This is a genomic window from Exiguobacterium sp. s50 (assembly GCF_018618175.1).
GTDB classification, from domain to species: domain Bacteria; phylum Bacillota; class Bacilli; order Exiguobacteriales; family Exiguobacteriaceae; genus Exiguobacterium; species Exiguobacterium chiriqhucha.
This window is the reverse complement of record NZ_JACSLP010000006.1, coordinates 57,672-113,641: the sequence shown is the minus strand read 5'-3', so window position 1 is coordinate 113,641 and position 55,970 is coordinate 57,672. Positions and strand designations below refer to the sequence as shown.

The window sequence follows — 55,970 nt, the reverse complement described above, 5'->3', positions numbered from 1 at the left end:
GGTCGGTTCAATTGCCTCATACCCGAGGCGGAGACGAAGGTCGATGACCGGCGTGACGACACCGCGCAAATTGATGACGCCCTTGACGTGAGCCGGTGCGTTCGGGACGCGTGTGACCGGTTGTACTCGTTCAATCGAGCGGACCGACTGGACATCGATCCCGTATGTGTTCGTTCCCAGTGAAAAGACTACCCATTTTTGTTCCATCCTTCTTCCTCCTTAGAACAGATCGTTGCTGTCGACAATCAAGGCGACACGCCCGTCTCCGAGTATCGTCGCACCGGAGATGGCCGGAATGCCCTCGAGATACGTACCGAGCGGCTTCATGACAATCTCTTGTTGGCCAATCAAATCGTTGACGACCACGCCGACGAGTTTATTTCCTTTACGGACGACGACGACCGGGAATTGCGTCTTCGTTTCCGTCTCAATCGCAAACATTTCTTTTAAATAGACGAGCGGGACGAGCTGACCTCGGAAATCGAAGACACGTTCGCGATGGGCCGTCAAAATGTCGGCCTCGTCAAGAAGTGTCGTCTCAAGAATCGATGACAACGGGATGGCGTACGTCTCCTCACCGGCTTGAACGAGCATCGCCGAGATGATGGACAGCGTGAGCGGAAGGCTGACTTGGAATTTTGTCCCTTGTCCGACGACCGTCTCGAGCGTGACGACCCCACCGAGTGATTCGATTTTGTTTTTCACGACGTCAAGACCGACACCGCGACCAGACAAATCGGTGACGACGTCTGCCGTCGAGAAGCCTGGGGCGAAGATGAGCATAGCGACTTCGTTATCGGTCATCGCTGTCGCTTCTTCCGGCGTGATGACGCCGCGCTCGAGCGCTTTCGACCGGACTTTATCGACATGGATCCCTGCCCCGTCGTCCTCGATTTCAATGAAGACACGGTTGCCGCCATGGTAAGCCCGGAGTGCAAGACTCCCTTGCTCCGGTTTCCCGGCGGCGACACGGACTTCTGGTAGTTCGATGCCGTGATCGATGGCATTGCGAATCAAGTGAACGAGCGGGTCGCCAATCTCATCGATGACCGTCCGATCGAGTTCCGTTTCCGCGCCTGTGATCTCAAGCTGGACTTTTTTATGGATGTCTTTCGCGACCGAACGTACCATGCGTGGGAAGCGGTTGAACACTTGCTCGATCGGCATCATCCGGAGCGTCAGGACGAGTGATTGGAGTTCGTTCGTCCCGCGTTTGATTTTCTCGACCGTCTCGTTCAATTCAGGCTGTCCGACTTCGTCGGCGAGCCGCTCGAGACGACCGCGGTCGATAATGAACTCTTCGAATAAGTTCATTAAACGATCAATCCGTTCCAAGTTGACGCGAATCGTCTTCGCCTGGGCGACAGCCTGTTCTTTCGGCTCTTCCGCCTCGACTTTCGGTTTCGCTTCAGCGACGACGACGGTCTCGGCACTGACGGCGACTTCCGGTTCACTCGATGCACTCGTATACACCGTCACGAGGACGTGCTCGACTTCTGACACTTGGGACACGGCGTGTTCAATCACATCTGCCGTCTCTTGTGACACGAACAAGACGTCAAACGAGAGGTCGAACTGCTCTTGTTCGATGGCCTCGGTTTCCGGTAATGTCCGGACGACCTCGCCGAGTTCTTGCAGGCGATCGAATACCATATAGGCACGCGCCGCTTTCAATACGACGGCATCGGATAGTTTCACGTGCAATTGGAACGCCTCGAAGCCCGTCTCCTTCGCTTGGGTGATGACCGAATCCGTATAAAGGTCGGCCGTGAAGACGTTGGCTTCGACCGTCGGAGCCGCCTTTGGCGTGCTGCCGATGAACGACTGGAACGCAGACACCGTCGCAGCGACATCGACGTTCGCGCCTCGGCCGCCGGTCTCGATATTGGCGATCATCTCTTCGATTTGTTCCATCGCTGAGAACATCGTATCAAGCAACAGCTGGTTGCTCTCTTTCTTACCGGCCCGAACCAAGTCGAGCGCGCTCTCCATCTCATGTGTCAAGTTGGCCACACTCTCATAACCCATCGTCGCCGACATTCCTTTGAGCGTATGCGCGGAGCGGAAAATCTCTTGAATCGCTTCTTGGCTACCCGTCTGTTCAAGTTTTAACAGTTGGGTGTTCACCGATTGAATATGTTCTTGCGACTCATCTAAAAACAATCCTAAGTATTCGTTCACGTCCATCTATAATGCCTCCCTGTCGTTAGACTCGGTTCCACTGACGTTTCAAGTTCCCCATCAAGCGATCCATAAAATGACGCGGTTTCGGCGGTGTCCCGGTCAATGTCGTTAAAATCCGCTCTAACCGCCAACTGATATCACTTTTTCGGTCCAAATGGTAAAACGGGACTTGGGCGATGACCGCTCGTCTGACCGTGGCGTCATCTGGTAAATACCCGAGGAATCGAATCGATTTCTTTAAAAACTGCTCACACGCAACTTCCATTCGTTCAAAACATTGCAGCGCTTCCTCACCCGATTGGGCCCGATTGACGATGACGCCGAGCGGTAAGTCTGGGCTTTGTCGATGCACCAGCTTCGTATAGGCGTACCCATCCATGAGCGAGGTCGGTTCAGGCGTCAAGATGAGAAACATCTCATCACATCCTTCAATGAATTGAAGTGATGTGTCGGTCGCCCCGGCCCCCATGTCGAACAGGACATAATCGTATTCAGTGAGCACTTCGAGTTCACGCATAAAAAATTGCATATCGGCATGTGAGAATTGGACTAGTTCATCAAGTCCACTCCCCCCATGTAATATATCGACACCATGCACACCTTTCTGAACCGAGGCGGCCAGCGGAATTCGGGCTTTGACCGAATCCATCATCGTCCGTGATCTCGAGGCGTTCAACAAGATATGTACGTTCGCCATCCCGATGTCGAGATCGACGATTAACACGCGCTTCCCAAGCTCGACGAGGCCGATGGCCGTATTGACACAGACGTTCGTCTTGCCGACCCCGCCTTTCCCGCTCGCGAAAGCGATCGTCGTCGGTGGGGTCTCTGTTTTCGCCCTTAGACGTCTTGCTTGGTCCATTGGGTCCACCCTTCTTTCTCAAGCAACCGATCCGTCAGCCGGGAAGGGTCCCCGTTGACGAGGTCGTCCGGCACTTCTTGTCCATCCGTCAGCCAAGCGACCGGCAGCCCACTTTCGCGAACCATCCGATACATCGCATGGATGTCGCTCGTCTCGTCCGCTTTCGTGAAGATCAGCGACCCGAGCGGCAACGGCTCGAACTGGCGATATATCATTTCCATGTCCCGCATCTTTGACGTCAAGCTGAGGACGAGCGAGAGACTCGTCTCCGAAAAGTCATGATGCCGCTCGAACTGCTCAACATACGCCTCGTCGCGGAAGTTGCGGCCAGCCGTATCAATCAAAATGATGTCTTTTCGAGCGAACAGCTGCTTCGCCCGTTTGAAATCATCAAAATCGTAGGCGACCTCGACCGGGATGTCTAGAATCTCGGCGTACGTCTTCAACTGCTCGATGGCAGCGATTCGATACGTATCCGTCGTGATGAGGCCGACCGAGAGTCCATGCTCGAGCTTATAGTGGGCGGCTAGTTTCGCGAGCGTCGTCGTCTTGCCGACACCGGTCGGACCGACGAGCATCATGTACCGCTTCGGTTCCGGTACAGGCAAGAAAGAATTTTGGATTTGATCGCGGACGTAACGTTCGACGGCGTCGACCGATTTTGTCGTGTAATACAGTTCCTGAATCGCTTCGTCCCACGCTTCACCTTGAAACGATTCGGACGCGAGCAGCGCTTCGACGTGTGCCAATGGTGCCGGCAACCGTCTCGCTCCCGAGATTTCAGGCGCAGCATACGCGACGTTCCGTGGTTGCGGTTGACGTTTTTGCGTCGCCTCAGGTTTCGTTGCCGCGACCGGCTTCGCAACCTTACGTGGTTTGACGGCGAGCGGCGCCTTCTCGAGCGCGGCGATGACCTCGACGTGTTGTGAGGCGAACAAGCCGAGCCATCCTTTCTTCACTTGGCGCGAATTCAAGATGACGGCGTCGTCGCCAAACTCTTGTTTAACTTTCGCCATCGCTTCCGCCATCGTCTTGCCTGTATATTTTTTGATTTGCACTTAAATCACCCCAATACTTTTCACTTCAATCGAGCTGAGCAGTTCGTTGTAGGCGAGGACCGGCACATCCGGATAATACCGTTCGAGCAATTGTCTCACGAACAGGCGGATCGTCGGCGAACAAAGAATGACGGCCGATGCCCCGTAGCGTTCGAACATCGACAGCTGCTCGCCCGAGCGTTCGATAATCTCGCGCGCTTGTTCCGGGTCGAGCGCCAAATAGTTGCCGAACTCCGTCTTTTGAACGGCGTCTTGAATCAGCTGTTCGGTCTGACCGCCGAGGGTGACCACGTAGAGTGGTCCGTCGGGCGGACTGACTTGATCCGTCAATTGACGTGACAGACCTTGCCGGCAGTATTCGCCAAGAATGTCCGCGTCTTTCGTCACTTTCCCATAGTCGGCCATCGTCTCGAACAAGAGTGGCAAATTACGAATCGAGACGTGTTCTTTCAACAGATGACGGAGCACTTTTTGAATGTCGCCAATCGAAAGGACGGATGGTGTCACGTCTTCGACGAGCACCGGGTGTGTCTCTTTCAAGTGTTCGACGAGTTGTTTCGTCTCTTCACGGCCGAGCAGGTCGGCAGCGTGTTTCTTGAGCGTCTCCGTCAAATGTGTCGCCACGACAGATGGCGGATCGACGACGGTATACCCGCTCATTTCGGCGCGGGTGCGCGTCTCTTCATCAATCCATAGCGCCGGGAGACCGAATGCCGGCTCCGTCGTTTCAATCCCATATACTTCTGGATCTTCAATCCCGGGACTCATCGCCAAGTAATGATCGAGCAAGAGCTCGCCTTCAGCGACGACGTTCCCTTTCACTTTGATCCGATACGCGTTCGGTGATAGTTGCAGATGATCCCGAATCCGTACCGTCGGCAAGATGAACCCGAGTTCGAGTGCGAGTTGACGACGGATCATGACGACCCGGTCGAGCAAATCGCCTCCTTGCGATTCATCGGCGAGCGGAATGAGTCCGTAGCCGAATTCGAACTCGATGGCATCAATCTGTAACAGCGAGACGACCGTCTCGGTCGGTGCCGATGGTTCTTCTTCCGGTAAAGGTGTGTCGACGACCCGTTTCAAATTGCGACGCATCGTATAGGCGCCGTAGAACGTGGCGCCGGCAATGATGAGCGTCACGGGGAGCAGACTCGGCGAGATGATCCCGAGCATGATGACGACTGAGCCGGCGATATAGAGCAGTGTTGGGTTTTGACTGAGCTGATCGACGACGTCCTCGCCGAGGTTTCCATCTGAGACGGCACGCGTGACGATAATCCCGGTCGCCGTCGAGATGAGGAGCGCTGGAATTTGCCCGACGAGTCCGTCTCCGATTGTCATGAGTGAGAACTTCTGGAACGCCTCACCAACCGGCAGGCCCATGTCCACGACGCCGATGATAATCCCGAAAATCAAGTTGATGGCGACGATGATAATCCCGGCGATGGCATCCCCTTTGACGAACTTCGAGGCCCCATCCATCGATCCATAAAAGTCGGCTTCACTTTGAATCTTTTTCCGGCGGATTTGCGCGTCTTTATCATCAATCAATCCCGAGTTTAAATCGGCATCGATGGCCATCTGTTTACCCGGCATGGCATCGAGGGTGAAACGCGCCGACACTTCGGATACGCGTTCGGCCCCTTTCGTGATGACGACGAACTGGATAATGACGAGGATGAGGAAGACGACGAATCCGACGAGCACTTTCCCGCCGACGACGAAGTTTCCGAATGTGGCGATGACTTCTCCGCCGTATCCGGTCGATAAAATCGAACGTGTCGTCGACACGTTCAATCCGAGCCGGAACAACGTCACGATTAGCAAGAGTGACGGGAAGACCGAGAAGTCGAGTGCTTCACGCGCATTCATCGCGACGAGTAAAATCAGCAACGCAACCAGTATATTGACAATGATTAAGAAATCTAACATGAACCCCGGTAACGGGATGACGAGCATGACGACGATTAACAGAACGCCGATCAATACCGCAAAATCTTTAGCTTTTACAGCCAATACATACTCCTCCTCAAGACGGTTGTTTCAATTGATAGACGAATGCGAGCACTTCGGCGATCGCCTGATAAAACGACTCGTCAACGACTTCCCCGATATCCATTTGGGCGTACAGCGCACGGGCCAACGGTTTGTTTTCGACAATCGGGATGTCATGTTCTTTGGCCACGTCACGGATATTGAAGGCGACGCGATCGACCCCTTTGGCGACGACGAGCGGCGCGAAGTCTTTCGTGTCGTCGTACCGGATGACGACGGCATAATGGGTCGGGTTGGTGATGACGACATCCGCGTTCGGAATTTCTTGCATCATGCGGCGCATCGCCATCTCCCGCTGTTGTTGTTTGATTTTCGATTTGATGAGCGGATCACCCTCACTGTTCTTATACTCGTCTTTAATATCTTGCTTCGACATACGAATCGATTTCTCAAAGTCGAATCGTTGATAGAAGAAGTCGAGCAACGCGAGTGCGAGCAAGGCCACGCTCACCCATAGTCCGAGTTCGATCGTGATATGGGCGAGCGCGATGACCGATTCACGGATATGTTCGACCGCCATGCGGGACAGCTCTTTTTGATTCTGCCAAAGCACGGCGACGGCAGTCGTCAGGATAATCAATAATTTGAATAAGGACTTTAAAAATTCGACGACCGCTTTCATACTGATAATCCGTTTGACCCCTTTAATCGGATCGATTCGTTCGAGTTTCGGTTGAATCGCTTCCGCCGAGAACAACGTCCCGATTTGAAGGTAGTTGATTAAAATCCCGAACACGACGGCGACCGCGAAGAACGGGCCTACAATCAGTCCGACCCGAAGCAACAAGTCGGTGAGCATGCCGGACAATCCGTTGGACAGATCGAACAGCAAGTAGTTCGGACCGAGCAACTCTTTCGTCACACTGAACAACTGTTTGCCGAGATACGGTCCTAAGAACGATAACATGAGAAACATCGCGAACAAGGCGAAGGCACCGGTCAAATCGGCTGACTTGGCCACTTGGCCTTTCTTGCGCGAATCCTCTCGTTTGCGTGGTGTTGCTTTTTCGGTTTTTTCTCCTGCAAAAAATTGAAGATCGACCGATAAGGTATATAGAGGCTTCATGAGGCGTCTCCTAGCACAGTCATAAAATCACGTAACACTTCTTGTAGAATCGGGATGAATTGGCTGATGCCGTTCAAGGTCAAGCCCATCATGACGACCATGACCGAAAATCCCGCAATCAGCTTGAATGAAAATCCGATTGCAAAAATATTGAACTGCGGCGCCGATTTCGCCAAGAACCCGAGCGCCATGTCGACGAGCAAGAGCGACGCCATGAGCGGAAAGGCAAGCTGCAAGGCGACCATCATCGTCATCGTGACGACCTTGACGGCCATCATGAGTGACGCTTCGCTAAAGTCGATGATCGGCTGACCCGGCGGATAAATTTGAAAGCTATAATAGATGCCATCAATCAGCAACAGATGTAAGTTGCTCGACAGCATGATAAACAACGTAAAAATATAATAGAATCGACCGATCAGCGGCGACTGGCCTCCGAACATCGGGTCATAGGCCGATGCCATCGCGAGTCCGAGCTGTAAATCGATGACGCCACCCGCAATCTGAGGCGCAAAGAATAAAATGTTAATCAAAATACCGAGCACTAACCCGATCAACACCTCGTACAACACCTGTAAAATATAGGCTTGACCGAGATCGAGCGGCTCTGTCACCGTGAACATCGCATAGTACGCTAAAAAGGCACTGAACGCGACGCGATGCATGACCGGCAGTTGCCGGGATGAAAATAACGGGACGCTCACGAAAAAGCCGGAAAGACGGGCAAACGTCAATCCATAGAGACTGATGAAATCGACCGCGTTCATTTCGAGGCGACCTCGACCATCAGTTCAAAAATCAAACGGGTGAACCCTTCAATCTGTTGCAGCATCCAAGGCCCAAAGACGACGAGTCCGATAAAGACCGAGACAATCTTTGGGACGAACGATAGCGTCTGCTCTTGAATTTGTGTCGTCGCCTGTAAAATCGAAATGACGAGACCGACGACGAGCGAGATCAATAAGAGCGGCATCGAGATTTTCAATAACGTCCACACACTCTCCGTCGCCAAATAAATGATCATTTCCTGCGTCATATTCGTTCCTCCTACATACTTCTAAGCAAGGACTCCACAATCAAGTGCCATCCATCCACCAACACAAACAGTAACAATTTGAACGGCAATGCGATCATGACCGGCGGAAGCATCATCATCCCCATTGACATGAGGACACTCGCCACGACCATATCGATAATCAAAAATGGCAAGAAGATCATGAATCCGATTTGGAACGCCGTTTTTAACTCGCTAATCGCATAGGCCGGGACCATCGCGAGCAGCGGGACATCTTCGACCGACTCAGGTTGCTCATAGTTCCCATATTTAATAAATAATTGCAAATCCTCTTGGCGCGTATATTGGGCCATGAACCGCTTCATCGTATTCCCCGCCTCTTCGAACGCCTCGTCTTGGCTGATTTCGTCGTCCATATATGGCGACAACGCCTGATCATTCAACTCCGATAGTACAGGCGACATGACGAACAACGTGATGAACAGGGCGAGCCCGATAATCAGCTGGTTCGGTGGCGTCTGCTGCGTCCCGAGTGCCGGGCGGATGAACGAAAGCACGACGACGACCCGTGTGAAACAAGTCATCAAGATTAAAAACGATGGCGCGAGCGTGAGCAAGGTGAGCACGACCAACAATTTGATCGAGGTCGATGTACTGTCTGGCGTCTCCAAGTTGATTAATTGTTCAATCGTCGTCATCGTTTCTTCCTCACTTCTTCAATCTGGGCCAACTGTTGTTTAAACGTGTCGAGGAAAGCCGACGAGTTCGACTGGTTCAAGGTCGGGGCATCGAGCGCCGCCTCGTCCATCGCTTCGGCATCAATCCGGTCAAGCAATTGAATTGAGTCGCCGACACCGAGCACGTACACTTGTTCACCGAGCTTGACGAGTTGCACCGAACGGTCTTTGCCGAGCGGGACACCACCGAGATGGGTCAAATGCTGAGCCGACTTCACGCCTTGTGTCCGTGCGTTCAACCATCGCACGAGGACGAGGAACCCACCGATGACGACGACCAGGCTCAAGATGAGCTTGATGGCCGTGCCGACCGATGAGACGGCCGATGTGACCGGTTCCTCTTTCGTGTCTGGTTGTTGCTGTTCGAACTGTTGGTCGACGGTGGCGGCCTCGACCGTGGCCGGGACGAATAACCCAGCCACGAGAAGGATAATCAACCACCACTTGTTCATTGTGCGACCGTTTTTGAGACTGCCTCGACGACGCGTTCAGCGTTGAACGGTTTGACGATAAAGTCTTTTGCTCCTGCTTGAATCGCATCGATGACCATCGCTTGTTGTCCCATCGCCGAACACATGATTACTTTCGCGTTCGAATCGAACCCGCGGATTTCCTTCAAGGCTGCCAAGCCGTCCATTTCTGGCATCGTGATGTCGAGCGTGACGAGATCGGGCATGAGCTCACGATATTTCGCGACTGCATCGACACCGTTCTCCGCTTCTCCGACGACTTCAAATCCATTCTTTGTCAAGATATCCTTAATCATCATGCGCATGAACGCCGCATCATCTACCACTAAAATTTTTGCACTCATTGTTCTTCCTCCTTAAACGATGCCAATCCGCTCGTGCGGTTGGATAATTTCTGTTACACGGACGCCGAAGTTCTCTTCGATGACGACGACTTCGCCGCGGGCGATCCGTTGTTGGTTCACATAAATATCGACCGGCTCACCGGCCAACTTGTCGAGTTCGATAATCGAACCTTGTGACAGCTCAAGCACTTCTCGGACCGAACGTTTCGTCCGTCCGAGTTCGACCGTCACGTTGAGCGGCACGTCATACAACAATCCCAGATTCGCTGGAATCGAGTCGTTCGTCGCCGGTGCGTGGAGCGGCATGAACTCGGCCTGGCTGACCGCGACTTCCGGTACCGACTTCGCTGCCGGACGAACCGGTTGTTGGGCGGCGGGAGCCGGTGCCTTCGGCGCTTCCTGCTTCGGCGCGGCCGGGGCAGCTGCCGGAGCTGGTGCGACAGGGGCTGGCGATGTGGCGGCCATCAGTTCGTTGACAAGTTGTTTCCCGAACTGGACCGGGGCGATTTGAACGATTTTCGAATCGATTAACGTACCGACCTTCAAGTTGAACTCGATTAAGACCATCGTCTCCCAAAGCTCGAGGCGGTCGATAATCGTCTGGTTCTTCGTCGCATCGAACACTTCGACGAGCGGTGGTGAAATATCAATCTTTTTCGAGAATACGGTCGACAATGATGTCGCTGCCGCACCCATCATTTGGTTCATCGCTTCTTGCACGGCCGAGAGTCGAATTTCATCGAGTCCTTCCGGATCGACGCCAATCCCAGTTCCACCGAGCATCAAGTCTGAGATGATGGCGGCGTCTTCACGTGTCAATACGAGCACGTTCTCGCCTTTCAAGCCTTCCGTATAGCCGACTCGAAGTGCCACGTGCGGCGTCGGATAACGCTCACGGAGCGCATCGATTGTGACCTCACTGACGATTGGAGTCGTGATTTCTACTTTTTGTTGCAGTAACGTCGATAGCGCCGTCGCCGAGTTACCGAACGAAATATTCCCGATTTCCCCTAAGGCGTCGCTTTCCATCGAATCAAGATGTTCTTCAGGATTCGCCTCCGGTTTTGACGACTCGCTCGTCCCGCGCAATAACGCGTCTATTTCATCTTGTGACAACATCTCACTCATTGCTCTTCCTCCTTCACCCGGTGGAGCACTTGGACCGCCATCCGCTTCCCGCTCACACCGACTTGCCCTCTGAACACTTTATTTTCCCCTACCATGATCGATAACGGGTCTTTCACCAATTGATCGAGGGTCAAACAGTCCCCGACCTCTAAATGCAACAAGTCACCGAACGTGATCGTCGTCTCCCCGAGCAGGGACACGACCTCGACCGACGAGTTCATCAACTGGGCTTTGAGCGGTTCTTTGCTGTTCCCGCTCGCATTACGGCGATTGGCCTCTTGCATCCAGTAATGACTCGATAGTTTCGATAACACCGGCTCAATCGTCACGAACGGTAAGCAGACGTTGATTGTCCCGCTCACATCGCCAATGGTGACACCGATCGAGACGAGGACGACCGTCTCGTTTGGCGAGACGAGTTGGAGGAACTGGGGATTGACCTCGACCGCTGTCATCTCTGACTTGATCTCGGCAATCGATTCCCAGGCGTCTCCGTATCCTGCAAACGCTCGTTTATATAATTGCGTCAAGATGCGCATCTCGATTTCCGTGAAGCTCTCGACTTTTTCAATCTCGACCCCGGGACCGCCGAGTAGGCGATCGAGCATCGCGTACGAAATGTTCGGATTCACTTCGATGATGAAACGGCCGTTGAGCGGCGGCGCTTCAATCAAGTTGATCATCGTCATGCTCGGAATGGAATGAATGAATTCGTCATAAGGAAGCTGCTCGACCGAGTTGACCGTGAACTGGACGTATGTCCGGAGTTGGGCCGAGAAGAACGTGGTCAGCATCCGTGTGAAATGCTCATGAATCCGGGTCAAGCTTCGGATTTGGTCTTTCGAGAAGCGGACCGCCCGTTTAAAGTCATACTGCCGGACTTTCCGCTCTTCTTCCTGGGCCAAAAAGGAGTCGGCTTCGACGTCGCCACTGCTTAACGCCGATAGCAAGGCATCAATTTCTTGTTGAGATAAGACTTCTCCCATGATGCCACCTCACTGTATGATTTTCTTCGTCATGTAGACTCGTTGGACCTCACCTGACTCCAACAGTCCGTTTAGTTGTTTGCGGAGCGACTGCTCAAACTTCTGCATGTCTTCTTTCGTCGTGAGCTTCGCTTTCGTCATGCCGGCCAAATCGCCGAGGATGACGTTATGCACTTGGAACTTTCGAAGTTCGAGATCTTCTTTCGTCTCCGCAGCATCCGTCACGATTGTGAACTGGACGTTGATGAAACGCTCATCTTGGATGTTCGTCGTCATATCGTCCGTCGTGAAGCTGCGTTCGGCCAATTCTTCGGCGGTGACAGGTTTCGTCTTCGCCGTCACGTTGTCACCGAACAAGTATTTATAAGTCATAAATCCGGCCCCGCCCATGACGAGCAGGACGACTAGCAGGATGAGCACCATCTTCATGGCGCCGCCTTTTTGTTTTTCTTCACTCATCTTCTTCACCTCGTATGCCTATCGTTCCAACCAGACCGACCGAGGCATAGAACGCCGTCGTCCGGTCGATGATTTGTTGTTTCGTCTCGCGGACGATATACGTCTTTCCGTTATACAAGTGAATGATCGTATCGGGCTCGGCTTTGACCGTCTCGATGAACAAGGCGTTCAGCACAAGTTCTTCACCCCGGAGCGTCGTGACGCGAATCATCAGCGTTTCAAGTTGACGAGTTCTTGGAGAATCTCGTCCGATGTTGTGATGATTCGTGTGTTCGCTTGGAAACCACGCTGCGCGACAATCATTTCTGTGAACTCTTCCGACAAGTCGACGTTCGACATCTCGAGCGCACCCGAGACGAGTTCGCCACGCCCATCTTGTCCAGGGATACCAATGTTCGGCTCACCTGAGTTTTGCGATTGAATGAAGTTGTTCGCGCCGACTTTTGACAATCCGGCGTTGTTGGCGAACGTGACGACTTGGATTTGGCCGACGACTGTCGAAGCTCCGGCGTTATCGACGTAGCTGACTTGTCCGTCTTTCCCGATTGAGAGCGACTTCGCACCGGCAGGGATGTTGATTCGGTCTCCTGTCATGCTGAGGACATACGCACCGTCTCCGTTGACGAGGTCTCCTGTGTTATCTGTATAGAAGTTACCTGCCCGCGTGTATTGTGTCTGGCCGTTCACGTCCAAGGCGAAGAATCCTTCTCCTGAGATCCCGACATCAAGCGCTCTCCCTGAGTTTTGCATGGCGCCTTGGTTATAGACGTTATCGACGGTCGCCATCGTGCCCCCGAGACCGACTTCTTTCGGATTGACCCCACCGCTGACACCGTTCGCCGCCGTCGCACTACCGACTTGTTGGCTGACGAGGTCTTTGAACGTGACCCGGCCCTTTTTATAGCCGAACGTGTTGACGTTGGCGATGTTGTTCCCGACGACGTCAAGCTTCGATTGGAAGTTCTTTAAACCACTGATTCCTGAGTACATTGCTCTTAACATGATGAATCCTCCTATGCTTGTTTGATGGAAGTGATGTTGTACACGTTGACGGACGTTCCGTCTTCAAGGTCGGCCACATAGCCGGCTTCGGTCTTCGAAATCGAGAGAACACGTCCCGAGCCTTTAATCGTCTCGGTTTCCGTTTCGTTTGTATAAGCGACCGTTTGCCCGATCATATTGCTGAACTCCGAAATCGAGGCCATTTGTCGATCGACGAGCGCGGAATCGAGTTGTTTCGAAATCGTCTGCATCTGTTCGAGTGAAGAGAACTGAGCCATCTGAGAGATGAACTCACGGTCTTCCATCGGTGACATCGGGTCTTGGTTGGCGAGTTGGGCGAGCAACAGTTTCAAGAACATGCTTTGATCGTATTGGTTCGTCGCTTTCGGCATCGATTGATCCGGTAGCGTATAGTCATTCGTCTTCGGCTGGATTGTCGTCATCGTCAGGGTCTCCTTTCGGTTGTTCATGGTGTTCCGGTTCAGGTTGGTCGAACTCATTGAAGCTCGAGTTTTTCGTCTCTAGCGCTTGTTGGGTCAAGTTGACCTCGACGCGGACGTTCGGGTTCGCGGGCTGGAGCGTCTGTTGCAACTGTCCTAGTTGTGATTGCAATAACTGCTTCGCCTCTTGGTTACTCGCAAACAGCTTGACGACGAGTTCTCCGTTCTGCCGTTCGAGTTTGACGACGAGTTCCCCTAACTGTTCCGGATAAAGACGGACCGTGAACACTTTCGACCCATCGGCCCCGCTCTTGAACGGTGCCCGGTGCAAGGCCGCTTCGATGCGGGCCTGCATGTTTTCAGGTAATGAGCCTTTCGAGGCGTACATCACCATCTCAGAATCGATATTCGGTTTCGACCACGTCATGCTTTTCGGCATCCAGTCGGTTTCTTTGATCGGCTGTTGCATCTGTGCGGGTTGCGTTTCAGTTTGTGTCATACCGGGTAAAGGTTTTGGGGTCTGTCCGAGCGTCCCTTTAAACTGCGCAACGACTTGCTGGATGATGCGCACGTTCTCCTCTACTTGATCGACCGGCACCGTTTGGACGAGTGTGTCCGTCTCTTTCTTCGTGAGCGTAAACGAGAGCGTCGGCGCTGCCGCTTGGCTTGTGATCAGTGCAGGGATTGCGTCCGGGGCCTTGGCCGTTGCAGGCTCCGGGGCGACTTGATTCAAAATTCCGATATAGGCATCCATGAACTTGCGATACGCATCGGCCGGCAACGACTTCAACCATTGCAGGCTATCCGGCTGTTGCAGCCACTGCTCTAACCGATTCGATACGTTCTCGAGCGGGAGTGATGCTTCGTCTTCCGGAACAGCCATAGCTTCAGGCGACGAGGTCGGCGTCGTTCCGAGCATGGCCGAGAGCAATTCTAAAAACTGTCCGGTCGGGGTCGCACTCGCGTCCCCGCCTTTTTGTGGTGCCCCTTGCATCGATTGGGCCAGTAAGGCGATATTCATCATCATGTCCTCCTTTCCAGTCACTGGAGCAACTGGGTGACGACGGCGGCCTGTTGGGCATCCATCCGTCCCAATATGTCGGCTTGTTGCTTCGGCGACAATTCCTTCAATAGGTTCGCCACTTGCGGACTCTCGAGTTCGTTCATGATGGCAGCGGCTTGTTTCGCTGACATCTCCTCATAGACACGAGACACGTCCGAGGTTTCTTCTTCGACCGCACTGGCCGTCGCCAATTCCGCGACGAGTCGGTCACGTTCCTGAATCAACTTCGAGACTTCTTCTTGTCTAGCCTTCACTTCGTTCGTCAACTCGGCGTTATCGGCCCGAAGCTTCTCAATCTCGGCATTCGCCACTTTCAAGCGATTCGCGGCATCAGTATCCACACCGGTCACGTTCACGTTCGTCTTCACTTTTTCTTCCGGCTCTTGTTTTGAACCGGTCTCTAGAAACGGGACCGATAACAACGGACGGTCCATCGCATAGTTCATGACGACAATCCCTCCAACGAGTAGAAAGATGGCCGGGACGAGAACGAGCGCGACCAATAGCTGTCTGCCTCGCTTCGTGTTGTCTTTTTCCATCGGTTTACTTCCCTTTCCCGTGATGAATCACTGCCAACTCATCGATGAAATGCTGTTCGATGAGCTTTGTCGCGGCCACTTCATCTTGACTGACTTTTTCATGCAACGTTACATATTTCTTTTCCTCGACGACTTTTCCGAGCAGACGTTCCTGCGACAAATGGTAGCGGTTACGCGCCTGCTGGACGACGAGTTGTTGTGTCTCGATTTGGCGTTTCAACCGTTCGCGTGTCTGTTCACGGTATTGCGACATGAGCAAATCAATGACGCCAGCTTGTTCGTCTTGACTCTTCATGAGCGACTCGTACGTCAACACGAGCCGATACAGCGTCTCCATCTCTGTCTCGAACCGCGCTTTATGTTGTCTCATCTCCGTCGCCGACTCTTCTTTCTCATGTTCTGCGATCGGCATGATGCGCTCTAACAATAATCTGTTCATCGTTCACCTCGCACGATTTGGGCCAGGCGCTCTAACGATTCCTCAAGCGGGGCCTCTTCTTCGATGGATTGCTTTAAAAACGTCAACAAGTTCGGATACTGCTCGATGGCGGTATCGATGGCAGGGTTCGTCCCTTTTTTATAAGCACCGATATTGATTAAGTCTTCGGCATCCAAATACGTGGCCAGCCAACCCCGGAACGTCTGCGCGACCTCCCGATGCATCGGCGTGGCAATTTGGTTCATGACGCGGCTGATCGACTTCAAGACGTGAATCGCCGGGAACTGTCCACGGTTCGCGAGCGAGCGGTCCATGACGAAGTGTCCGTCTAAAATCCCGCGCACCGCATCCGCAATCGGCTCGTTCATATCGTCCCCGTCGACGAGGACGGTATAGAACGCAGTAATCGATCCTGTCACGGCGGTCCCGCTTCGTTCTAACAGTTGCGGCAGCATCGCGAAGACGGAAGGCGTATACCCTTTAGACGTCGGTGGTTCCCCTGTGGCGAGTCCGATTTCACGTTGCGCCATGGCGAACCGGGTCACCGAATCCATCATGAGGACGACTTCTTTACCTTGATCGCGGAAGTATTCGGCGATGGCTGTCGCCGTATAAGCTCCTTTCAACCGCACGAGCGGCGGTTGGTCGCTCGTCGCCACGATGACGACCGAGCGGGCCATCCCTTCTGGTCCGAGTTCTTTCTCGATGAACTCTTTCACTTCCCGGCCACGCTCTCCGATCAAGGCGATGACGTTGATGTCGGCCGATGATCGTTTGGCAATCATGCCGAGCAATGTCGACTTCCCGACGCCGGAACCTGCGAACAATCCGACCCGCTGTCCTTTCCCGACTGTCAAGAGACCGTCGATGACGCGAACGCCTGTCGAGAGGACGTCTAAAATGCGGGGCCGCTCAAGTGGGTTCGGCGGCTTACGAAGCACGTCGTAACGTGCGCCAGGCGTGTCACCCTCACCGGACAACGGACGGCCGAGACCGTCGAGCACTTGGCCAATCAACTCGTCGCCGACCGGCACTTGAAGCATCCGGCCTGTCCCTTTGACCATACATCCCGGTGCGATTTGCGTCGTTTCGCCGTAAGGCATGAGGAGGACGCGTGCCTCATTGAATCCGACAACTTCGGCTTCGACGTGTTGACCGGATGGTAGCTCGATCAAACAACGTTCTCCGATAAAAGCACTCGGTCCATTCGACTCGATCATCAGACCGACGACCCGACAGACGCGTCCGACTTTTCGGACGTACTCGTCATCGGGCGAGGACACAATCGACTCGAGCACGCGGTCAATAAGCGCCATCGGCCAGGACCTCCTCGATTTTGGAACGTACGCGATCAAAGCTATAGCTCAAATCGAGCTCATCCCCGTGATGAGGGGTCTCAATCCTTACGCTCGTCTCATCCAAGCCTGCATCCGCCCGGTATTTGATGCCCGGGCCGTCTGGAATGACCCAGTCCGCTTCAAAGCGTTGGATCGAGGCGAGTCGCGTTGGATGGACGTACACCGTCAATGATTCCGCATCGAGTTGACGGAGCAACTGTTCACGGACACGATCGGCGAACAACGCCTCATCGTTTCGGACGAGTTCTGTCGTCACGCGAGCGCTGACCTCGACGGCGAGGGCGACGAGCTGTTGCTCGGCGTCCCGCCATTTCGTGTCAAACAACTGCTCGAGTTCGACGCTGACCGTGTTTAAGCGGGTCGTCAATTCCTCATACTCGGCCTTGCCGTCCCGTCTTCCTTGCTCAAAGCCTGCGTCGTAGCCTTCTTGTCTAGCCGACACGAGCACTTCTTCCCGTAAGTCGGCGAGTTCTTGTTCCATCGCCGTGCGGCGCGCTTCGAGTGTGGCTGCTTGCTCGTCTAGTTGCGCACGCGTTTGGGCCAACCGCTCCCGCTCTTCATCCTGGTGTAGCATACTCACCGGCTCGAGGAACGGCTTTGAATCAATCCGTTGCGGCTCAAGTGGTGTCGCATAATGGCGTTTGATTACGTTAGACAACGATGTCATCTCCTCCACCGCGGCTGATCACGATCTCTCCGACGTCTTCTAGGCGACGGATGATGCCGACGATACGACTTTGCGCCTCTTCGACGTCACGCAACCGGACAGGCCCCATGAATTCCATGTCTTCTTTGAATGTTTCGACCATTCGTTGTGACATGTTTTTGAAGATGATCTGTTTGACTTCGTCGGATGATACTTTGAGGGCGAGTAAGAGATCGTCGTTCGCCACTTCGCGGATAATCCGCTGAATCGCCCGCGAATCGAGCGTGACGATGTCTTCGAAGACGAACATCCGCTTTTTGATTTCTTCGGCCAATTCCGGGTCTTCGATTTCAAGCGCATCGAGAATCGTGCGCTCGGTCGTGCGGTCGACGCCGTTGAGCACTTCGACGACCGCCTCGATGCCACCGGATTGGGCGTAGTCTTGCATATCCGTTTGGGACAAGTTCTTCTCGAGAATCTGTTCGATCTCATGAATCACGTCCGGGTTGAGCCGGTCCATCGTCGCGATCCGCTTGGCGACTTCCGACTGAATCTCAGGCGGGAGCTCAGACAAAATTTGTCCTGACTTGACCGGTTCCAAATGCGCCAAAATCAAGGCGATCGTTTGCGGATGCTCGTTTTGGATAAAGTTCAACAGCTGTTTCGGGTCGGCCTTGCGGGCGAACTCGAATGGTCGGACTTGAAGCGTCGAGGTGAGGCGGTGGATGAGGGCCATCGCCTTCTCTTCTCCGACCGCTTTCTCGAGCACCGTTTTCGCGAATCCGATGCCCCCTTGCGTGATATAGCTCTGCGCCATAGCGAGCTCGTGGAACTCGCCCATGATGGCTTCTTTTTGTTCGGATGATACTTTTTTCAACGCCGAAATTTGTAGCGTCAATTGCTCCATCTCTTCTTCGGACAGATGCTTGTAGACGCTCGCTGCCACTTCAGGTCCAAGCGAGATCATGAGCATGGCCGCTTTTTCTCGGTTCGGTTGTTTGGCGTAATTCACAGTACTCACTCCTCAGACATCCATGTACGGAGAAGTTTGGCGAACTCTTCAGGGTTGCTCTCTGCCAATTTCTCCAACTGTTTCTTCTTGACGGCCCCTTCGCCCCGTTCTTCGAGGTCGAGGTCCGGCACTTCGTCTTCATATGGGACTTCCCACTCGTTCGACTCGGCGACTGGTTCGCGGTTGCGCTTGCGCATCGCGAAGAACAAGAGCGCGAGCAAGACGACGGCACCGGCTGCGGCGGCATACATCCACCATTGGGTCGGTTGTTCGACCACGGCCGCTTCTTCCGTTTCTGCGAACGGACGTGAGACGACGACGACTTTCTGTTCAAGTTCCGCCTCAGTGAGTGCCTCTCCGGTCTTGGCGAGTGACGTCCGGATAATCGAGTACATCATCGTCTCGAGGTCACCCTCGAGTTGAGGGTCGATTGTCGTCGCCCCGTTCGGTGGTTCGACGATCAATTGGACGCCGAGGTCACGAATCGAGTACGGTGCGTTCTGAATCTGTTTCGTGATTCGGTTGACTTCATAATTGATGATTTCATGATTCTTTTCGCTCTCTTCTTCCCCAGTGCCCGTGGCGGCCGGGAAATTGACCGTATCGTTCTCGGCCGTCCCGGCAGCAGTTGCTGCGCCGGTTCCGCCTGTATACGCTTCAGCAATCCGCTCGGCCGAAGTGACGATGCCTTCCATGCTGTCCTCATTGACAGGTGTCACGAGGTTTTGCTCTTCAGCCGCTTGCGTCGTGTCGATATCGGCTGTGACCGAGACGAGCACGCTTCGTTCGCCGAGCAACACCGACAACATTTGTTGAATCTGTTGACGGACATCTTTCTCGACTTGGCGTTTCAAGACGAGCGGGTCGGTCGATGATCCACCGGCCGTCGTCGTCTGGTCTAAATCGTAATACGTGAAATATTGGTCCATGACCGATATGTTTTCAGGTTTCAAGTTCGGTACGCTCTTACTGATTAAATGATAGAGCCCTTTCACCGTCGCCGGCTCGAGATTCGTACCAGCTCCTAAATTTAAGACGATGGAGGCCGTCGGTTCACCTTGATCTTCGGCCAAGAAGACCGATTTCTCTGGAATCGAGATGATGACTTTCGCCTGGTTGATTCCTTCGATTTGCGTAATCAACCGTTCGAGCTCGGTCTGCATCGCGCTCCGTTCGATGACGGCCATCTCACGGTCCGTCGTTCCGAAGCCAGCGTTCTCGCTAAAGAAGCTATAATCGATTGCACCCGACTTCGGGATGCCTGCTGCCGCCAGACTGACTTTCAGTTGGTCGACTTGCTCACTCGGTACATATACACTGACACCGTTCGAAGTCGCTTTAATCTCAGCCTTTACTCCGTCGGCCGTCAACTGTTCCGTCACCTCGCCCGCTTCTTGAGCGGACAGGTTCGTATAGAGCGGGGCCATGTTCGGGCGCGACAGCCAGACGGTCAAGAGCACCGCGACAAGAATCACGCCGACGATGACGAGACCCCAAATGATTTTTCGGTTCGTTTTCATCGTTTGAAGCGAACCGGTCAGTGAACCGAATCGTTCTTTTAACTTTTCATTCATCGCTACTCGTCATCCTCTACTTTAAACTTGCATTCGCATCATTTCTTGATAGGCCTCGACCGCTTTGTTCCGCACCTCTATGGCGAGCTGCATCGCAATCGATGACTCTTCGCTTTGAATCATGACTTGATGTAAATCGGCTTTGCCGACGGCAAGATCGGCTCGGGCCGAGCTCGTCGCTTGTTGGACGTCATTTAATGAGCGCATCGCCTCGTTCAAATACGTTCCGAACTGGGATGGCGTCTCTTTCACAGCCGGCGCGACTGTCGGTTGTGTGCCAATCAATTGAATGGGGTTAATCTGCATCCTCGATCACTCCTTATCCTTTACCAATTTCCATCGCTTTGACGAGCATCGCCTTCGTGGCGTTCATCGCGGCGATGTTCGCCTCGTACGACCGTGTCGCTCCCATCAAATCGACCATTTCTTTCAACAGGTCGACGTTTGGCATCTGGACATAGCCCCGGTCATCCGAATCAGGATGGCTCGGGTCATAGACGAGCTTGTACGGGCTCTCATCTTCCACAATCTGTGAGACTTCGACCCCGCCGCTGACAGCGGACAGCTGTTGGCGAAACGGTGCTTCCTGCATCACGGTCATCTTTCGCGTGTACGGTTGCCACTCCCCGTCAACTAACTTGCCGCGTGTCGTCTGGGCGTTCGCGATGTTCGCGGACACCGTGTCCATCCGTAACCGCTGCGACGTCAGTGCCGTCGCCGAGATATGAAAACTATCAAACATGCCCATCGTCAACGTCCTCCTCTAATGACGGTTTTGAGTCCGCCGAGCCGGCGGTTCAACTGTTCCATCACCGCTTCGTATTGAAGCTGGTTCCGTGCCAACTCGCTCATCTCGTAATCGAGATCAACGTTATTGCCGTCACTTCGCATCGCGCCTCCGGCCCGGTCCGTGATCGTCGTCGCCGAGCGCTCACTCGGACGACCGCCTGCCAGCTTGAGACGCATCTCGTTGTTCAGCGTCTGTTCAAACACGGCCTGCTTCGCCCGGAAGTTCGGGGTATCGATATTCGATAGGTTATGGCTGATGACTTTTTGATTTACGACCGAATGATTGATCGCTTGCTTCATTAATTGATAGTCGCTACCGATCCAGTTCATGCGTTTCACTCGCTTTCACTAAAAGAATGCATGTATATACCTTATTTGGAAAATCCACTATTTCATTGAAACAAATCTGTAACAGTGTTGAAAGATATTTTTATTAAAACAGGTAAATGCTGTCTTCTGTTTTTGTCGAATTTACGACGAATTCTGAAAATAATTACTTTTGCACTAAAAAAAGTCGCTCCCATTACGTCGGGAGCGACTTTATAAGTCTAAAGTCCTAATTCGATAGACTTTCTAGTATTCGTCAGTTGAATCTAGTTTATTTCAATTCGATTTCAACTTTTGTAATTCGAACAAGAAGTTGTCATTCAGTATCTTAATATACGTTCCTTTCATACCGAGAGAACGTGACTCGATGACACCCGCACTTTCCAATTTACGGAGTGCGTTAACGATGACCGAACGAGTGATTCCCACACGGTCGGCAATTTTGGAAGCAACTAGTAAACCTTCGTTGCCACCAAGCTCTTCGAAGATGTGCTCGATCGCTTCAAGCTCAGAATATGAGAGCGAGTTGATCGCCATTTGGACGACCGCTTTTTTACGGGCTGACGCCTCCGCTTCGGCCGCTTTCTCACGAAGAATCTCCATCCCTACGACAGTCGCGCTATATTCGGCCAAGACGAGGTCATCTTCCGTGAACTCGTTGTTGAGCCGACCGAGCACGAGTGTACCGAGACGCTCGCCGCCACCGATGATTGGAACGATCGTCGTCATCGAGTCGAGGAACAACTCACGGTTCTCGACCGGGAACGCCGTATACTCACTGTCGATGCCGATATTTTCCGTCGTCTCTTTGACGTTGAACAAGTTTGAGGCGTATGGCTCCGGGAATTGACGGTCGACCAAGAACGCCTTCATGCGTTCGTTCTCGATTTGTTGTTTGATGGCAAAGCCGAGCAAACGGCCCCGACGACTGACGATGAACGTGTTTGCTTCGAGTACTTCGCGCATCTTATCCGCCATTTCTTTAAAGTCTACGTGCGCGCTTGCCTCTTGTTGAAGCATCGTGTTCAATTGGCGTGTTTTGTCTAGTAAGTTCATAATTCTTATTTTCCTCCCTGTATGTGCATACAGAATCTTATAGTATAAATTGGCTAAGGTCTCGATCTTCCGCAATCGAGCCGACTTTCTCTTTCACATAGGCCGGTGTGATTTGAACATGCGTTTGTGGCATGTCGGCCGCCTCGAACGACAAGTCCTCGAGGACGCGCTCCATAATCGTATACAGACGGCGGGCCCCGATGTCATCCGTCTCTCGGTTGACGTGCGTCGCGATGCGCGCAATCTCTTCGATGGCTGGATGCGTGAACTCGACGCTAATCTCCTCTGACTCGAGGAGTGCCGTGTACTGCTTGATGAGCGCCTGGGACGGCTCCGTCAAAATCTTGACGAAGTCCTCTTCGGTCAGGCTGCTCAGTTCAACGCGAATCGGGAAACGTCCTTGGAGCTCAGGAATCAAGTCGGACGGCTTCGCCATATGGAATGCTCCGGCGGCGATAAAGAGCACGTGGTCCGTCTTGACCGGTCCATACTTCGTGACGACGGTCGATCCTTCGACGATTGGCAAGATGTCACGTTGGACGCCCTCTCGTGAGACGCCGGCATGATCTTGCGACTTCGTCGCAATCTTGTCGATCTCATCGACGAAGATGATACCCATCTGCTCACTACGGCGCACGGCCTCGTCATGAACTTCGTTCATATCGAGCAAACTCTCTGCTTCCTCGGCGACGATGAGCGGACGTGCTTCGCGGACCGGCAACTTGCGTTTCTTCCGTTTCTTCGGCACGATTTGACCGAGCATGTCCTGCAAGTTCGATAAACCTTCCATGCCTTGCCCTTGGAACAAGTCGACGGTCTGCTTTTCTTCGAGATTGACCTCGATTAATCGTTCTTCGAGTTCACCGAGCTCGAGCAAGCGACGCAACTGTGCGCGGTCGGACGACTGCGTGTTAGTCGGCTCTTCGGTCTTTTGAGCTTGGCCGCCGAACAACGCCTCGAACGGGTTCGATGCGGTCGGTTCGACTTTGGCCTTGCCTTGCAAAGCGTCAAGGATGCGTTCCGTCGCAGCGACTTCCGCTTGCTCTTTCACGCCTTCTTTCTTCTCTTCCTTCACGAGACGGACCGACGCCTCGACAAGGTCACGGACCATCGATTCGACATCGCGGCCGACGTAGCCGACTTCAGTGAATTTCGTAGCCTCGACTTTGACGAACGGCGCGCCAACGAGTTTGGCCAAGCGGCGTGCGATTTCCGTCTTCCCGACACCGGTCGGGCCGATCATCAAGATGTTCTTCGGTGTCACTTCATCACGCAGGTCGGCACTCAATTTTTGGCGACGATAACGGTTGCGGAGTGCGATCGCGACGGCGCGCTTGGCATCCTTTTGTCCGATGACGAAGCGGTCTAGTTCCGCTACGATTTGGCGTGGTGTCAGTTCACGTTTCATTCAGAATCGCCTCCGATCGTTTCTACGATGACTTGGTCGTTTGTATAGACGCACAACTCTCCGGCAATCTCGAGAGCGGCGCGGGCTATGTCTTCCGCTGATTTCTCAGGCGAATGGCGTACGAGGGCGCGCCCGGCAGCGAGCGCATAGTTCCCGCCCGAACCGATCGCTAAAATGCCATCATCCGGTTCGATCACTTCGCCGTTCCCAGACACGAGCAGTAGGTGCTCACGGTCCATGACGATCAAAAGCGCTTCGAGTTGACGGAGCATCTTATCCCCGCGCCACTCTTTAGCCAGCTCGACGGCCGCACGCGGCAAGTTCCCGTTGTACATCTCTAGCTTCGATTCAAACTTCTCGAAGAGCGTGAATGCGTCGGCCACGCTTCCGGCGAACCCGGCGACGACCTTACCGCCGTAGAGACGTCGTACTTTTTTGGCCTTGTTTTTCATGATGACGGCGTTTCCGAACGTGACTTGTCCATCCCCGCTCATGGCACCCTGCCCGTTGTGGCGGACTGCGAAAATCGTGGTTGCGTGAAACATCTGATGACCTCCTACTTTCTCGGATGTGTGGCTTGATAGACCGCTCGCAAGCGCTCCGTCGAGACGTGAGTGTAACGACCCGTCGTCGAGAGTGACTCGTGACCGAGCAACTCTTGGACGGCACGGAGGTCAGCCCCGCGCTCGAGCAGGTCCGTCGCAAAACTATGACGGAGCGAGTGAGGCGTCAACGGCTTATGCAGGCCGCCTTGCTTCCTCAGACGCTTCATGACGTAGCGAATTTGGTCTGTTGTCACTCGATTCCCTTTTTGACTGAGGAATAATGCCGTTTCTTGGGGGGAAGCGCATGTTTGGCGCACGTCGAGGTAACGATCGAGCGCCGCGATGGCGAACTGTCCGATTGGGATGTAGCGTTCTTTCTTCCCTTTCCCGACGACATGCACGAAGGCGAGGTCGGCATCGTAGGACGACACGTCCATCCCGCACAACTCAGCGACGCGCATGCCCGTCCCGTACAACATCTCGACGATGGCGACGTCACGGGCCCGCAGGAACGGATCATCTTGTCCGTCCGCGGTCGCGATGAGCTGTTCGACTTCGCTAGGCACGGCGAACGTCGGCAGCGTCTTGCGCCGTTTCGGAGACGTTAGTCCGTGGAACAGAGGCTCGACACCCGTCTCACGTGCCACAAATTTCCCGAATTGCTTGAGGCACGATACTTTTTGGGCGACCGTCGTCGTGGCGCTGTCGGTCTCATAAAGGGCATATAAATAACGCCGCGCCGACTGCACATCATACGGATTTTGATGTGTCGATTGGCAATAAGCGGCGTACTGGTCGAGCGTCTGCTCGTAAGAGCGTTTCGTGTGAGGAGACAGCCGGCGTTCGACTTGGCAATAGCGCAAAAATGACTGTTGATCGTCACCGAATCCCATTCTCTCGCCCCCTCGTTTTCAACTTAAAAACGCATGTTCTCGTCAAATCGAAATTAGCATAGCATACCCCGTCAGAGGTGACAATAGATAGCCCCTCAATAATCTGAAAATTTTCAAAGTGTTGTACAAATTACACAATTGAAATTTAAATTCACAAAAAAGGAGCCAAAAAATGGCTCCTTTCCCTTAAATCTCTTTATATTGCTGAATCGTTTCAAGGGCACGGTTCGCGTAACGTTCGTACCGTTCTTGTTTCTTCATCTTCTGCGGCGCATCCTCGAGCGACGGCACGAGACCGAAGTTTGCGTTCATCGGTTGGAAGTGCTTGCCGTCCGTCGTCGTGATATAGTGCGCCATCGAACCGAGCATCGTCTCGCGTGGCAAGACGACGAGGTCTTCACCGGCAATCAGTTTCGCTGCGTTAATCCCAGCGAGAAGTCCTGACGCCGCCGATTCGACGTACCCTTCCACACCGGTCATCTGCCCGGCGAAGAACAACGTGTCGCGTGTCCGCGCCTGATACGTCGGTTTCAACAGGCTCGGTGAGTTGATGAACGTGTTCCGGTGCATGACACCGTAGCGCACGATCTCCGCGTTCTCGAGACCCGGGATGAGTTGAAGGATCCGTTTCTGTTCCCCCCATTTGAGGTGGGTTTGAAAACCGACCAAGTTGAACAGCGTGCCGGCCGAGTTATCTTGCCGTAACTGCACGACCGCGTGCGGACGTTTGCCCGTCTTCGGATCTTCGAGGCCGACGGGTTTCATCGGTCCGAACAAGAGCGTCTTCTTGCCGCGTTGGGCAAGAACTTCAAACGGCATGCAGCCTTCGAAGTAAATCTCTTTCTCGAACTCTTTGAGCGGGACGACCTCTGCTTTGACGAGCTCGTCGTAGAACAAGTCGAACTCTTCTTCCGTCATCGGACAGTTGAGGTACGCCGCCTCACCTTTGTCGTAACGTGATTTCAAGTATACCTTGTCCCGGTCAATCGTCTCGCCGTCCAAAATCGGCGCCGCGGCGTCGTAGAAGTAAAGGTAATCTTCACCTGTGAACGCTTTGAGCGAAGCCGAGAGGTCCGGTGACGTGAGTGGACCGGTCGCCATGATGACGATCCCGTCCGGAATCGCCGTGATCTCTTCGTTGTGCACGGTCACGTTCGGATGGTTCTTCAACGTGTCCGTCACGAATCCGGCGAAGTCATGACGGTCGACGGCGAGAGCGCCGCCGGCCGGTACACTTGCCGTGTCGGCCGCTTTCAAGATGAGCGAGTCGAGCGTGCGCATCTCTTCTTTCAAGACGCCGACCGCGTTTTGTAGCCCGTTCGCTCGAAGCGAGTTCGAGCAGACCAGTTCAGCGAATTGGTCCGTATGGTGTGCCGGTGTTTTTCGGACCGGTCTCATTTCATACAAATCGACTTGAATTCCGCGTTTCGCGAGTTGCCAAGCCGCCTCGGAGCCGGCGAGGCCCGCTCCGATCACAGTTACACGTTGCTGCAAAGTTAATCCTCCTCTAACTGATGTACCTCGGCATGGGTACAGTTCGTACATTGATATTTCACACCGTCTTTAATTTTTTTCTCGACCATCATCTTACCACATTCCGGACACGGTTTCGCGACCGGCTTGTCCCATGAGACGAACTCACAGTCTGGATAGTTCGAGCAACCGTAGAACAGACGACCCTTCTTACTGCGTCGTTCGACGACTTGTCCGTCTTTGCAGCTCGGACATGGGACGCCGATTTCGACTTGTACCGGTTTCGTGTTCGTACAGTTCGGGAAGTTCGAGCATGCCATGAATTTCCCGTAACGGCCCATCTTGATGACCATCGGCGAACCGCACACTTCGCAGTCGATGCCGGCCGGTTCATCTTTCACTTCGATTTTCTCAATCTCTGACTCGGCTCGTTTCAGACGTTTCTCGAAACTGCGATAGATTGGAGCGACGACTTCCGTCCATTCGACTTCCTCGTTCTCAATCGAGTCGAGGAGCGTCTCCATGTCGGCCGTGAACTGGACGGTGATAAAGTCGTTGAAGTACTCATCGATCATCTCGATGACGAGTTCGCCAAGTTCTGTCGGGACGAACTTCTTCTCTTCAAGGACGACATATCCGCGTTTTTGAATCGTATCGAGCGTCGGTGCATACGTCGACGGACGACCGATTCCGAGTTCTTCCATCGCCCGAACGAGACGCGCCTCACTGTAACGTGGCGGCGGCTGTGTGAAGTGCTGCTTCGGTTCGATTGTCTCGAACTTGACGAGGTCATCCACTTCGAGCGGTGGGAGCAACCCTTCTTTCTCCGGGTTCGTGTCTTCGATATCTTCATCTTTCGATTCGATATACACTTTCATGAAACCAGGGAATTTGACGGTCGACCCGTTGGCACGGAAAATCATGCCGTTCGACTCGACGTCGATTTTCACCGTGTCGAGGATGGCCGGCGCCATTTGGCTCGCGACGAGGCGCTCCCAAATCAACTTGTACAAGCGGAGCTGGTCACGCGACAAGTACGCTTTCACCGAGGCCGGGTCGCGTAACGCCGAAGTCGGACGAATCGCTTCGTGTGCGTCCTGGGCGTTCGCGGCTTTCTTCTCTTTTTGCTTCTGCAACGCGACGTACTCTTCTCCGAATGTGGATTCGATATACTCTTTCGCTTCCGCTTTCGCCAAATCTGAGATACGCGTCGAGTCGGTACGCATATACGTGATCAAACCGACGGTGCCTTCTTTCTTCCCGAGGTCGATCCCTTCGTATAGCTGTTGCGCGAGCATCATCGTCTTCTTGGCACGGAAGTTCAATTTACGAGCCGCATCTTGCTGGAGCGAGCTCGTCGTGAACGGGAGCGACGCGTTGCGCTTCCGCTCTTTCTTCGTGACGTCGATGACTTTGAATGAGTCGTCAATCGCTTTGAGCACCGCGTCGGCATCTGCCTCGCTCTTGAGCTCCATTTTTTTCCCGTCTTTACCATAAAACGAAGTCTCGAACGATTCGCCTTCATGGTTGAGGGTGAGTTTGATGGTCCAATACTCTTCTGGGTCGAAGGCATTGATCTCCCGCTCCCGGTCGATAATCATTTTAACGGCCACGGATTGAACGCGTCCGGCCGATAATCCTTTTTTGACTTTCTTCCATAGTAATGGGCTCATCCCGTATCCGACGAGACGGTCCAAAATTCGACGCGCCTGCTGGGCGTCGACGAGGTCATGGTTGATTTTACGCGGGTGTTTGAACGACTCTTTAATCGCATCTTTCGTGATCTCGTTAAAGACGACGCGACATTCCGTCGTTTCGTCGACACCGAGGGCACGTGCTAAATGCCAAGCAATCGCTTCCCCTTCGCGATCCGGGTCAGCCGCGAGAAAGATTTTCGTCGCTTTTTTGGCTGCCGTCTTCAATTCTTTCAAAACTGGGCCTTTGCCACGGATCGTGATGTACTTCGGTTCGAAGTCATGTTCCACGTCGACACCGAGTTGACTCTTCGGTAAATCGATGACGTGACCCATAGATGCCTTGACCGTGTAATTCGATCCTAAATAACGTTTAATTGTTTTCGCTTTCGCGGGTGATTCGACGATCACCAAGTATTTTGCCATACATCTGCTCCCCTTTTAGAGGTCATTTAAATCCCTACCATAATATTCATGTTGTCGATGGTTTGTCAACGTCCAATCCTTGAACATGTTAGAATTTGATCGGCAGTCGTCAATGGAATCGCCCCGTCTTCAATCAATTGATTCGGACCAGCCGCGAGCGGATCGAGCGGGCTTCCAGGCACCGCGAATACCGTCTTTCCTTGCTCGAGGGCATGTCCGACCGTGTTCATCGTCCCGCTCTTTTGACGAGCCTGGATGACGACGAGACGATCGGCAAGTCCGCTGACGAGACGATTTCGTTCTAAAAATTGAAATTTTTTGACAGGTGTTTCCGGTGTGTATTCCGTGAGGAGTAACCCGTGTCGCGAAATCCGCTCGAACAAGGGCGAATGGACCTGTGGATACAAGTGCGAAAAGCCCGCTCCGAGGATGGCGATGGTCGGCCGGTCATGATCGAGCGACAGCTCATGGACGAGACCGTCGATGCCGAGCGCCCCACCCGAGACGGAGACAGTTTCTTCTATTAAAGGACGGAAATGTTCGACGAGTCGTCGGCTGATACGATTCAATTCACGGCTTCCGACCAATGCGGTCGTTTGTTGATGTAGTACCTCTAAATCACCTCGATAAAACAAACAATATGGCGGATTCGGGATATGGAGCAGCGCGGACGGGAACAATTCATCCTCCCACGTCAAAAAACGGTCGTACGTGACCGTGGAACGAAGCGCCCGTTCTGCTTTGCTTCGGACGCTCGGATGGAACTGCTGCATGTTCATATGCGCGTGCGACAAGTAATGATGGACGAACTCGACCGGCAACCGTTCGGCTGCGAATCGAGCGATTGTTTGATTCATCACAATCACCTCTAAAAAAATGAGGGATGCCGCGCATCCCTCATTCCGAATGGTTTACGTTGTCGGTTGACCCGTCACGCAAGCTTCATACAAACCTTGTTGTTTCAACACCCGGATGAGCGTCTCTCCGATGACGGCAGGCGTCTCGGCGACTTCAATCCCGTTGGCGTTCAACGTCTTAATTTTCTCAGCAGCTGTACCTTTTCCGCCTGAGATGATGGCGCCGGCATGGCCCATCCGCTTGCCTTCAGGGGCTGTTTGTCCACCGATGAAACCGATGACCGGTTTCGTCATGTTCGCTTTCACCCATTCAGCAGCTTCTTCTTCAGCCGTTCCACCGATTTCACCGATCATGATGACCGCTTTCGTGTCCTCGTCTTCATTGAACGCTTGGAGCGTGTCGATGAAGTTCGTTCCGTTGACCGGGTCTCCACCGATCCCGACAGCTGTCGATTGTCCGATTCCGGCAGTCGTCAACTGATGGACCGCTTCGTATGTGAGCGTCCCTGAGCGCGAGACGATGCCGACGTGGCCTTTCGTGTGGATATAGCCTGGCATGATGCCAAGTTTCGCTTCCCCTGGCGTGATGATCCCCGGGCAGTTCGGTCCGATGAGACGGGCCGGTTTGTCCTCGAGGTAACGCTTCACTTGAATCATGTCGATGACCGGGATACCTTCTGTGATACAGATGATCAACTCGATGCCGCTATCGGCCGCTTCCATAATCGAATCGGCTGCGAACGCAGGTGGCACGTAGATGATTGACGCGTTCGCGCCAGTCGCTTCGACTGCCTCGGATACGGTGTTGAAGACCGGTACGCCGTCAAGGACGGTCGTGCCACCTTTACCAGGTGTCACCCCTCCGACCAATTTCGTGTTATATGCCAGCATCTGTTCGCCGTGGAACAGACCTTGTTTCCCCGTGATCCCTTGAATGATTACTTTTGTATCTTGATTCGCCCAAATACTCATGTCGTTTCCTCCTTATCGAACGAGTGCCGCGATTTTTTCTGCACCGTCAGCCATCGAGCTCGCCGAAGTGATCGCAAGTCCAGATTCATCGAGAATGCGTCGTCCCGCATCCACGTTCGTGCCTTCTAACCGGACGACGAGTGGCAAATCGAGACCGATTTCTTTCGTCGCCGCGACGATACCTTCAGCAATGATGTCACACTTCATGATGCCACCAAAGATGTTAACGAAGATTCCTTTGACTTGGTCGTCTGACAAAATCAATTTGAACGCTTCCGTTACTTTTTCTTTCGTTGCACCGCCGCCTACATCGAGGAAGTTAGCGGGTTCGGCGCCGTAATGCTTGATGATATCCATCGTCGCCATGGCCAAGCCAGCCCCGTTAACGAGGCAACCGATGTTACCGTCGAGCGCGATATAGCTAAGGTCGTGTTTTGACGCCTCGACTTCACGCGGATCTTCTTCTGTCGTGTCGCGAAGGTCGACGATGTCTTTATGACGATAAAGCGCGTTGCTGTCGAAGTTGAGCTTCGCATCGAGTGCGATGACGTTGCCGTCTTTCGTCGTGACGAGCGGGTTGATTTCCGCGATCGTGCAATCTGTCTCGACGTACACTTTATACAATTTCATGACCATGTCGCTGAATTTGTTGACGAGTTTGGTCGGCACTTCCATCTTGAACGCGAGACGGCGTGCTTGGAACGAACGGAGTCCGACGACTGGGTCGACGACTTCTTTATGAATCTTTTCAGGTGTATGTTCAGCGACTTCCTCGATGTCCATACCGCCTTCTGATGAACCCATGATGACAATTCGGCCGATCGAACGGTCAAGCACAAGTCCTAAGTAAAATTCTTGGTCAATGGCAGAGCCTTCTTCAATGTAAAGGCGTTGCACGACTTTTCCTTCTGGTCCAGTCTGATGCGTGACGAGCGTCTTGCCGAGAATCTCTGACGCGTACTGTTTGACTTCTTCATCTGACTTCGCAAGTTTGACACCGCCGGCTTTACCGCGGCCTCCTGCGTGAATCTGAGCTTTGACAACTTTTAGTTCACCGTCTAGCTTGGCGGCGGCTGAGACTGCTTCTTCAACCGTGAACGCTGGATAGCCCGTAGGTACGGCCACTCCAAACGCCCGAAGCAATTCTTTCGCCTGATACTCATGGATATTCATTTCGTTTCCCCCTTAGTCCCCTTTAATATCGGCACGTCTATTGTAACGAAAAACTGAAAGCGCTGTCTATCGTTCTTGCTTTAAGTTTTCATCTTTTTTTCACATCTACCCCTAGACATCCTCGATTTTTCCTTGTTCCATCTGATAAAGAAACACGAAAAGCTCGGCGATGACCTGGTACAGGTCGTCTGGAATCTGCTCTTCAATCTGTAGCGCGGACAAAAGTGACAGTAAGGCCGGGTCCTCATGAATCGGCACACCGTTCGCTTGCGCGAGCGCGAGCATGCGCTCGGCGACGAGTCCGCCCCCTTTGGCGACGACGCGCGGTGACTCCATCGATTGCTCATAGGACAAGGCGATGGCTTGTTTGCGATCGGTCATACGCGTTGGTCCACCTTTCCGAGTGGGGCGAACGTGTCCGGCACCGTTTCACGCTTTGCTTCGAACGAGAAGCGGGACAGCTCATAGCCGATCGCTTCGAGTGCCCGACCGAGCAACGGCTCGTAGGCGTTGACGAACGGACTCAAGTCATGTTGCTCGTTGAACACTTTAACCGACACGTGCCGCTTCTGGACGAGCAAATCGATGCCCGTCTCTCCATACTTCGGGGTCTCGAGGAATAGAACGATACGGGCGTGGTCGGAGTCGATGACCTCGCCTTTCGGCGCCTCGAGACGGAACCGCACTTGTTCAAACGGCCCTAAATGCGGTATGTGAAATGCTTGAACGACGAACGGCGGGGTCTGCACGGCGTTGAACGTCTCCTGGGCCCGGACGAACTGTTCGAACTTCGGGTCGCCTTTCGCTTTGAACAGCTCGCCAACGAGTTGCTTCACGTCAGCACCGGCCCCGCTCTCGAGCAGCTGCCGGCCTTGCGCCTGGAGCGGCTCGGGCGTAGCGAGTGGTTGGCGAGCCAGGCGCCCGAGCTCGCTGCCGAGCTGGGCGAGCGGTGACCGTTGGGCCTGCTGCGCCTCGATTTGTTGCGGCACGACCTTCAAGACGAGTTTCGGTTCGAGCTCGGTGACGACCATCTTGTACGTCACGTTCTCTTTGACGTCGGCGTTCACCCCGACCCGGAACATGCCTTGCGGCAGCTGCATGACCGCCTCGCCTCCCGGCAACAGTTGGAGCACCCGGCCGACGACCGTATTGCCGACGAGCAGTTGCCGTGAATTTTGTTCGGTGACCTTGAACGGCAGGACGCCTTGGTGATCGATGCGCATCGTTTCCCCTCCTACATCTGTTTAATCGGTGCGAACGACTTCCGGTGAATCGGTGTGATGCCGTGTTCCGCGAGGCCGGTCAAATGGTCTTTCGTGCCATAACCCGCATTCCGTTCGAACCCGTACCCGGGATAGAGAATAGCGTAATCCTCCATCATGTTGTCGCGAACGACTTTGGCGACGACGCTCGCTGCCGCAATCGAGACACTCCGGGCATCCCCTTTGATGAGCGACTGCTGCGGGATGTCGAGGTCGAGGCGCATCGCGTCAATCAACAGCGCATCGACCGTTCCGAGCTGCCGGACCGCTTCCACCATCGCCAGTTTCGTCGCCTCATAAATATTGACCTGGTCGATCACGTCAGCGTCGACGATGCCGACACCGACCGATGCCTCGTCCATGAGGATGCGGTATGCCAGTTCCCGCGCCCGTTTCGACATCTTTTTCGAATCGTTCAGGCCGGGATGATAAAACCCTTCGGGCAACATGACAGCCGCCGCGACGACTGGTCCCGCGAGCGGCCCTCGACCGACCTCGTCGACGCCGCCGATGAGACGGAACCCTTGGGCCTTCCAATCGTCTTCGAACGCCTGACGGGCCGTATAGTCGGCACGGAGGGCATGTTCTTGTGCGAACTGTCGCTCCCGTTGCCGGATGAGCGTCTGGACGCCCGTCCGCGGGTCGTCTTTCAACTCGGCCCGTACCTGCTCCCACTCTTCATATCGGACCGTCTGTAGCCGTTGTTTAATCGCTTGAATCGTCATTCCGTTCCTCCTATTCAAAAAAGCCCTGTTTGCACAGGACTTCACGCCATGTCATGGTCGGCCGGCGTCTCGAGGGAGACGCGTCCGATTTTCTCATGACGCAGTTCGTTCAATAGTAATTCGCTCGCTTTCTCGAAATCGACGTAACCGCCGCTGACGAGTCCACGTTTCTTCCCAATCAATTCGAGCAGTTCGACGGCATCTTCCGGCAGTTGATCGATTTTGAATCGCTCTTTCAACTGGTCCGGATAGCGGGCCGACAATTCGCGGGCCGTATAGAGCGCGATATCATCAAGGTTCAAGATATCATCCTTGATGGCACCGGTCGCCGCCAAGCGATAGCCGACCATCTGGTCCTCGAACTTCGGCCAAAGAATCCCTGGCGTATCGAGCAATTCCATCTCGCCGCCTTTCATCTTGATCCATTGCTGACGCTTCGTGACACCCGGACGGTCGCCGGTGACAGCGATGTTACGTCCGGCGAGACGGTTGATGAGCGTCGACTTGCCGACGTTCGGGATGCCGATGATGAGCGCGCGGATCGGGCCGGGGTTCCGGCCTTTCTCACGCATACGGTCATGCTTCTCTTGCATGAGCTTCTCGGCGCCCGACATGAGCTGTTTCAAGCCTTTGCTATGTTTCGCGTCGACGGCGACGACCTCGATGTCATCGCGCTTCAAGGCGCGGAGCCAGGCGTCAGTGACGACCGGATCGGCCATATCGGCTTTATTCAAGACGATGAGACGCGGTTTGCCTTCCGTGATCTCATCGACCATCGGGTTACGGCTCGATTGTGGAACACGTGCATCGACGAGTTCGATGACGACATCGATGAGCTTTAACTTTTCTGTTACTTGTCTTCGTGCCTTGGCCATGTGGCCAGGGAACCATTGAATTGCCAAACAAACACCACCTTATTCTTGTACGGTCCCGAAATCACCGAGCGGCCAGAACACGAAGTTCGTTTTGCCGACGACGTCCTCTTTCGGGACAAAGCCGATTTCACGGCTGTCTTTCGAGTTTTGACGATTGTCACCCATGACGAAGTACGAGCCTTCAGGGACGACCGTCTCGCCCGTCACTTGTTCGAGCGTAAAGTTTTCGGTAAGAGGAAAGCCGTTCATCTGTGCCTGGAAATCCTCTAAATACGGTTCTTCGACCGCCTCATCGTTCAAATAAAGCGTGTCGTCCCGATATTCGAGCGTGTCGCCAGGAATGGCGATGACGCGTTTGATATAGTCTTTCGATTCTGTCGCGTGGAAGACGATAATATCGCCCCGGTCGAGCTCACCGACGTAGTTCGAGATTTTGCTGACGATCATGCGATCGGCATTTTGGAGCGTCGGCATCATCGACTCTCCTTCGACGATGACAGGTACAAAGATGAACGTCCGGATCACGAACGCGATGACGAGCGCAACGACGATCGCCTTAAGCCAACTGAACACTTCTTTCAACTTGCCTCACTCCTCTGTCCGTTTGAACTTATTGTACTAGAAAAAAAGAAGCTTGTCGCAAGCGACAAGCTTAATCCCCATCTTAACGACGGATTTCTTTAATACGTGCTGCTTTACCGCGAAGGTTGCGGAGGTAGTAGAGTTTCGCACGACGGACTTTACCGTAACGAACGACTTCGATTTGCGCGACACGTGGTGAGTGAAGCGGGAATGCACGCTCAACACCTACGCCGTAAGAAATCTTACGAACTGTGAATGTTTCGCCGATGCCGCCACCCTTACGCTTGATGACTACGCCTTCGAAGATCTGGATACGCTCGCGCGTTCCCTCTACGACTTTAACGTGGACACGTACTGTGTCACCAGGACGGAAAGCAGGTACGTCTGATTTGAATTGTTCTTCTGTGATTTCACGGAACAGTTTTTGTGTGTTCATGAATAGTTCTCCTTTTTCTTCAATGTTCATATCTTCATCTGCCCAAGCATCCAACAGCGGAACATCGGTAATTGGTGGGGTTAACCCACATGCTCAAACATAGCACAATTCGGTCAATCGCGCAACGATTCAATGAATTTTTTATCTGCCTTCGACAGTTCGATGCGCTCGAGCAGGTCCGGTCGCCGGCGATACGTGCGCAGGAGCGACTGCTCTCGGCGCCACGCTTCGATTTTGGCGTGATTGCCCGACAAGAGGACGTCAGGCACCTTCAGACCACGGAACTCCGCTGGGCGTGTATAGTGCGGATATTCGAGTAGCCCTGTCGAGAACGAGTCATCTTCATGGCTCGCCTGATCGCCGAGTACTTCCGGGATGAGACGGACCGTCGCATCGATCATGACCATCGCGGCGAGCTCACCGCCGGTCATGACGAAGTCACCGATTGACACTTCGTCCGTCGCGAGCTCATCATGAATCCGTTGGTCGAACCCTTCATAATGGCCGCATAAAAAGATCAAGTGTTCCTCGGACGCCCATGCTTCCGCCATCTGTTGGTCGAAACGGCGTCCGGTCGGCGTCGTGACGATGACGCGGGGACGCTTCTTGTCGATGGCGTCGAAGGCGTCAAAGATCGGCTGCGGGGTGAGCAACATGCCCGCCCCGCCTCCGTACGGGTAGTCGTCGACCTTATGGTGTTTGTTCGTCGAGAAGTCACGGAAGTTCGTGAACGCCATCTCGACTTGTCCGAGGGTACGGGCCCGTCCGACGATTGAATGATCGAGCGGGGCGAACATCTCGGGGAATAACGTTAAAACATCAATCTTCATCGTCAATCATTCCCGGAATCGGGGTGATGACGACACGTTTCGCCTCGACATCGATGTCGCTCACGACCGATTCGATGTACGGGATGAGGGCGTCCGACTTGCCAGGGCGTTTGATGACCCAGACGTCGTTGGCACCAGTCTCGAAGATATCGTCGACGACACCGATGACCTCACCGTCGACAACGGCCTCGCAACCGATAATCTCATGATAGTAAAACTCATGCTCCGGTAACTCATGGACGTGCTCGACGTGAACGTATAGTTTCATCCCTTTATACTTGTCGACGAGATTGATATTCTCAAGCCCTTTGAACGTCACGAGATGGAACTGCTTATGCGGACGATACGTCGTCACCTCGAACGGGAGCTTCTTGCCATCGACGTCCAAATAGAGCGTCTCGCCTTTCTTGAAGCGTTCGGCCGGGAAATCGGTCGCGGCGAGCAACTTCAGTTCCCCTTTCAAGCCGTGGGTATTGGCGATCTTACCTACGTATAACCATTCCATTGTTATGCCTCCTCAAAAAAATGGGCCGACCTCATAAAAGGTCGGCCACATCCTTACTTCGCGTTTTTCGCGTTGTGGAATTTCTCCATGATCCCTGCTTTAGAGAACAAGTTACGTACTGTGTCAGATGGCTTCGCGCCGTCTGCCAACCATTTGAGAGCGAGTTCTTCGTTGATGCGAACTTCTGCTTCTGGTTTTGCAACCGGGTTGTAGTGACCGAGTTGCTCGATGAAACGGCCATCACGTGGTGAACGTGAATCAGCTACAACGATCCGGTAGAAAGGTGATTTGTTTGCGCCCATGCGCTTGAGACGAATTTTAACTGCCATGGTAATATACCTCCATCATGTGTTTAAGAATTGACAACTTTAATAGTATACTGTTTTTTTGCCCGACTGACAAAAGTTTTCTTAGAAGAACGGAAGGCCGAGACCTTTTTTCTTCCCTTTCATTTGTCCTGACATCTGCTTCATGAGCTTCTTCATGTCATCGAACTGTTTGATGAGACGGTTCACTTCCTGGATGGAACGACCGCTCCCTTTTGCGATCCGCTTGCGACGACTCGCGTTGAGCACTTCAGGATTGGAGCGCTCATGCTTTGTCATCGAGCGAATGATCGCCTCGACATGATCGAGTTGCTTCTCGTCGATTTGGACGTTCTTCAACCCTTTCATCTTACCTGCACCAGGTAACATCGAGAGCAATTCATCAATTGGGCCCATGTTTTTCACTTGACCCAACTGCTCGATAAAATCATCGAACGTGAACGATGCATCGCGAATTTTGCTTTCAAGCTCCTTCGCAGCATCTTGGTCCATCTGTGACTCGGCTTTTTCAATGAGTGTGAGCACGTCCCCCATCCCAAGAATCCGTGACGCCATGCGTTCCGGGTGGAATGGTTCGAGGGCATCCAACTTTTCACCGAGACCGACGAACTTAATCGGCGCTCCCGTGACTGCCTTGATTGAAAGGGCTGCCCCACCACGTGTATCACCGTCGAGCTTTGTGAGTACGACGCCGGTGATTCCGAGTTTCTCATTGAAGCTGTCGGCCACATTGACCGCATCTTGACCCGTCATCGCATCGACGACGAGGAAGATTTCATTTGGTTTGGCAATCGTCTTCACGTTTTCGAGTTCGCCCATGAGCGTCTCGTCGATGTGAAGGCGACCGGCCGTATCGATCAACACGAAATCGTGATGATTGGTTTTGGCGTACTCGAGCGCTTTTGTGACGATTTCTTCCGGCTTCACTTGGTCGCCAAGTGAGAACACCGGTAAATCGAGTTGCTTGCCGAGTGTCTCGAGCTGTTTGATGGCCGCGGGCCGATAAATATCCGCCGCGACGAGAAGTGGACTCCGGTTATGCTTTTTGCGAATCAAGTTCGCGAGCTTTCCGGTCGTCGTCGTTTTCCCCGCACCTTGTAACCCGACCATCATGACGACTGTCGGTGGTTTTGGGTTAAATGTGATCGGGACGACGTCGCTCCCCATCAAAGTCGTTAGCTCTTCATGAACGATTTTGACAACTTGTTGGCCCGGTGTCAACGATTTCATGACGTCTTGGCCGATGGCCCGTTCTTTCACGTCGTTGACGAACTGTTTGACCACTTTGAAGTTGACATCGGCTTCAAGGAGAGCGAGACGAACTTCTCTCATCATCTCTTTGACATCTGCTTCGGAAATTTTACCTTTCCCCCGCATTTTCGCCAGTGTCGATTGCAACCGTTCGGATAATCCTTCAAATGCCATGCTTCAGCCCCCTACTCTAAATTCTCAAGCGCCGAAATCGTTTCCGTCGCGTCGGGCGAATGCTCGACTTGACGTTTGAGCGTCTGAAGCAGTTGTTGCCGCTGTTCGAACTTCTCGAACAAGGCCAACTTTTCCTCATACTGCTCAAGCATCGCTTCGGTACGCTTTATGTTATCGTAGACCGCTTGACGGCTGACTTCAAACTCTTCCGCAATCTCTCCGAGCGAGTAGTCATCTAGGTAATAAAGAGACATATAGTTGCGCTGTTTCGGTGTGAGTAGTGCTTGATAAAAATCGAACAAGTAGTTCATTCGATTCGTCTTTTCGAGCGACATGACCTCCACCTCCACATGTTAAGTGAAATCCCTTTACAACTACCAATAGTACAGCCGTCCCTAGCTCTTGTCAAGTTTTTTTCTTAACAGAGAAACTTAGGCGAGGTCATCGTTTGTCTGTTGTTTTTCTTCGAAGATGTCCCCGAATAATCCGTATACGAACTGTTCCGGGTCGAACGCTTGTAAATCATCGATTTTCTCGCCGAGCCCGACGTATTTGACCGGAATATCGAGCTCGTTTCGAATCGCGAGCACGATACCGCCTTTGGCCGTGCCATCGAGCTTCGTCAAGACGATGCCGCTCACGTTCGTCGCTTGTTTGAACGCTTTCGCCTGGACCATCGCGTTCTGCCCTGTCGTCGCGTCAAGCGCGAGCAACACTTCATGCGGTCCGTTCGGCACTTCACGCTCGATGACCCGCTTCACTTTTTCAAGCTCGTTCATCAAGTTGACCTTGTTTTGCAAACGTCCGGCCGTGTCACAAATCAAGACGTCGACACCGCGTGATTTCGCTGCCTGGACGGCGTCGAACACGACCGCGGCCGGATCCGAACCTTCGGCTTGACGGATGACCGGGACTCCGACGCGTTCGCCCCATACTTGGAGCTGGTCGATGGCACCTGCCCGGAACGTGTCGCCCGCCGCAAGCATGACCGAACGGCCTTCCGACTTCAATTGATGGGCGAGCTTGCCGATCGTCGTCGTCTTGCCGACGCCGTTGACGCCGACGAACAAGATGACCGTCAATCCGTCTTGCATGTTCAACTCACGGTCCGACTCGTCCTCTTGGAGTCGCTTCGCCACGACTTCGACGAGCGCATCGCGGACAGCGACCGGATCTTTCAAGTTGCGGCGCTTCACTTCTTCTTTCAAATCTTCGACGAGGTCCATCGTCGTCGTCACCCCGACGTCCGCCTGGATGAGCAGATCCTCGAGTTCATCGAAGAAATCCTCATCGACTTCGCGGAACCGATAGACGAGATCGTTGACGGCATTCGCGAACCCGTCGCGGGTCTTTGTCAATCCATCGGTAAACTTTTGTGACGCTTCTTGCGTCGAGGTCGTCAATTTATCTTTTAGCTTCTTAAAAAAACTCAACTTAATTCCTCCATCTCTTCTTCCGTCTCAACGACGCGCTTCGCTTCAGATAGTTCGACCGAAAGCACCTCGGAGACCCCGTTTTGTTGCATCGTCACGCCGTAGAGCGTATCCGCCGCCTCCATCGTCCCTTTCCGGTGCGTGATGATGACGAACTGCGTATCAATCGACAGCGTCCGGATATACTCCCCGAACCGATGGACGTTCGCCTCATCGAGCGCTGCCTCGACTTCATCGAGCACACAGAACGGCACCGGACGCGTCTTCAAAATCGCGAATAAGAGCGCGATCGCCGTCAAGGCCCGTTCTCCCCCCGAGAGCAGACTGAGCGTCTGCAGTTTCTTCCCGGGTGGTTTGGCGACGATATCGATGCCCGTATTGAGCAAGTCGGACTCGTCGACCAATTTCAAATCGGCCTCGCCGCCACCGAACAGTTCCTGGAACGTCTGTTTGAAGTGACCGCGGACGAGCGTATACGTCTCTTTGAACAATCGTGTCACTTCACGGTCCATCTCGTTGATGATGTCGTACAAATCCTCTTTGGCGCTGACGAGGTCGTCCCGCTGTTCAGACAAGAACATGAACCGCTCATTGACGAGGTCGAACTCCTCAATCGCATTCAAATTGACCGGACCGATCTCCTCGATTTGGCGGACGAGCAGTTTGAACTCCTCTTTCGCCTCATCGAGCGGGATCGTGAGCGTCGGCAGCAAATCGAAGACGAGTCCACGTTCGTCGAGCGCATCGAGTTTCCACTTCCGTTTCAACTCCAGTTCGTTCACGTCGGTCTCGAGTTTACGGACGTCCGCATCGAGTCGACGACGCACGTCCGTCGCCTGTTGTTCGCGCTGCCTTAGAATTCGGTATGATTCTTCTTCGGCATGGAGCTGGTTCAACTGTTGCGTCAGGCGCGCTTTGAGCGCATCCATCTGTTTGACCGCCTCGACATGTTCGAGCTCGAGTTCGGCTGAAGAGACGACCCGGCCGCTCGCCACATGTTCGAGCTCACGTTCGATTTGATGAAGGCGTGCCGTCTGTTTGGCGACCTCGGCCTCGAGCCGTTCGACTTCCGAGCGGACCCGGTCGAGGTCGAGCGTGTGCCGTTGGCGATCGAGTTCGTTTTGACGGATGGCTTCTTGCAGTTGCCCCGTCGTCGCGGCACCTTTCGCCTGCTCACCGCGGAGCGCCTCGAGCTCGGTCCGAATCGAGGCTTGCAACGCATCGGTCGCCTCGAGCTCTTGTGCGAGCCGCGTCAATTCGTTCGTTGCGGCTTCAATCGTATGGGCATAGCGGGCCATTTCATGATCGAACAGTTCAAGTTGCGCCTTGGCGTCTTGTGACACCCTCTCCAAGCTTCGGTACGCCTGTTCCGTCGACCGGAGCGTCTCTTCGGCCTCGCGCTTCTTGAGTCTGATTGACTGGAGCGACTCCCGCAACCGGGACATCTCATCGGTATACGTCGTCACGCGCAACTGTTGCTCATGGAGCATGGCCAGCCCTTGCGTCAATCCGTGCTTCAAGTCATCGAGTTCACGCGATTGCGTGAACAAGGCGACGCCTTGCTTCCGGCTACCCCCGGTCATCGAACCGCCGACGTTGACGATGTCCCCGTCGAGCGTGACGATGCGATAGCGATACCCGGTCGTCTGGGCGATCCGGTTGGCGACTTCGAGTGAGCTGGCGACGATGACGGCACCGAGAAGGGACCGTTTCAATTTGTCATAGGCCGGGTCCGTCTCGACGAGGTCGGCGGCGATGCCGACGAATCCGTCGAGCGATTCGAGCCGGTGCGCGACTTCACTCGGGACGTAACGTTCCTTCACGCTCGTCATCGGCACAAACGTGGCCCGTCCAGCATTCGCCTTCCGTAGCCGATCGATTTCTCGGCGACCGACCACATCCGTCTCGACGACGATATGTTGTTGTGTCTGACCGAGCGCCGTCTCGATGGCGGCCTCGTAGGACGGGAGAACGCGAATCAATTCCGCGACCGCACCGAGCACGCCCGGCCCCCGTTCTTTCAACACGAATTTAACGGCATGGAAATAGCCTTCATATGACTGCTTCATCCGCTCGAGCAATTCGATGCGGTCCTCGGTCTTCTGACGCCGGCGGTCGAGGTCGTGGTACGACTGCTCGGCCCGGGCCAGCTTGTCCCGCAGTGTCGTCTCTTGTTCGGTCAAATCGGCTTCTTGCGCGAGCAGCGTCTCCCACGTCGTCCGCGCTTCGTCGAGACGAGCCTGCTCGGCCTCGAGCGAAGCCGTCTGTTCGGTCCGCACATCGAGGCGATCCTTATTCTCACGCAGGAGGCGGGCTTTCGCTTCCTCGGCTTGTTCGATATCCCGGCGTTCCCGCTTCTGTTGATTGCTGAGCGTGGCGCGAGTCGTCGCCAGTTCGAACGCCTCGCCTTGGAGCTGTTCGATTTCCGCGTTAAAATCGCGTGTCGCTGCCGTCAATTGTGTGTCGAGTTTGACGCGTGCCGATTCGACGGTATGTAACGCCTCGGTTTGAGACGCCAAATCCGCCTCGGCCACGTGCAATTTCTGCGTCAACTGTTCGGCCTCTTCGGCCAACTCGACCCGCTGGCGCTCGAGACGTTCTTTCGTTTCCGCCCCGTGCTCTTCCCGGGCTTTCGCGAGCTTGATTTCGCCGGTCAATCGTTCCAGTTCGGTCGCCTGCGTCCGTTCGTCCTGGTGGAGCGTATCGAGCGTTTCCCGATCGACGGCGAGTGTCGCCTCGAGCTCCGTCCGTTCCGCCACAATCGCGTTCAACGCGCCGTCTTGCTCGGCGAGATGGGCGGACGCCGTCCCGAGTTGTTCGTTCGTACGGGTGATTCCTGTTCCGAGTTCCGTAATCTCGGCACCGAGAATACCTGTCTCGAGCTCATCGTGCCGAGCTTTTGCAACTTGATACTCACGGGCGAGCGCGGCTTGTTCACGGAGCGGTTCGACCCGGTCGGCGAGTTCATACAAGATATCGTCGACGCGGGACAAGTTCAATTCAGTGTCCTGCAGTTTCCGTTCCGCTTGTTTTTTACGCTGGCGGTATTTCAAGACACCGGCCGCTTCTTCGATGACGGCCCGGCGGTCTTCCGGTTTCCCGGAGATGACCTGCTCGACCCGGCCTTGGCCGATGATGGCAAACGCATCACGCGACAGACCCGTATCCATGAACAGGTCAATCACATCTTTGAGACGGCACGGCTTCTTGTTCATAAAGTAGTCGCTGTCGCCGCTCCGCGTGACGCGGCGCGTGACGCTCACTTCTTCATACGGCAGCCGCAAATGGGCGTCCGTATTGTCCAACACGAGCGTCACTTCGGCGACGTTACGATGGTTCTCCCCTTCACTGCCGGCAAAGATAACATCTTCCATTTTCGCTCCGCGGAGCGATTTGGCCGACTGCTCACCGAGTACCCAGCGAACAGCGTCCGATATATTTGATTTTCCGCTCCCGTTCGGTCCAACCACGGCTGTGACGCCGGGACGAAAATCCAGTTCAATCCGCTTGGCAAACGATTTAAAGCCAGCGAGTTCGATTCGTTTTAAGTGCATCGTGACCATCCTATCCTCAGTAAGCATTCATTTGTTTATTTTACCACAGTTGCCAGTTCGTCAAAATGCTAGAATCATGCTATTCTAAAAAGAACTGTAGAAAGGGGTACGACCGATGACTAACGAACAAATGATTGAGGAAATTCTCGACAAAATGAACATCATCAACCGCGGCGCTATCAAAGCGGAAGAATATAACCGTGCCGACGCCTCGGCCGTCAAAGAGATTTACGACTACGTGATGAATCGTTCATCGTTGTCGATTTCTGAAGTGGATGGAATCGTCGAAGAACTCGGGCAATTGACGTAACTAGATGATACAAAAAGGAGTGGACCCGTTGAGAGGTCCACTCCTTTTGTATTAGAGGCCGGCGTATTGCCGATTGAATTCGATTAACGCTTCTTTCGCCGCAAGCTGCTCGGCTTCTTTCTTCGATCGGCCGATGCCTTCCCCGACGATGTCGTCAGACAGACGGGCGTGGGCGACGAACTCCCGGCTATGGGCCGGCCCGCGCTCTTCGATAATCGTGTACGAGACGGGCCCGAGCCCTTCGCGTTGCACGCTCTCTTGGAGCTGGCTCTTATAATCAGTCTGTTCTTCAAACACACCGGCTAAGACTTTCGGAAAAACCGCTTCGGCGAGGAACTGTTCGACTGGTTCAATCCCTTGGTCCAGATAGAGCGCACCGATGTAGGATTCGAACACATCGGCGAGTAACGCCGGACGCTTGCGACCGCCGGTCAACTCTTCGCCTTTCCCAAGCAAGATAAAATCAGAGAAAGCATAGGCTTCCGCGAAGTTGACGAGTGACGGCTCACAGACGATGGCCGCCCGCAACTTCGTTAATTCCCCCTCGGAGCGCTCCGGATACGTCTCATACAAAAACCGAGACACCGTCAACTCGAGCACCGCGTCGCCTAGAAACTCTAAGCGCTCATTGTCTTTTTTCAGACCGCGTTGTTCGTTGACGTATGAGGAGTGGGTGAACGCTTGCATCAATAAATCTTGATTCGTGAATCGAACAGATAGCCGTTCTTCAAGTGTCTTGAACTGCTCGAGAATCCGAGACCGTTCGAGCTCATTTCGTCGGCGTCGTTGCGCCGACCCTTGACGGTCAAACCGTCGCTTGTCCTTTGTCATAATTCCCTCCGTGAATAAGCACAAGCCCACCGCTCATGACGAGCGGTGGGAGGCTTGATTACAATTTAGTTTCGATGTAAGCGACAACGTCGCCGACAGTTGCAAGTTTCTCTGCATCTTCATCTTCGATTGTGATATCGAATTTGTCTTCAAGGTCCATGACCATTTCCATAACTTCGAGCGAATCCGCACCGAGGTCGTCTTTGAATGATTTGTCGGCTGTGATCTCAGATACATCTTTCCCGAGTTTCTCTGCCACTGCTGCTTGTACGTCTACTAAGATTTGTTCTGTTGTCATGATAAAATCCCTCCAAATTAAAGTATATAAAATGTGATTCGATTGGTAAAGTTCTGATTTTAAGCCATCGTCATCCCGCCGTCAACGGCGATCGTCTGACCCGTCACGTAAGCCGCTTGGTGTGAAGCGAGGAATGAGACGACGTTCGCCACGTCTTCGACTTGGCCGAAGCGGTTGAACGGGATTTGTCCGAGCGTCGCCTCACGCTGGGCGTCGGTCAAGGCATCGGTCATATCCGTCTGGATAAATCCAGGACAGACGGCGTTCACCGTGACATGGCGTCCGGCGAGTTCACGCGCGACTGATTTGGTCAGGCCGATCAGCCCGGCTTTCGCCGCCGCATAGTTGGCCTGTCCGGCGTTGCCCGTGATACCAACGACCGAGGCGATATTGATGATGCGGCCCGACTTCGATTTCAAGAGCGTCCGCGTCGCGGCTTGCGACGTCAAGAACGCACCTTTCAAGTTCGTCGACAAGACATCGTCAAAGTCAGCCTCTTTCATGCGCATGAGTAGACCGTCACGCGTGATGCCCGCATTGTTGACGAGGCAATCGATGCGGCCGAACGTGTCGACCGTCGTCTTGATGAGCGCCTTCACGTCATCCGCGTTTGAGACGTCCGCTTTGACGGCGATGGCCTCGCCCCCGTTCGCTTCAATCTCACTGACGACAGCCTTTGCTTTCTCAACACTACCCGAGTAATTCACGACGACCCGAAAGCCGTCTTCCCCTAAACGCTTCGCGATGGCGGCCCCGATCCCCCGGGACGCGCCTGTCACGATTGCTACTTGGTCATGCACGTACTTCTCCTCCTAACGCGGCCACCTCTTCGAGCGTCGTCGCCTGTTTGATCGTCACGTTCGCGTCGATTCGCTTGATGAGACCCGACAATGGCGACGTCGGACCGAATTCGATGAACGTGTCGACGCCAGCGTCGATCGCTTTGCGGACACACGCCTCGAATCGGACCGATGCGTACAGTTGCTCGGTGAGGAGTGCTTTCAATTTCTCCGGGTCGGTGTGGACCTCGGCATCGACGTTCGAGATAACCCCGATCGCCGCCGGTTTGAACGGTGACGAAGCGAGCACGTCTTTGAACCGCGTCGCGGCTGGCATCATGTACGAGCTGTGGAACGCACCAGAGACGTTGAGCGGTAAGACGCGTTTCGCGCCGGCCTGTTTCAAGTCCGTCTCGGCTTGTTTGACCGCGTCGACGTGTCCCGAGATGACGAACTGACCCGGACAGTTGTAGTTGGCGATTTGTACAAGGTTCCCGCTAGCACTGATTTTCTCCGTCACATGGAACGCCTCGTCGACATCGGTCATCCCGATGACGGCTGCCATCGCCCCATCCTTCACTTCTGACATGAGCTTACCGCGTTCGTGGACGAGCACGCTCGCCTCTTCCAAATCGATGACGCCGGCGATGACGAGTGCCGCATATTCTCCGACGCTGTGACCGATCACCATGTCTGGCGCGGCCCCTGTTTTGGCGTGAGCTTGTGCGAGTGATGCCGCATGCGCCACGATGGCCGGTTGGGCCAGTTCTGTCCGTTGAAGCTCTTCTTTTGATCCTGCCGCCATGGCGTCGAGTAAATCAAATCCGAGGCGACGGCCGATCGCGTGCAGTTGCTCAGGATTGTCGAGGAACGTTTGGCCCATGCCGACGGCTTGTGACCCTTGTCCTGGAAATACCCATGCTGTTTTCCCCATGTACTCACCTTCTTTGAATTAGTTTGTGGCTTTGGCTTGCTTGATCTTCGCGACGACGTCGTGATCGACCATGATTTTCGCCTGTTTGAGCGCGCTCATGATGGCGAGCGCATCGCTCGAACCGTGCGCTTTAATGACCGGGGCGTTGATGCCGAATAACCCGGCTCCACCGTGTTCCCGATAATCTAATGTTTGTTTCAATCGTTTCAACTTCGGTTTTAAGACGAGAGCGGCGAGCTTCGAGACGAAATCGCTCGTGAACTGCTCTTTCATCATCTTCATGAGCATCGATGACGAACCTTCGACACCTTTGAGCAAAATGTTTCCGGCGAACCCTTCGGTGACGATGACGTCCACGTCACCGGACATCGCCTCACGTGCTTCCACGTTGCCGACAAAGTGGACCGGTGCTTGTTCAAGGAGAGGGTACGCCTCTTTCGTGAGGGCGTTTCCTTTCCCAGCCTCGGTCCCGATGTTCAGTAGCGCGACGCGCGGGCGCTTGACGCCGCGGACGTGCTCAGCGTAGAGCGAGCCCATGATCGCATAGTCGACCAAGTGCTCAGGCTTAGCGTCCGGGTTGGCCCCGACGTCTAAAATGACGACACCGCTACCCGTATATGTAGGGAACGTAGGTGACAACGCGGGACGCTCGATGCCGGGAATCCGTCCGATGACGAATAGTGACGCCGCCATGAGGGCGCCGGTATTCCCAGCCGAGACGAGGGCGTCGGCCTCTCCGTCTTTGACGAGTTTGGCCGCCACGACGAGCGAGCTGTCCTTTTTACGGCGGACGGCCCGGACCGGCTCATCGTCTCCGGTGATGACTTCACTTGCCGGAACGATTTTGATTCGCGGGTCGGTCAACCCATAAGAGGCGAGTTTGACCTCATCTCCGACTAAAAACAGTTCCATCTGCTCATTCGGGAACGCGTCGGCAAACTGTTTGACGCCTTCCACGATCGCTTTCGGGGCATGATCCCCGCCCATTGCATCGATTGCTAATTTCATGCCTGTTCCTCCTCACCGCGACGATAGATCGTGAAGTCTCCGCTAAAGACACACTCTTCGCCGACATAACTATCCACTGTGACGTCCGTTCTTCCGTCCCGACGTAGTTTGATCACACGAGCCTTGGCAACGACTCGCTCTCCAAGATGGACCTGGCGACTAAACCGGATGTCCGCTTTAGTGGTCAACGCCAATTCATCATTGATGAGCGCCACCGCTAACGAGTTGGCCTGGGCGAACAATACGTGTCCCCGGGCGATCTCGTTGCGGCTAAAGACGTGTTCTCTCTCAATGTCGAGAACCGAGATGGCCGATTCATCGAGCTTCAAGTCAATCATATCACCGATGACCTCGCTCATGGCGAGCGACTTCACTTCATCGAGGTGTTCTGAGGCAACGTGCTTGATCCGTTCTCTCACTTCCGGAATCTTTAACTCCATCCGATCGAGTCGAATCGTTTGAATACTGACTGCAAACTGTTTCGACAGCTCTTCGTCTTTGATGAACGGGTTGCGATCAATCGTTTCTTGCAATAAGCGTTGCCGCTCTTTCTTAGGTACCCGCATTCAGTTCCCTCCTAAACTCTATGCTAAAGAACTTAATACCTGGTACTAATAGCAGTATATATTCTTTAGATTTTATTTTCAAGTGTTGTTTGTCATTCCAATCGTTCTCCGACGAGTAAGTCGAGTCGTTTCAAATAGTGTCGGAGCGGGGCATACGTCGCCTCGTTCCAAAACGCCTCGCTCCCGAGCAGCCGGACGGCGTCTTGCATCGCCACTTCCATCACTTTTAAATCGAGTACTGGATCAGCGACGCGGAAGCTTGGCAGACCGCTCTGGGCCGTCCCAAAGAAGTCACCGGCCCCGCGGAGTTCCAAGTCTTTCTCGGCGAGCACGAATCCGTCATTCGTCTCGGTCATCGTCTTTAAACGAAGTTTCCCGACGTCGGACTTTGGATCCCCTACCAATATACAATAAGATTGATCGGCGCCTCGACCGACACGCCCACGCAGCTGGTGCAGTTGCGCCAAGCCGAATCGTTCGGCGTCGTGGATGATGATGAGCGAGGCGTTCGGCACGTTCACCCCGACCTCGACGACCGTCGTCGAGACGAGGATTTGGAGGGCGTTGCTAGCGAAAGCCTTCATGACCTCGTCTTTCTCGGTGCTCGACAGTTTACCGTGCATGAGACCGACCGCATAATTCGGGAAGCGCTCCCGTAACATGTCGTAGAGCGCGGTCGCGCTCTCGACTTCGAGCGTGTCCGATTCCTCGATGAGCGGCGCGATGACGTACGCTTGACGTCCGAGGGCGAGCTCACGGTTCACCATCGCATGGACCCGGTCAATTTGATCGGTCTTGGCCCAATACGTCTCAATCGGCTTCCGCCCGGCCGGCATCTCATCAATCGTCGAGACGTCCATCTCCCCGAAAGCGCTGATGGCGAGCGTCCGTGGAATCGGCGTCGCTGTCATATAGAGCACGTCGGCGAGTTCCGCCTTGTCACGGAGCATTTTCCGCTGTTCGACCCCGAACCGGTGTTGCTCATCGGTGATGGCCAGATGCAGACGCGAAAACTCGACCGGCCCTTGAATCAAGGCGTGCGTCCCGACGATGATATCGACGTCGCCGTCTTTAATCGCCTGGAGCAATTCGTTCCTAGCCTTGCCTTTGACCGAACTCGTCAGTAGCCCGACGCGCATCCCGTAAGGTTCGAACAGCGCCTGCAACGAGGCGAGATGCTGTTCGGCCAAAATCTCCGTCGGGACCATGAGCGCCCCTTGATAGCCGGCGCACACCGTCGCATACAAGGCGATCGCGGCAACGACTGTCTTTCCGCTCCCGACATCCCCTTGTAACAACCGATTCATCCGTTCTGGCTTTTCTAAGTCGCCGACAATCTCCCGGATGACACGTGTCTGTGCCCCTGTCAACGGGAACGCGAGCTGTTTGACGAACTCGTTCAACCGCTGCTTGTCGAGCGTGAGCGCGCGCCCTTTCCCCGCCCGCTCCATCTTACGGAACGCCTGGAGTTTCAATTGATAGAGCAGACACTCTTCATAGACGTAACTTCGGCGTGCCTGTTTATACGTCTCGACCGAATCAGGGAAATGCATCCCTTTCAACATCGTCTCCCGGTCCTCGAGACGATAACGTTGCCGAATCGATTCGGGCAGGCGATTCTCGAACGAGGTCGTCTGTTCGAATGCGAGTTTGACGATGCGTCCGAAATTCTTTTGGGTCAGTCCGGCCCGGAGCGAATAAATCGGTTGCAACCCATCCGAGAGCTCACCGAACTCGAGGTCGGTCGCACTGATCGTCATCCGGTTCATATCCCATTTCCCTTTGACCGTCACCGTGGCGCCGAGCGCGAGCTTGTCTTTATAAAAGGCCCGGTTGAACATCGTCACGTGGACGACGTAGCGCTCCTCGAGCAACAAGCGGAATTGGAGACGGTTCTTGCCTTTACTGTAATAGCGTACGAGCGGTGCCGCCTGGACGGTGCCGCTCCATTTGACGAGGTCGCCGTGAATGGCCGTCGTCACCGTGCCGCTATTATAATTTTCATAACGAAACGGGACGTGCTCCAGCACGTCCTCGATTCGTTCGAGACCCATCGTCTCTAATTTTTTGGCCATCTCTGGCCCGACCCCTTTCAGCGTCGTCAACGCCTCACTTCTTGACATTTTCTTTCTCTCCAAAGATGTTTCGTTCGAGACGGCGTGCCGTCGGCGTATTGGCGAGACCACCACGCGCTGTCTCTTTCAACGCGGTCGGCATCATCTGGCCAATCTCATGCATCGCGGAAATGACCTCGTCGCAAGGGATGCGTGACGTGATCCCGGCGAGTGCCATATCGGCTGCAACGATGGCGTTCGCCCCGCCCATGGCGTTCCGTTTGACGCACGGCACCTCGACGAGCCCCGCCACCGGGTCACAGACGAGACCGAGCATGTTTTTCAGTGCGATTGCAAACGCCGTCGCCGATTGTTCCGGCGTCCCGCCGGCCGCTTCGACGATGGCCGCGGCGGCCATCCCGGTCGCTGAGCCGACTTCCGCCTGACAACCACCAGCCGCTCCTGAAATCGAGGCGTTGTTTGCGACGACAAAGCCGAACGCTCCTGACGTGAACAAGTAGCGGACCATCGCGTCACGGTCCATCTCCAGACGTTCTTTGACCGCAAACAACGTACCCGGTACGACGCCGGCGCTTCCGGCGGTCGGGGTCGCGCAGATGCGTCCCATCGCCGCGTTAACTTCATTCGTGCCGATCGCTTTTGCGACCGCATCTAAAATCAAGTCTCCGGCGAGCGATTTGCCGGAACGGATATAGTCGGTCATGAGCACGGCATCGTTCCCCGTGAGACCCGTCACGGACGTCACGCCTTCGAGTGCCCGGGCGACCGCTTCTTCCATCACTTCTAGATTGCGCTCCATCATGCCGACGACTTCTTCCCGCGTCGAGCGTCTGACGTGCACTTCTTGCTCGATCATCACTTCTGAAATCGGAATGCCTCGCTCTGTTGCCGTTCTGACTAATTCTTCTACTGATTTAAACATATTGGTTTCTCCTTATTCCCCAAAGATGGCTACCCGCTCGATTTGAGGTAACCGTTCAATTTCCGCTAACACGTCTTTTGACAGATGTTCATCAATCTCAATCGCCATAAGCGCTTGCTTGCCTTTCTCGTGACGACTCACTTCCATATGCCCAATATTCAACTCATGCCGGGCCAAGATGCCGGTCACGGCCGCGATCGCCCCGAAGCGATCATGGTGCAACACGACGAGTGCCGGACCACCGCCTGACAGTTTGAGCGGGAATCCGTTCAACTCGGTAATCTCGATCGTCCCGCCGCCGATTGAAATCCCGACGATTTCGAACGTTCCATCCTCGTCCTCGAGGTGGACCCGGGCCGTGTTCGGATGGTCTGTCAACGCATCGCTCGTCTCAAAGACGACCTCGATGCCGCGCTCTTTGGCGATATCGAGTGCTTGCGGGATGCGCAAATCGAACGTATCGAAGCCCATGATGCCGCCGACGATGGCGACATCGGTACCGTGCCCCCGATACGTATCGGCGAACGACCCATAAAACGTGATGTGCGCGAGCCGTGGCGTACGCCCGAACAACTTCCCAGCCATGAGGCCGATGCGTGCGGCTCCGGCCGTATGCGAACTCGAAGGACCGACCATGACCGGACCGATGATATCAAACACACTGCGATATTTCATCGCATTTCCCCCTTTCAAAAAAACCCTACCTTCATTATACAGAAGGTAGGGCTGAGTTACAGCTTATTCCACACTAAAAATGTAGGAGTAGAGCGGTTGTTTCCCGTCATGAACCTCGATTTCAATCTCGTCGTTCTTCGACTCGATATACGCCGAGAGTGCTGCGACGTCTTCCGCTGACGAACCTTCGCCCGTCAAAATCGTGATGATTTCGTCATCGGCATCCACGAGCGCGTCGACAAGCGCTTTCGCCGCTTCGAGGCTCGAAGCCGATGAGGCGACGATTTTCTTCTCGGCAATCGCCATGTGGTCGTCTTTACGAATCTCGACACCGTCGATGCTCGTATCACGAACCGCATACGTCACTTGACCAGACTTGACGGCGCTTGCCGCAGCCTTCATGACGCTCTCGTTCGTTTCCACATCCGCTTCCGGATTGAAGGCGATCGCTGCCGCGAGTCCTTGTGGCACCGTCTTCGTCGGAATGACCGAGACGCCGCAAGGTGCGACCGAGGCCGCTTGTTCAGCAGCCATGATGATGTTCGAGTTGTTCGGGAAGATGAAGACGTGATCCGCGTTGGCCGCTTCAATCGCCTTGACGATATCTTCCGTCGATGGGTTCATCGTCTGACCGCCCTCGATGACGTGGGCCGCCCCGAGTGAACGGAACAATTCGCTGACACCTTCGCCCATCGCGACCGTAACGATCGCGAACGGCGCTTTCGCCTTCGGAGCCGTCGGAGCAGCCGTTTGAACGCCGTGCTGGTTGGCGCCATGCTCTTCTTCTAAGATGGTCGAGTGCTGTTGACGCATGTTCTCGATTTTGACAGCGACGAGTTCCCCGTAACGCTGTCCTTTCGTGATGACGTCACCTGGCGTCTCGACGTGAACGTGAACTTTGAGCAACTCTTCGTCTGCGACGACGAGGAGCGAGTCACCGAGTTCAGACAATTCATTGCGGAACGCGTCCTCGTTGAACGGCGCGTCCTTCAATTTCTCGTCTTGGAACCGGACCATGATTTCCGTGCAATAGCCGAACTCGATGTCTTCCGTCGACATGAATCCTTGTGCAGCGTGGGCATGATGTTCAGCTTCAATGAGCGCATCCATGACCGGTGCATGTGGTTTCTCAAGTTCTTTGCCTTCGAGGCTAGCGAGGAACCCTTCATAAATGACGAGCAAGCCTTGGCCGCCTGAATCGACGACGCCGACTTCTTTTAAGACCGGCAATAAGTCCGGTGTCCGTTCGAGTGAAGCTTTCGCTTCGACAATCACGAGTTCCATGAACTCGTTGAAGTCGCTCGTCGACTCTGAAGCACGGAGCGCTTCGTCGGCCGCTTCACGAGCAACCGTCAAAATCGTTCCTTCAACCGGTTTCATAACCGCCTTGTATGCCGTATCGACGCCACGTTTCAACGCTTCGGCGAAATCGACTGTCGACACTTCTGTCTTGCCTTCGATTGCTTTACCGAAACCACGGAACAACTGGCTCAAAATAACGCCCGAGTTCCCACGTGCCCCCATCAAGAGACCGCGTGCAAACTTCGATGAGACGTCAGCGATATTCGCCGAGTTGAGTGCGGCCACTTCTTTCGCACCCGATGTCATCGTCAAATTCATGTTCGTCCCCGTGTCGCCGTCCGGCACCGGGAAGACGTTAAGCGAATCTACATAATCCGCATTCTGGCTCAAGTTGGCTGCACCGTTCGCGACCATGTTCGCGAACACCAATCCATCTAAACGTTTTAAACCCACACCAAATCCTCCTTCGTTCTCGTCAGTCATTCGTCAGACGAACGCCTTGTACGAATATGTTTACCGACGAAACGTTTAATCCTAAAGTTTCACCGAGCGTGTATTTTACACGGCTTTGCACGTTGTATGCGACTTCCGACACTTTCGTCCCGTAGCTTACAATGATGTGCATGTCGATATGTACGTCTTCTCCATCTTGACGTACGACCACGCCTCGGGCGTAGTTTTCACGTTTCAATAGTTCTGCGATCCCGTCTTTCAATTGAGCTTGAGACGCCATTCCCACAACGCCGAAACATTCCATCGCCGCACCGCCTGCGAGTGTCGCGACCACGTCGTTCGTGATGTCAATATTGCCATATGTTGTCTTCATTTCAATTGCCATATGGAGTAGCCTCCTTTATTCGGAATGATTCCTTCACTACATTCTACAATAAGTACCTAGTTATTAAAAGAACCTGCTCCATAAACTCGGTCAATTGTAGCCGTAACCCTCATTCATTATTAAAATCCTTTCCAGTAATGTCAAGTTTTTTTCTTGTCATCCTATGATTTTCTAGTTGCATCGTGAAAAAACCCGTGCTAATATAAACGAGTGTCTATTAGGACGAACCCACATAAAAAAGGAGGGGAAACGCATGGCACGTAAATGCTACGTAACAGGTAAATCACCTAAATCAGGTAACAACCGTTCGCACGCACTCAACAAGACAAAACGCACTTGGGGTGTAAACGTACAAAAAGTTCGTATTCTCGTTGACGGTAAACCTAAACGAGTTTGGGTTTCAGCTCGCGCTCTTAAATCAGGTCTCGTTGAACGCGTATAATTTTTATACACGAACGAAATAAATCCCAGCGGCATTCGCCGATGGGATTTTTTTGTGTTCATTTTTTGATAGACAGCACGAGCACCATACCGTCGTGCACGATCAAGTCCGCCGCTTCATCGTCCCATTCGTTCGAGATGGTGAGCGCCTCATGGCTGACGACATCGTGACGGTCGAGCGGATATTTGACGCCGCGGATGGTCACGTTCGCCTGCTTCCATGGGATGAGCGACAAATAGTGACCGTCTTGACGCGGGAGTTCATAGCGTCCCGACCCGACGAGTCGTACCGTCTGCCCTGCCGTGACGAGACGCATCTCAGGATACGCCTCGAGCAGACCGATATTGCTGAGCGTCATATCGAGCCGGCCGCCGAGCGCACCGTAGACGAGCATTTCCGTCGCGCCATGCCCCCGTGCCGCCTCGAGAGCGATCTCGAGGTCGGTCACATCTTTCTCAGATGGATAACGGACGGCGTCGATCGGCACTTCGCCCGTGAAGGAGTCGAAATCGCCGACGACGAGATCTGGGTTCAGCCCGTGGTTCAACAGTGTCTCGTACCCCCCATCGACGCCGATGATGTAATCGACGTCACGCGGGAGTCCCGAGATTGGTTCCGGGCTGGCCGCCACAATCAACACCCGCATTAGCGGACGTCCCGGGTCGCGAGCGTCGCGAAGCGCGGTGCCGAGACGAACAAGAGGACGAGGACGACGGCCGACACGAGGAAGGACGGGAGCATGTACGTCATGTTATAGGCGAACGAGTAGGCGACGACCGGACCTTCCGCGTATTCGGCGAAGAAGACGATCCCCGACAAGACGTGGGCCCCGTAACGAAGCAGTGAACCGAGGAGCGCGCCGAGCACCAAATAAACGACGAGCGTCTTTTTCGCCTCATCCTTGGCGGCTCGTTTCACTTGACCAGCGAACAGCCCCGCCATCCCGACGACACCGTAAGCGAACGTGTAGTCGAGCAGGAACTG

At 54.1% G+C, this 55,970-nt stretch carries 64 protein-coding genes (2 of these 64 cut by a window edge); 2 read left to right on the top strand and 62 right to left on the bottom strand.

The annotated features are described in order from the left end of the window. The 49 genes from KNP68_RS10105 to smc form a co-directional block, all read right to left on the bottom strand. A protein-coding gene (locus KNP68_RS10105; protein ID WP_029595691.1) for a chemotaxis protein CheW crosses the window boundary here: on the bottom strand, positions 1-207 show its beginning. 225 nt of this gene lie to the left of the window's left edge; the window shows 207 of its 432 coding nt (coding positions 1-207); it begins with the start codon at positions 205-207; its stop codon lies beyond the left edge, outside the window. Positions 208-219: 12 nt separating this feature from the next. Further along, positions 220-2,187 (bottom strand): chemotaxis protein CheA, encoded by a 1,968-nt coding sequence (locus tag KNP68_RS10100; protein WP_029595692.1) that lies wholly within the window; start codon positions 2,185-2,187, stop codon positions 220-222. A gap of 19 nt (positions 2,188-2,206) precedes the next feature. Beyond that, the gene (locus KNP68_RS10095; protein ID WP_021067139.1) at positions 2,207-3,046 is read right to left on the bottom strand and encodes a MinD/ParA family protein; all 840 of its coding nucleotides are present in this window, start codon (positions 3,044-3,046) and stop codon (positions 2,207-2,209) included. Then, a complete protein-coding gene (locus KNP68_RS10090; protein WP_029595693.1) occupies positions 3,025-4,104 on the bottom strand; it encodes a flagellar biosynthesis protein FlhF in 1,080 nt (359 codons plus the stop codon). The genes KNP68_RS10095 and KNP68_RS10090 overlap by 22 nt, the downstream gene beginning before the upstream one ends. Beyond that, on the bottom strand, positions 4,105-6,123 hold the full coding sequence (gene flhA / locus KNP68_RS10085) for a flagellar biosynthesis protein FlhA (protein WP_131471152.1): 2,019 nt from the start codon (positions 6,121-6,123) through the stop codon (positions 4,105-4,107). 13 nt (positions 6,124-6,136) lie between these two features. Then, positions 6,137-7,228, bottom strand: coding sequence for a flagellar biosynthesis protein FlhB (flhB, locus tag KNP68_RS10080; protein WP_029595695.1), 1,092 nt, complete (start codon positions 7,226-7,228; stop codon positions 6,137-6,139). After that, entirely contained in the window at positions 7,225-7,995 is a 771-nt protein-coding gene (gene fliR, locus KNP68_RS10075; RefSeq protein ID WP_021067135.1) for a flagellar biosynthetic protein FliR, read from the bottom strand. Before fliR ends, flhB begins: the two co-directional genes overlap by 4 nt. Further along, positions 7,992-8,264, bottom strand: a complete 273-nt coding sequence (gene fliQ / locus KNP68_RS10070; protein WP_029595696.1) for a flagellar biosynthesis protein FliQ — start codon at positions 8,262-8,264, stop codon at positions 7,992-7,994. The genes fliR and fliQ overlap by 4 nt, the downstream gene beginning before the upstream one ends. Before the next feature lie 11 nt (positions 8,265-8,275). Continuing rightward, on the bottom strand, positions 8,276-8,941 hold the full coding sequence (gene fliP, locus KNP68_RS10065; RefSeq protein WP_021067133.1) for a flagellar type III secretion system pore protein FliP: 666 nt from the start codon (positions 8,939-8,941) through the stop codon (positions 8,276-8,278). Continuing rightward, the gene (locus KNP68_RS10060) at positions 8,938-9,432 is read right to left on the bottom strand and encodes a flagellar biosynthetic protein FliO (RefSeq protein WP_021067132.1); all 495 of its coding nucleotides are present in this window, start codon (positions 9,430-9,432) and stop codon (positions 8,938-8,940) included. The genes fliP and KNP68_RS10060 overlap by 4 nt, the downstream gene beginning before the upstream one ends. Next, positions 9,429-9,794 (bottom strand): response regulator, encoded by a 366-nt coding sequence (locus tag KNP68_RS10055; protein ID WP_021067131.1) that lies wholly within the window; start codon positions 9,792-9,794, stop codon positions 9,429-9,431. Before KNP68_RS10055 ends, KNP68_RS10060 begins: the two co-directional genes overlap by 4 nt. Positions 9,795-9,806: 12 nt before the next feature. Next, positions 9,807-10,922: a flagellar motor switch phosphatase FliY gene (fliY, locus tag KNP68_RS10050; RefSeq protein WP_029595697.1), complete on the bottom strand. Its 1,116-nt coding sequence runs from the start codon at positions 10,920-10,922 to the stop codon at positions 9,807-9,809. After that, a complete protein-coding gene (gene fliM, locus KNP68_RS10045; RefSeq protein ID WP_029595698.1) occupies positions 10,919-11,908 on the bottom strand; it encodes a flagellar motor switch protein FliM in 990 nt (329 codons plus the stop codon). The genes fliY and fliM overlap by 4 nt, the downstream gene beginning before the upstream one ends. 9 nt (positions 11,909-11,917) lie before the next feature. After that, positions 11,918-12,367 (bottom strand): flagellar basal body-associated FliL family protein, encoded by a 450-nt coding sequence (locus KNP68_RS10040; protein ID WP_021067128.1) that lies wholly within the window; start codon positions 12,365-12,367, stop codon positions 11,918-11,920. Then, complete coding sequence (locus KNP68_RS10035; protein ID WP_021067127.1) at positions 12,360-12,578, bottom strand: flagellar FlbD family protein; 219 nt, start codon at positions 12,576-12,578, stop codon at positions 12,360-12,362. Before KNP68_RS10035 ends, KNP68_RS10040 begins: the two co-directional genes overlap by 8 nt. Beyond that, the gene (gene flgG, locus KNP68_RS10030; protein ID WP_021067126.1) at positions 12,578-13,369 is read right to left on the bottom strand and encodes a flagellar basal body rod protein FlgG; all 792 of its coding nucleotides are present in this window, start codon (positions 13,367-13,369) and stop codon (positions 12,578-12,580) included. The genes KNP68_RS10035 and flgG overlap by 1 nt, the downstream gene beginning before the upstream one ends. A gap of 11 nt (positions 13,370-13,380) precedes the next feature. Next, complete coding sequence (locus KNP68_RS10025; RefSeq protein ID WP_021067125.1) at positions 13,381-13,812, bottom strand: flagellar hook capping FlgD N-terminal domain-containing protein; 432 nt, start codon at positions 13,810-13,812, stop codon at positions 13,381-13,383. Further along, complete coding sequence (locus KNP68_RS10020; RefSeq protein ID WP_241764592.1) at positions 13,784-14,830, bottom strand: flagellar hook-length control protein FliK; 1,047 nt, start codon at positions 14,828-14,830, stop codon at positions 13,784-13,786. The genes KNP68_RS10025 and KNP68_RS10020 overlap by 29 nt, the downstream gene beginning before the upstream one ends. Before the next feature lie 20 nt (positions 14,831-14,850). After that, positions 14,851-15,411: a MotE family protein gene (locus KNP68_RS10015; RefSeq protein WP_021067123.1), complete on the bottom strand. Its 561-nt coding sequence runs from the start codon at positions 15,409-15,411 to the stop codon at positions 14,851-14,853. A gap of 4 nt (positions 15,412-15,415) precedes the next feature. Beyond that, positions 15,416-15,850, bottom strand: a complete 435-nt coding sequence (locus KNP68_RS10010; RefSeq protein WP_021067122.1) for a flagellar FliJ family protein — start codon at positions 15,848-15,850, stop codon at positions 15,416-15,418. Next, a complete protein-coding gene (fliI, locus tag KNP68_RS10005) occupies positions 15,847-17,166 on the bottom strand; it encodes a flagellar protein export ATPase FliI (RefSeq protein ID WP_035385679.1) in 1,320 nt (439 codons plus the stop codon). The genes KNP68_RS10010 and fliI overlap by 4 nt, the downstream gene beginning before the upstream one ends. Beyond that, complete coding sequence (locus KNP68_RS10000; RefSeq protein WP_029595701.1) at positions 17,153-17,875, bottom strand: FliH/SctL family protein; 723 nt, start codon at positions 17,873-17,875, stop codon at positions 17,153-17,155. Before KNP68_RS10000 ends, fliI begins: the two co-directional genes overlap by 14 nt. Continuing rightward, complete coding sequence (fliG, locus tag KNP68_RS09995) at positions 17,859-18,866, bottom strand: flagellar motor switch protein FliG (RefSeq protein ID WP_021067119.1); 1,008 nt, start codon at positions 18,864-18,866, stop codon at positions 17,859-17,861. Before fliG ends, KNP68_RS10000 begins: the two co-directional genes overlap by 17 nt. Positions 18,867-18,871: 5 nt before the next feature. Further along, the gene (gene fliF, locus KNP68_RS09990; RefSeq protein WP_021067118.1) at positions 18,872-20,440 is read right to left on the bottom strand and encodes a flagellar basal-body MS-ring/collar protein FliF; all 1,569 of its coding nucleotides are present in this window, start codon (positions 20,438-20,440) and stop codon (positions 18,872-18,874) included. A gap of 21 nt (positions 20,441-20,461) precedes the next feature. Then, the gene (fliE, locus tag KNP68_RS09985; protein WP_021067117.1) at positions 20,462-20,746 is read right to left on the bottom strand and encodes a flagellar hook-basal body complex protein FliE; all 285 of its coding nucleotides are present in this window, start codon (positions 20,744-20,746) and stop codon (positions 20,462-20,464) included. Between the two features lie 13 nt (positions 20,747-20,759). Further along, positions 20,760-21,188 (bottom strand): flagellar basal body rod protein FlgC, encoded by a 429-nt coding sequence (gene flgC / locus KNP68_RS09980; protein ID WP_021067116.1) that lies wholly within the window; start codon positions 21,186-21,188, stop codon positions 20,760-20,762. Positions 21,189-21,190: 2 nt separating this feature from the next. Further along, a complete protein-coding gene (flgB, locus tag KNP68_RS09975) occupies positions 21,191-21,559 on the bottom strand; it encodes a flagellar basal body rod protein FlgB (protein ID WP_029595702.1) in 369 nt (122 codons plus the stop codon). A 273-nt stretch (positions 21,560-21,832) separates the two neighbouring features. Continuing rightward, on the bottom strand, positions 21,833-22,612 hold the full coding sequence (gene codY / locus KNP68_RS09970) for a GTP-sensing pleiotropic transcriptional regulator CodY (protein ID WP_016508279.1): 780 nt from the start codon (positions 22,610-22,612) through the stop codon (positions 21,833-21,835). Between the two features lie 37 nt (positions 22,613-22,649). After that, the gene (hslU, locus tag KNP68_RS09965; RefSeq protein ID WP_029595703.1) at positions 22,650-24,020 is read right to left on the bottom strand and encodes an ATP-dependent protease ATPase subunit HslU; all 1,371 of its coding nucleotides are present in this window, start codon (positions 24,018-24,020) and stop codon (positions 22,650-22,652) included. Further along, a complete protein-coding gene (hslV, locus tag KNP68_RS09960; protein ID WP_029595704.1) occupies positions 24,017-24,565 on the bottom strand; it encodes an ATP-dependent protease subunit HslV in 549 nt (182 codons plus the stop codon). Before hslV ends, hslU begins: the two co-directional genes overlap by 4 nt. A gap of 11 nt (positions 24,566-24,576) precedes the next feature. Continuing rightward, positions 24,577-25,458, bottom strand: a complete 882-nt coding sequence (locus tag KNP68_RS09955; RefSeq protein WP_029595705.1) for a tyrosine-type recombinase/integrase — start codon at positions 25,456-25,458, stop codon at positions 24,577-24,579. A 186-nt stretch (positions 25,459-25,644) separates the two neighbouring features. Beyond that, on the bottom strand, positions 25,645-27,003 hold the full coding sequence (gene trmFO / locus KNP68_RS09950; RefSeq protein ID WP_051627734.1) for an FADH(2)-oxidizing methylenetetrahydrofolate--tRNA-(uracil(54)-C(5))-methyltransferase TrmFO: 1,359 nt from the start codon (positions 27,001-27,003) through the stop codon (positions 25,645-25,647). After that, positions 26,955-29,051, bottom strand: coding sequence for a type I DNA topoisomerase (gene topA / locus KNP68_RS09945; RefSeq protein ID WP_021067110.1), 2,097 nt, complete (start codon positions 29,049-29,051; stop codon positions 26,955-26,957). The genes trmFO and topA overlap by 49 nt, the downstream gene beginning before the upstream one ends. A gap of 65 nt (positions 29,052-29,116) precedes the next feature. Further along, positions 29,117-29,908 (bottom strand): DNA-processing protein DprA, encoded by a 792-nt coding sequence (dprA, locus tag KNP68_RS09940; RefSeq protein ID WP_021067109.1) that lies wholly within the window; start codon positions 29,906-29,908, stop codon positions 29,117-29,119. 54 nt (positions 29,909-29,962) lie between these two features. Continuing rightward, positions 29,963-30,880, bottom strand: coding sequence for a succinate--CoA ligase subunit alpha (gene sucD, locus KNP68_RS09935; protein WP_021067108.1), 918 nt, complete (start codon positions 30,878-30,880; stop codon positions 29,963-29,965). Between the two features lie 12 nt (positions 30,881-30,892). Continuing rightward, complete coding sequence (gene sucC, locus KNP68_RS09930) at positions 30,893-32,053, bottom strand: ADP-forming succinate--CoA ligase subunit beta (RefSeq protein WP_029595707.1); 1,161 nt, start codon at positions 32,051-32,053, stop codon at positions 30,893-30,895. Between the two features lie 111 nt (positions 32,054-32,164). Beyond that, the gene (locus KNP68_RS09925; RefSeq protein WP_021067106.1) at positions 32,165-32,434 is read right to left on the bottom strand and encodes an EscU/YscU/HrcU family type III secretion system export apparatus switch protein; all 270 of its coding nucleotides are present in this window, start codon (positions 32,432-32,434) and stop codon (positions 32,165-32,167) included. Continuing rightward, positions 32,431-33,276, bottom strand: coding sequence for a hypothetical protein (locus tag KNP68_RS09920; protein ID WP_029595708.1), 846 nt, complete (start codon positions 33,274-33,276; stop codon positions 32,431-32,433). The genes KNP68_RS09925 and KNP68_RS09920 overlap by 4 nt, the downstream gene beginning before the upstream one ends. A gap of 11 nt (positions 33,277-33,287) precedes the next feature. Continuing rightward, positions 33,288-34,040 carry a ribonuclease HII gene (locus KNP68_RS09915; RefSeq protein ID WP_029595709.1) on the bottom strand — a complete coding sequence of 251 codons (753 nt, stop codon included), beginning with the start codon at positions 34,038-34,040 and terminating at the stop codon, positions 33,288-33,290. 41 nt (positions 34,041-34,081) lie between these two features. Beyond that, positions 34,082-34,942, bottom strand: a complete 861-nt coding sequence (ylqF, locus tag KNP68_RS09910) for a ribosome biogenesis GTPase YlqF (protein ID WP_021067103.1) — start codon at positions 34,940-34,942, stop codon at positions 34,082-34,084. Positions 34,943-34,954: 12 nt separating this feature from the next. After that, positions 34,955-35,497, bottom strand: a complete 543-nt coding sequence (gene lepB / locus KNP68_RS09905; protein WP_021067102.1) for a signal peptidase I — start codon at positions 35,495-35,497, stop codon at positions 34,955-34,957. Positions 35,498-35,579: 82 nt separating this feature from the next. Then, positions 35,580-35,933 carry a 50S ribosomal protein L19 gene (gene rplS / locus KNP68_RS09900; protein ID WP_021067101.1) on the bottom strand — a complete coding sequence of 118 codons (354 nt, stop codon included), beginning with the start codon at positions 35,931-35,933 and terminating at the stop codon, positions 35,580-35,582. Between the two features lie 113 nt (positions 35,934-36,046). Next, positions 36,047-36,763, bottom strand: coding sequence for a tRNA (guanosine(37)-N1)-methyltransferase TrmD (trmD, locus tag KNP68_RS09895; protein WP_021067100.1), 717 nt, complete (start codon positions 36,761-36,763; stop codon positions 36,047-36,049). Further along, a complete protein-coding gene (gene rimM / locus KNP68_RS09890; protein WP_214799520.1) occupies positions 36,753-37,268 on the bottom strand; it encodes a ribosome maturation factor RimM in 516 nt (171 codons plus the stop codon). Before rimM ends, trmD begins: the two co-directional genes overlap by 11 nt. A 53-nt stretch (positions 37,269-37,321) precedes the next feature. Further along, a complete protein-coding gene (rpsP, locus tag KNP68_RS09885) occupies positions 37,322-37,597 on the bottom strand; it encodes a 30S ribosomal protein S16 (RefSeq protein WP_021067098.1) in 276 nt (91 codons plus the stop codon). 81 nt (positions 37,598-37,678) lie between these two features. Further along, positions 37,679-39,019 (bottom strand): signal recognition particle protein, encoded by a 1,341-nt coding sequence (gene ffh / locus KNP68_RS09880; protein ID WP_021067097.1) that lies wholly within the window; start codon positions 39,017-39,019, stop codon positions 37,679-37,681. Positions 39,020-39,030: 11 nt separating this feature from the next. Then, positions 39,031-39,354 carry a putative DNA-binding protein gene (locus tag KNP68_RS09875; protein ID WP_021067096.1) on the bottom strand — a complete coding sequence of 108 codons (324 nt, stop codon included), beginning with the start codon at positions 39,352-39,354 and terminating at the stop codon, positions 39,031-39,033. 96 nt (positions 39,355-39,450) lie between these two features. After that, positions 39,451-40,452 (bottom strand): signal recognition particle-docking protein FtsY, encoded by a 1,002-nt coding sequence (ftsY, locus tag KNP68_RS09870; protein WP_021067095.1) that lies wholly within the window; start codon positions 40,450-40,452, stop codon positions 39,451-39,453. Continuing rightward, positions 40,449-44,006, bottom strand: a complete 3,558-nt coding sequence (gene smc, locus KNP68_RS09865) for a chromosome segregation protein SMC (RefSeq protein ID WP_029595711.1) — start codon at positions 44,004-44,006, stop codon at positions 40,449-40,451. Before smc ends, ftsY begins: the two co-directional genes overlap by 4 nt. Positions 44,007-44,121: 115 nt before the next feature. Between smc and KNP68_RS09860 the strand changes: the two genes are divergently transcribed. Beyond that, a complete protein-coding gene (locus KNP68_RS09860) occupies positions 44,122-44,316 on the top strand; it encodes a DUF1128 family protein (protein WP_021067093.1) in 195 nt (64 codons plus the stop codon). A 51-nt stretch (positions 44,317-44,367) separates the two neighbouring features. Here KNP68_RS09860 and rnc read toward each other — a convergent pair whose 3' ends face one another. From rnc to KNP68_RS09805, 11 genes are all read right to left on the bottom strand, one after another. Beyond that, positions 44,368-45,147, bottom strand: coding sequence for a ribonuclease III (rnc, locus tag KNP68_RS09855; RefSeq protein ID WP_021067092.1), 780 nt, complete (start codon positions 45,145-45,147; stop codon positions 44,368-44,370). 58 nt (positions 45,148-45,205) lie between these two features. Beyond that, positions 45,206-45,445 (bottom strand): acyl carrier protein, encoded by a 240-nt coding sequence (gene acpP / locus KNP68_RS09850; RefSeq protein ID WP_021067091.1) that lies wholly within the window; start codon positions 45,443-45,445, stop codon positions 45,206-45,208. A 59-nt stretch (positions 45,446-45,504) separates the two neighbouring features. Next, entirely contained in the window at positions 45,505-46,245 is a 741-nt protein-coding gene (gene fabG, locus KNP68_RS09845; protein WP_021067090.1) for a 3-oxoacyl-[acyl-carrier-protein] reductase, read from the bottom strand. After that, the gene (gene fabD, locus KNP68_RS09840; RefSeq protein WP_029595712.1) at positions 46,238-47,158 is read right to left on the bottom strand and encodes an ACP S-malonyltransferase; all 921 of its coding nucleotides are present in this window, start codon (positions 47,156-47,158) and stop codon (positions 46,238-46,240) included. The genes fabG and fabD overlap by 8 nt, the downstream gene beginning before the upstream one ends. Before the next feature lie 18 nt (positions 47,159-47,176). After that, on the bottom strand, positions 47,177-48,166 hold the full coding sequence (gene plsX, locus KNP68_RS09835; protein WP_021067088.1) for a phosphate acyltransferase PlsX: 990 nt from the start codon (positions 48,164-48,166) through the stop codon (positions 47,177-47,179). Beyond that, positions 48,163-48,732 carry a transcription factor FapR gene (fapR, locus tag KNP68_RS09830; RefSeq protein WP_021067087.1) on the bottom strand — a complete coding sequence of 190 codons (570 nt, stop codon included), beginning with the start codon at positions 48,730-48,732 and terminating at the stop codon, positions 48,163-48,165. Before fapR ends, plsX begins: the two co-directional genes overlap by 4 nt. Positions 48,733-48,824: 92 nt before the next feature. Next, positions 48,825-50,855: an ATP-dependent DNA helicase RecG gene (gene recG / locus KNP68_RS09825; RefSeq protein ID WP_021067086.1), complete on the bottom strand. Its 2,031-nt coding sequence runs from the start codon at positions 50,853-50,855 to the stop codon at positions 48,825-48,827. After that, complete coding sequence (sdaAA, locus tag KNP68_RS09820) at positions 50,842-51,729, bottom strand: L-serine ammonia-lyase, iron-sulfur-dependent, subunit alpha (RefSeq protein ID WP_029595713.1); 888 nt, start codon at positions 51,727-51,729, stop codon at positions 50,842-50,844. The genes recG and sdaAA overlap by 14 nt, the downstream gene beginning before the upstream one ends. Positions 51,730-51,741: 12 nt before the next feature. Beyond that, the gene (gene sdaAB, locus KNP68_RS09815; RefSeq protein ID WP_021067084.1) at positions 51,742-52,404 is read right to left on the bottom strand and encodes an L-serine ammonia-lyase, iron-sulfur-dependent subunit beta; all 663 of its coding nucleotides are present in this window, start codon (positions 52,402-52,404) and stop codon (positions 51,742-51,744) included. Positions 52,405-52,467: 63 nt separating this feature from the next. Beyond that, a complete protein-coding gene (locus tag KNP68_RS09810) occupies positions 52,468-54,159 on the bottom strand; it encodes a DAK2 domain-containing protein (RefSeq protein ID WP_029595714.1) in 1,692 nt (563 codons plus the stop codon). A 22-nt stretch (positions 54,160-54,181) separates the two neighbouring features. Then, a complete protein-coding gene (locus tag KNP68_RS09805) occupies positions 54,182-54,544 on the bottom strand; it encodes an Asp23/Gls24 family envelope stress response protein (protein ID WP_016509701.1) in 363 nt (120 codons plus the stop codon). Between the two features lie 253 nt (positions 54,545-54,797). Here KNP68_RS09805 and rpmB point away from each other — a divergent pair, with 253 nt between their 5' ends. Continuing rightward, positions 54,798-54,986, top strand: coding sequence for a 50S ribosomal protein L28 (gene rpmB / locus KNP68_RS09800; RefSeq protein ID WP_015881349.1), 189 nt, complete (start codon positions 54,798-54,800; stop codon positions 54,984-54,986). Positions 54,987-55,044: 58 nt separating this feature from the next. On the opposite strand, the gene KNP68_RS09795 is transcribed toward rpmB, so the two are convergent. Beyond that, positions 55,045-55,632, bottom strand: a complete 588-nt coding sequence (locus tag KNP68_RS09795) for a thiamine diphosphokinase (RefSeq protein ID WP_029595715.1) — start codon at positions 55,630-55,632, stop codon at positions 55,045-55,047. Beyond that, positions 55,632-55,970 carry the 3' portion of an energy-coupled thiamine transporter ThiT gene (thiT, locus tag KNP68_RS09790; RefSeq protein WP_021067081.1) on the bottom strand. It continues 234 nt past the right edge of the window, so the window shows 339 of its 573 coding nt (coding positions 235-573); its start codon lies beyond the right edge, outside the window; its stop codon occupies positions 55,632-55,634. The genes KNP68_RS09795 and thiT overlap by 1 nt, the downstream gene beginning before the upstream one ends.

What these genes read in the sequence shown, in the direction of transcription:
- flgG (WP_021067126.1), bottom strand. Translation starts at nt 13,369, where the DNA reads ATGTTAAGAGCAATGTACTCAGGAATCAGTGGTTTAAAGAACTTCCAA.
- KNP68_RS10015 (WP_021067123.1), bottom strand. Translation starts at nt 15,411, where the DNA reads ATGGAAAAAGACAACACGAAGCGAGGCAGACAGCTATTGGTCGCGCTC.
- sucC (WP_029595707.1), bottom strand. Translation starts at nt 32,053, where the DNA reads ATGAATATCCATGAGTATCAGGCGAAAGAATTGCTTCGGGCGTTTGGA.
- KNP68_RS10020 (WP_241764592.1), bottom strand. Translation starts at nt 14,830, where the DNA reads ATGAATATCGCCTTACTGGCCCAATCGATGCAAGGGGCACCACAAAAA.
- codY (WP_016508279.1), bottom strand. Translation starts at nt 22,612, where the DNA reads ATGAACTTACTAGACAAAACACGCCAATTGAACACGATGCTTCAACAA.
- fliE (WP_021067117.1), bottom strand. Translation starts at nt 20,746, where the DNA reads ATGCAGATTAACCCCATTCAATTGATTGGCACACAACCGACAGTCGCG.
- fliM (WP_029595698.1), bottom strand. Translation starts at nt 11,908, where the DNA reads ATGGGAGAAGTCTTATCTCAACAAGAAATTGATGCCTTGCTATCGGCG.
- fliY (WP_029595697.1), bottom strand. Translation starts at nt 10,922, where the DNA reads ATGAGTGAGATGTTGTCACAAGATGAAATAGACGCGTTATTGCGCGGG.
- KNP68_RS09875 (WP_021067096.1), bottom strand. Translation starts at nt 39,354, where the DNA reads ATGTCGCTCGAAAAGACGAATCGAATGAACTACTTGTTCGATTTTTAT.
- rpsP (WP_021067098.1), bottom strand. Translation starts at nt 37,597, where the DNA reads ATGGCAGTTAAAATTCGTCTCAAGCGCATGGGCGCAAACAAATCACCT.
- KNP68_RS10095 (WP_021067139.1), bottom strand. Translation starts at nt 3,046, where the DNA reads ATGGACCAAGCAAGACGTCTAAGGGCGAAAACAGAGACCCCACCGACG.
- sdaAB (WP_021067084.1), bottom strand. Translation starts at nt 52,404, where the DNA reads ATGAAATATCGCAGTGTGTTTGATATCATCGGTCCGGTCATGGTCGGT.
- KNP68_RS10040 (WP_021067128.1), bottom strand. Translation starts at nt 12,367, where the DNA reads ATGAGTGAAGAAAAACAAAAAGGCGGCGCCATGAAGATGGTGCTCATC.
- flgC (WP_021067116.1), bottom strand. Translation starts at nt 21,188, where the DNA reads ATGGGCATGTTTGATAGTTTTCATATCTCGGCGACGGCACTGACGTCG.
- topA (WP_021067110.1), bottom strand. Translation starts at nt 29,051, where the DNA reads ATGGCAAAATACTTGGTGATCGTCGAATCACCCGCGAAAGCGAAAACA.
- acpP (WP_021067091.1), bottom strand. Translation starts at nt 45,445, where the DNA reads ATGACAACAGAACAAATCTTAGTAGACGTACAAGCAGCAGTGGCAGAG.
- KNP68_RS09915 (WP_029595709.1), bottom strand. Translation starts at nt 34,040, where the DNA reads ATGACGATTCAAGCGATTAAACAACGGCTACAGACGGTCCGATATGAA.
- hslV (WP_029595704.1), bottom strand. Translation starts at nt 24,565, where the DNA reads ATGTTTCACGCAACCACGATTTTCGCAGTCCGCCACAACGGGCAGGGT.
- ffh (WP_021067097.1), bottom strand. Translation starts at nt 39,019, where the DNA reads ATGGCATTTGAAGGATTATCCGAACGGTTGCAATCGACACTGGCGAAA.
- hslU (WP_029595703.1), bottom strand. Translation starts at nt 24,020, where the DNA reads ATGAAACGTGAACTGACACCACGCCAAATCGTAGCGGAACTAGACCGC.
- KNP68_RS10055 (WP_021067131.1), bottom strand. Translation starts at nt 9,794, where the DNA reads ATGAGTGCAAAAATTTTAGTGGTAGATGATGCGGCGTTCATGCGCATG.
- dprA (WP_021067109.1), bottom strand. Translation starts at nt 29,908, where the DNA reads ATGAATCAAACAATCGCTCGATTCGCAGCCGAACGGTTGCCGGTCGAG.
- fliR (WP_021067135.1), bottom strand. Translation starts at nt 7,995, where the DNA reads ATGAACGCGGTCGATTTCATCAGTCTCTATGGATTGACGTTTGCCCGT.
- KNP68_RS09925 (WP_021067106.1), bottom strand. Translation starts at nt 32,434, where the DNA reads ATGACCGATCGCAAACAAGCCATCGCCTTGTCCTATGAGCAATCGATG.
- fabD (WP_029595712.1), bottom strand. Translation starts at nt 47,158, where the DNA reads ATGGGGAAAACAGCATGGGTATTTCCAGGACAAGGGTCACAAGCCGTC.
- flgB (WP_029595702.1), bottom strand. Translation starts at nt 21,559, where the DNA reads ATGAACTGGATCGGTAGCGACTATCAATTAATGAAGCAAGCGATCAAT.
- flhB (WP_029595695.1), bottom strand. Translation starts at nt 7,228, where the DNA reads ATGAAGCCTCTATATACCTTATCGGTCGATCTTCAATTTTTTGCAGGA.
- sucD (WP_021067108.1), bottom strand. Translation starts at nt 30,880, where the DNA reads ATGAGTATTTGGGCGAATCAAGATACAAAAGTAATCATTCAAGGGATC.
- KNP68_RS10100 (WP_029595692.1), bottom strand. Translation starts at nt 2,187, where the DNA reads ATGGACGTGAACGAATACTTAGGATTGTTTTTAGATGAGTCGCAAGAA.
- trmD (WP_021067100.1), bottom strand. Translation starts at nt 36,763, where the DNA reads ATGAAGATTGATGTTTTAACGTTATTCCCCGAGATGTTCGCCCCGCTC.
- KNP68_RS09795 (WP_029595715.1), bottom strand. Translation starts at nt 55,632, where the DNA reads ATGCGGGTGTTGATTGTGGCGGCCAGCCCGGAACCAATCTCGGGACTC.
- sdaAA (WP_029595713.1), bottom strand. Translation starts at nt 51,729, where the DNA reads ATGTTTAAATCAGTAGAAGAATTAGTCAGAACGGCAACAGAGCGAGGC.
- KNP68_RS09860 (WP_021067093.1), top strand. Translation starts at nt 44,122, where the DNA reads ATGACTAACGAACAAATGATTGAGGAAATTCTCGACAAAATGAACATC.
- trmFO (WP_051627734.1), bottom strand. Translation starts at nt 27,003, where the DNA reads ATGTACGAACTGTACCCATGCCGAGGTACATCAGTTAGAGGAGGATTA.
- rplS (WP_021067101.1), bottom strand. Translation starts at nt 35,933, where the DNA reads ATGAACACACAAAAACTGTTCCGTGAAATCACAGAAGAACAATTCAAA.
- KNP68_RS09805 (WP_016509701.1), bottom strand. Translation starts at nt 54,544, where the DNA reads ATGGCAATTGAAATGAAGACAACATATGGCAATATTGACATCACGAAC.
- KNP68_RS10000 (WP_029595701.1), bottom strand. Translation starts at nt 17,875, where the DNA reads ATGACATCGTTGTCTAACGTAATCAAACGCCATTATGCGACACCACTT.
- KNP68_RS10010 (WP_021067122.1), bottom strand. Translation starts at nt 15,850, where the DNA reads ATGAACAGATTATTGTTAGAGCGCATCATGCCGATCGCAGAACATGAG.
- fliI (WP_035385679.1), bottom strand. Translation starts at nt 17,166, where the DNA reads ATGGCGCTTATTGACCGCGTGCTCGAGTCGATTGTGTCCTCGCCCGAT.
- KNP68_RS09920 (WP_029595708.1), bottom strand. Translation starts at nt 33,276, where the DNA reads ATGCGCATCGATCACCAAGGCGTCCTGCCGTTCAAGGTCACCGAACAA.
- plsX (WP_021067088.1), bottom strand. Translation starts at nt 48,166, where the DNA reads ATGAAATTAGCAATCGATGCAATGGGCGGGGATCATGCCCCGAAAGCG.
- KNP68_RS10060 (WP_021067132.1), bottom strand. Translation starts at nt 9,432, where the DNA reads ATGAACAAGTGGTGGTTGATTATCCTTCTCGTGGCTGGGTTATTCGTC.
- fliP (WP_021067133.1), bottom strand. Translation starts at nt 8,941, where the DNA reads ATGACGACGATTGAACAATTAATCAACTTGGAGACGCCAGACAGTACA.
- smc (WP_029595711.1), bottom strand. Translation starts at nt 44,006, where the DNA reads ATGCACTTAAAACGAATCGAACTCGCTGGCTTTAAATCGTTTGCCAAG.
- KNP68_RS09955 (WP_029595705.1), bottom strand. Translation starts at nt 25,458, where the DNA reads ATGGGATTCGGTGACGATCAACAGTCATTTTTGCGCTATTGCCAAGTC.
- rnc (WP_021067092.1), bottom strand. Translation starts at nt 45,147, where the DNA reads ATGACAAAGGACAAGCGACGGTTTGACCGTCAAGGGTCGGCGCAACGA.
- fliF (WP_021067118.1), bottom strand. Translation starts at nt 20,440, where the DNA reads ATGAATGAAAAGTTAAAAGAACGATTCGGTTCACTGACCGGTTCGCTT.
- rpmB (WP_015881349.1), top strand. Translation starts at nt 54,798, where the DNA reads ATGGCACGTAAATGCTACGTAACAGGTAAATCACCTAAATCAGGTAAC.
- recG (WP_021067086.1), bottom strand. Translation starts at nt 50,855, where the DNA reads ATGTCAAGAAGTGAGGCGTTGACGACGCTGAAAGGGGTCGGGCCAGAG.
- KNP68_RS10025 (WP_021067125.1), bottom strand. Translation starts at nt 13,812, where the DNA reads ATGACGACAATCCAGCCGAAGACGAATGACTATACGCTACCGGATCAA.
- fapR (WP_021067087.1), bottom strand. Translation starts at nt 48,732, where the DNA reads ATGCGGGTACCTAAGAAAGAGCGGCAACGCTTATTGCAAGAAACGATT.
- KNP68_RS10035 (WP_021067127.1), bottom strand. Translation starts at nt 12,578, where the DNA reads ATGATTCGCGTCACGACGCTCCGGGGTGAAGAACTTGTGCTGAACGCC.
- fliQ (WP_029595696.1), bottom strand. Translation starts at nt 8,264, where the DNA reads ATGACGCAGGAAATGATCATTTATTTGGCGACGGAGAGTGTGTGGACG.
- rimM (WP_214799520.1), bottom strand. Translation starts at nt 37,268, where the DNA reads ATGGAATGGTTATACGTAGGTAAGATCGCCAATACCCACGGCTTGAAA.